Annotated in this window: 59 protein-coding genes and 1 riboswitch (1 of these 60 running past the window's edge); of the genes, 38 read left to right on the forward strand and 21 right to left on the reverse strand. The window is 65.3% G+C overall.

The features are described from left to right. A partial coding sequence (locus tag C6W92_RS01405; RefSeq protein ID WP_164989153.1) for an adenosylhomocysteinase occupies positions 1–362 on the forward strand: 362 nt, incomplete at its 5' end. A gap of 132 nt (positions 363–494) precedes the next feature. After that, entirely contained in the window at positions 495–836 is a 342-nt protein-coding gene (locus C6W92_RS01410; protein ID WP_129431299.1) for a DUF2853 family protein, read from the forward strand. 57 nt (positions 837–893) lie between these two features. Here C6W92_RS01410 and C6W92_RS01415 read toward each other — a convergent pair whose 3' ends face one another. After that, positions 894–1,370 carry a MarR family transcriptional regulator gene (locus C6W92_RS01415; protein WP_206735487.1) on the reverse strand — a complete coding sequence of 159 codons (477 nt, stop codon included), beginning with the start codon at positions 1,368–1,370 and terminating at the stop codon, positions 894–896. A 265-nt stretch (positions 1,371–1,635) separates the two neighbouring features. Between C6W92_RS01415 and ectA the strand changes: the two genes are divergently transcribed. The 4 genes from ectA to C6W92_RS01435 are packed head-to-tail and all read left to right on the forward strand — an operon-like array spanning position 1,636 to position 5,345. After that, positions 1,636–2,133: a diaminobutyrate acetyltransferase gene (ectA, locus tag C6W92_RS01420; protein WP_240611588.1), complete on the forward strand. Its 498-nt coding sequence runs from the start codon at positions 1,636–1,638 to the stop codon at positions 2,131–2,133. A 49-nt stretch (positions 2,134–2,182) separates the two neighbouring features. Next, a complete protein-coding gene (gene ectB / locus C6W92_RS01425; RefSeq protein WP_129431300.1) occupies positions 2,183–3,475 on the forward strand; it encodes a diaminobutyrate--2-oxoglutarate transaminase in 1,293 nt (430 codons plus the stop codon). Positions 3,476–3,480: 5 nt separating this feature from the next. Further along, on the forward strand, positions 3,481–3,873 hold the full coding sequence (locus tag C6W92_RS01430; RefSeq protein ID WP_104018145.1) for an ectoine synthase: 393 nt from the start codon (positions 3,481–3,483) through the stop codon (positions 3,871–3,873). Between the two features lie 35 nt (positions 3,874–3,908). Next, positions 3,909–5,345, forward strand: a complete 1,437-nt coding sequence (locus tag C6W92_RS01435) for an aspartate kinase (protein WP_129431301.1) — start codon at positions 3,909–3,911, stop codon at positions 5,343–5,345. Positions 5,346–5,554: 209 nt separating this feature from the next. On the opposite strand, the gene C6W92_RS01440 is transcribed toward C6W92_RS01435, so the two are convergent. After that, entirely contained in the window at positions 5,555–6,265 is a 711-nt protein-coding gene (locus tag C6W92_RS01440; RefSeq protein ID WP_129431489.1) for a helix-turn-helix domain-containing protein, read from the reverse strand. A gap of 18 nt (positions 6,266–6,283) precedes the next feature. Then, positions 6,284–6,517: a hypothetical protein gene (locus C6W92_RS01445; RefSeq protein ID WP_129431302.1), complete on the reverse strand. Its 234-nt coding sequence runs from the start codon at positions 6,515–6,517 to the stop codon at positions 6,284–6,286. Positions 6,518–6,719: 202 nt separating this feature from the next. Between C6W92_RS01445 and C6W92_RS01450 the strand changes: the two genes are divergently transcribed. The 4 genes from C6W92_RS01450 to C6W92_RS01465 all read left to right on the forward strand — a co-directional run bounded on the left by C6W92_RS01450 (position 6,720) and on the right by C6W92_RS01465 (position 9,520). Continuing rightward, positions 6,720–7,073, forward strand: a complete 354-nt coding sequence (locus C6W92_RS01450; protein ID WP_206735488.1) for a hypothetical protein — start codon at positions 6,720–6,722, stop codon at positions 7,071–7,073. 56 nt (positions 7,074–7,129) lie between these two features. Next, positions 7,130–7,597, forward strand: a complete 468-nt coding sequence (locus C6W92_RS01455) for a hypothetical protein (protein ID WP_129431303.1) — start codon at positions 7,130–7,132, stop codon at positions 7,595–7,597. An 85-nt stretch (positions 7,598–7,682) separates the two neighbouring features. After that, positions 7,683–8,303, forward strand: a complete 621-nt coding sequence (locus C6W92_RS01460; protein WP_129431304.1) for a ribonuclease HII — start codon at positions 7,683–7,685, stop codon at positions 8,301–8,303. Between the two features lie 101 nt (positions 8,304–8,404). Then, entirely contained in the window at positions 8,405–9,520 is a 1,116-nt protein-coding gene (locus C6W92_RS01465; protein ID WP_129431305.1) for a site-specific DNA-methyltransferase, read from the forward strand. 84 nt (positions 9,521–9,604) lie between these two features. On the opposite strand, the gene C6W92_RS01470 is transcribed toward C6W92_RS01465, so the two are convergent. Beyond that, complete coding sequence (locus tag C6W92_RS01470) at positions 9,605–10,576, reverse strand: D-2-hydroxyacid dehydrogenase (protein WP_129431306.1); 972 nt, start codon at positions 10,574–10,576, stop codon at positions 9,605–9,607. After that, positions 10,573–11,940: an MmgE/PrpD family protein gene (locus tag C6W92_RS01475; RefSeq protein WP_129431307.1), complete on the reverse strand. Its 1,368-nt coding sequence runs from the start codon at positions 11,938–11,940 to the stop codon at positions 10,573–10,575. The genes C6W92_RS01470 and C6W92_RS01475 overlap by 4 nt, the downstream gene beginning before the upstream one ends. Before the next feature lie 129 nt (positions 11,941–12,069). After that, positions 12,070–12,174: riboswitch (TPP riboswitch) on the forward strand. Between the two features lie 46 nt (positions 12,175–12,220). Between C6W92_RS01475 and thiD the strand changes: the two genes are divergently transcribed. The 11 genes from thiD to C6W92_RS01530 all read left to right on the forward strand — a co-directional run bounded on the left by thiD (position 12,221) and on the right by C6W92_RS01530 (position 22,170). Then, positions 12,221–13,015, forward strand: coding sequence for a bifunctional hydroxymethylpyrimidine kinase/phosphomethylpyrimidine kinase (thiD, locus tag C6W92_RS01480; RefSeq protein WP_129431308.1), 795 nt, complete (start codon positions 12,221–12,223; stop codon positions 13,013–13,015). Continuing rightward, positions 13,012–13,998, forward strand: coding sequence for an FAD-dependent oxidoreductase (locus tag C6W92_RS01485; protein WP_129431309.1), 987 nt, complete (start codon positions 13,012–13,014; stop codon positions 13,996–13,998). The genes thiD and C6W92_RS01485 overlap by 4 nt, the downstream gene beginning before the upstream one ends. Then, on the forward strand, positions 13,982–14,179 hold the full coding sequence (gene thiS / locus C6W92_RS01490; protein ID WP_129431310.1) for a sulfur carrier protein ThiS: 198 nt from the start codon (positions 13,982–13,984) through the stop codon (positions 14,177–14,179). The genes C6W92_RS01485 and thiS overlap by 17 nt, the downstream gene beginning before the upstream one ends. Position 14,180: 1 nt before the next feature. Continuing rightward, a complete protein-coding gene (locus C6W92_RS01495) occupies positions 14,181–14,951 on the forward strand; it encodes a thiazole synthase (RefSeq protein ID WP_129431311.1) in 771 nt (256 codons plus the stop codon). Beyond that, complete coding sequence (locus tag C6W92_RS01500) at positions 14,951–15,547, forward strand: thiamine phosphate synthase (protein WP_129431312.1); 597 nt, start codon at positions 14,951–14,953, stop codon at positions 15,545–15,547. Before C6W92_RS01495 ends, C6W92_RS01500 begins: the two co-directional genes overlap by 1 nt. Beyond that, a complete protein-coding gene (locus C6W92_RS01505) occupies positions 15,544–16,521 on the forward strand; it encodes a HesA/MoeB/ThiF family protein (RefSeq protein ID WP_129431313.1) in 978 nt (325 codons plus the stop codon). Before C6W92_RS01500 ends, C6W92_RS01505 begins: the two co-directional genes overlap by 4 nt. Next, entirely contained in the window at positions 16,518–17,450 is a 933-nt protein-coding gene (locus C6W92_RS01510; protein WP_129431314.1) for an ABC transporter substrate-binding protein, read from the forward strand. Before C6W92_RS01505 ends, C6W92_RS01510 begins: the two co-directional genes overlap by 4 nt. Beyond that, positions 17,447–18,133 (forward strand): thiaminase II, encoded by a 687-nt coding sequence (gene tenA / locus C6W92_RS01515; protein ID WP_129431315.1) that lies wholly within the window; start codon positions 17,447–17,449, stop codon positions 18,131–18,133. The genes C6W92_RS01510 and tenA overlap by 4 nt, the downstream gene beginning before the upstream one ends. 65 nt (positions 18,134–18,198) lie before the next feature. Further along, on the forward strand, positions 18,199–19,713 hold the full coding sequence (gene gatB, locus C6W92_RS01520) for an Asp-tRNA(Asn)/Glu-tRNA(Gln) amidotransferase subunit GatB (RefSeq protein WP_129431316.1): 1,515 nt from the start codon (positions 18,199–18,201) through the stop codon (positions 19,711–19,713). A 151-nt stretch (positions 19,714–19,864) separates the two neighbouring features. Further along, positions 19,865–21,169: a UDP-glucose/GDP-mannose dehydrogenase family protein gene (locus C6W92_RS01525; RefSeq protein WP_129431317.1), complete on the forward strand. Its 1,305-nt coding sequence runs from the start codon at positions 19,865–19,867 to the stop codon at positions 21,167–21,169. Continuing rightward, on the forward strand, positions 21,166–22,170 hold the full coding sequence (locus C6W92_RS01530) for an NAD-dependent epimerase/dehydratase family protein (RefSeq protein WP_129431318.1): 1,005 nt from the start codon (positions 21,166–21,168) through the stop codon (positions 22,168–22,170). Before C6W92_RS01525 ends, C6W92_RS01530 begins: the two co-directional genes overlap by 4 nt. A 14-nt stretch (positions 22,171–22,184) precedes the next feature. On the opposite strand, the gene C6W92_RS01535 is transcribed toward C6W92_RS01530, so the two are convergent. The 9 genes from C6W92_RS01535 to C6W92_RS01575 all read right to left on the reverse strand — a co-directional run bounded on the left by C6W92_RS01535 (position 22,185) and on the right by C6W92_RS01575 (position 29,922). Next, the gene (locus C6W92_RS01535) at positions 22,185–23,081 is read right to left on the reverse strand and encodes an MBL fold metallo-hydrolase (protein WP_129431319.1); all 897 of its coding nucleotides are present in this window, start codon (positions 23,079–23,081) and stop codon (positions 22,185–22,187) included. A gap of 27 nt (positions 23,082–23,108) precedes the next feature. After that, entirely contained in the window at positions 23,109–23,654 is a 546-nt protein-coding gene (locus C6W92_RS01540; protein WP_129431320.1) for a carboxymuconolactone decarboxylase family protein, read from the reverse strand. Between the two features lie 51 nt (positions 23,655–23,705). Beyond that, positions 23,706–24,914 carry an ABC transporter substrate-binding protein gene (locus C6W92_RS01545; protein WP_129431321.1) on the reverse strand — a complete coding sequence of 403 codons (1,209 nt, stop codon included), beginning with the start codon at positions 24,912–24,914 and terminating at the stop codon, positions 23,706–23,708. A 47-nt stretch (positions 24,915–24,961) separates the two neighbouring features. Then, the gene (locus C6W92_RS01550; RefSeq protein ID WP_129431322.1) at positions 24,962–25,864 is read right to left on the reverse strand and encodes a branched-chain amino acid ABC transporter permease; all 903 of its coding nucleotides are present in this window, start codon (positions 25,862–25,864) and stop codon (positions 24,962–24,964) included. Next, positions 25,861–26,724 (reverse strand): branched-chain amino acid ABC transporter permease, encoded by an 864-nt coding sequence (locus C6W92_RS01555; RefSeq protein WP_129431323.1) that lies wholly within the window; start codon positions 26,722–26,724, stop codon positions 25,861–25,863. Before C6W92_RS01555 ends, C6W92_RS01550 begins: the two co-directional genes overlap by 4 nt. After that, on the reverse strand, positions 26,721–27,437 hold the full coding sequence (locus tag C6W92_RS01560; protein WP_129431324.1) for an ABC transporter ATP-binding protein: 717 nt from the start codon (positions 27,435–27,437) through the stop codon (positions 26,721–26,723). The genes C6W92_RS01555 and C6W92_RS01560 overlap by 4 nt, the downstream gene beginning before the upstream one ends. Further along, the gene (locus C6W92_RS01565; protein WP_129431325.1) at positions 27,430–28,203 is read right to left on the reverse strand and encodes an ABC transporter ATP-binding protein; all 774 of its coding nucleotides are present in this window, start codon (positions 28,201–28,203) and stop codon (positions 27,430–27,432) included. Before C6W92_RS01565 ends, C6W92_RS01560 begins: the two co-directional genes overlap by 8 nt. Then, the gene (locus tag C6W92_RS01570; protein ID WP_129431326.1) at positions 28,200–28,856 is read right to left on the reverse strand and encodes a TetR/AcrR family transcriptional regulator; all 657 of its coding nucleotides are present in this window, start codon (positions 28,854–28,856) and stop codon (positions 28,200–28,202) included. Before C6W92_RS01570 ends, C6W92_RS01565 begins: the two co-directional genes overlap by 4 nt. 115 nt (positions 28,857–28,971) lie before the next feature. Further along, entirely contained in the window at positions 28,972–29,922 is a 951-nt protein-coding gene (locus tag C6W92_RS01575) for a GlxA family transcriptional regulator (RefSeq protein ID WP_129431327.1), read from the reverse strand. Between the two features lie 127 nt (positions 29,923–30,049). Between C6W92_RS01575 and C6W92_RS01580 the strand changes: the two genes are divergently transcribed. The 5 genes from C6W92_RS01580 to C6W92_RS01600 are packed head-to-tail and all read left to right on the forward strand — an operon-like array spanning position 30,050 to position 35,284. After that, the gene (locus C6W92_RS01580) at positions 30,050–30,754 is read left to right on the forward strand and encodes a GntR family transcriptional regulator (RefSeq protein ID WP_104018173.1); all 705 of its coding nucleotides are present in this window, start codon (positions 30,050–30,052) and stop codon (positions 30,752–30,754) included. 8 nt (positions 30,755–30,762) lie between these two features. Further along, on the forward strand, positions 30,763–31,680 hold the full coding sequence (locus C6W92_RS01585) for a dihydrodipicolinate synthase family protein (protein ID WP_129431328.1): 918 nt from the start codon (positions 30,763–30,765) through the stop codon (positions 31,678–31,680). 3 nt (positions 31,681–31,683) lie between these two features. After that, entirely contained in the window at positions 31,684–33,180 is a 1,497-nt protein-coding gene (locus C6W92_RS01590) for an aldehyde dehydrogenase (protein WP_129431329.1), read from the forward strand. After that, complete coding sequence (locus tag C6W92_RS01595) at positions 33,180–33,947, forward strand: NAD(P)-binding domain-containing protein (protein WP_129431330.1); 768 nt, start codon at positions 33,180–33,182, stop codon at positions 33,945–33,947. Before C6W92_RS01590 ends, C6W92_RS01595 begins: the two co-directional genes overlap by 1 nt. After that, positions 33,944–35,284 carry an FAD-binding oxidoreductase gene (locus tag C6W92_RS01600; protein ID WP_129431331.1) on the forward strand — a complete coding sequence of 447 codons (1,341 nt, stop codon included), beginning with the start codon at positions 33,944–33,946 and terminating at the stop codon, positions 35,282–35,284. The genes C6W92_RS01595 and C6W92_RS01600 overlap by 4 nt, the downstream gene beginning before the upstream one ends. Positions 35,285–35,398: 114 nt before the next feature. Here the strand turns inward: C6W92_RS01600 and C6W92_RS01605 are convergent, their stop codons facing one another. Next, entirely contained in the window at positions 35,399–36,952 is a 1,554-nt protein-coding gene (locus C6W92_RS01605) for a trimethylamine methyltransferase family protein (RefSeq protein WP_129431332.1), read from the reverse strand. Between the two features lie 228 nt (positions 36,953–37,180). Between C6W92_RS01605 and C6W92_RS01610 the strand changes: the two genes are divergently transcribed. From C6W92_RS01610 to C6W92_RS01620, 3 genes are all read left to right on the forward strand, one after another. Then, positions 37,181–37,606, forward strand: a complete 426-nt coding sequence (locus C6W92_RS01610) for a DUF1489 domain-containing protein (RefSeq protein WP_129431333.1) — start codon at positions 37,181–37,183, stop codon at positions 37,604–37,606. A gap of 113 nt (positions 37,607–37,719) precedes the next feature. After that, on the forward strand, positions 37,720–38,379 hold the full coding sequence (locus tag C6W92_RS01615; protein WP_129431334.1) for a porin family protein: 660 nt from the start codon (positions 37,720–37,722) through the stop codon (positions 38,377–38,379). Positions 38,380–38,658: 279 nt separating this feature from the next. After that, positions 38,659–39,255, forward strand: a complete 597-nt coding sequence (locus C6W92_RS01620) for an outer membrane beta-barrel protein (RefSeq protein WP_129431335.1) — start codon at positions 38,659–38,661, stop codon at positions 39,253–39,255. Between the two features lie 61 nt (positions 39,256–39,316). Here the strand turns inward: C6W92_RS01620 and hisG are convergent, their stop codons facing one another. Genes hisG through hisS form a run of 3 tightly spaced genes read right to left on the reverse strand, consistent with a single transcriptional unit; the run spans position 39,317 to position 42,722 of the window. Beyond that, the gene (gene hisG, locus C6W92_RS01625; RefSeq protein ID WP_129431336.1) at positions 39,317–40,012 is read right to left on the reverse strand and encodes an ATP phosphoribosyltransferase; all 696 of its coding nucleotides are present in this window, start codon (positions 40,010–40,012) and stop codon (positions 39,317–39,319) included. Beyond that, on the reverse strand, positions 40,009–41,094 hold the full coding sequence (locus tag C6W92_RS01630; RefSeq protein WP_129431337.1) for an ATP phosphoribosyltransferase regulatory subunit: 1,086 nt from the start codon (positions 41,092–41,094) through the stop codon (positions 40,009–40,011). The genes hisG and C6W92_RS01630 overlap by 4 nt, the downstream gene beginning before the upstream one ends. Continuing rightward, complete coding sequence (hisS, locus tag C6W92_RS01635; protein WP_129431338.1) at positions 41,094–42,722, reverse strand: histidine--tRNA ligase; 1,629 nt, start codon at positions 42,720–42,722, stop codon at positions 41,094–41,096. The genes C6W92_RS01630 and hisS overlap by 1 nt, the downstream gene beginning before the upstream one ends. 100 nt (positions 42,723–42,822) lie before the next feature. Between hisS and C6W92_RS01640 the strand changes: the two genes are divergently transcribed. The 9 genes from C6W92_RS01640 to C6W92_RS01680 all read left to right on the forward strand — a co-directional run bounded on the left by C6W92_RS01640 (position 42,823) and on the right by C6W92_RS01680 (position 52,011). Then, positions 42,823–43,017 (forward strand): SlyX family protein, encoded by a 195-nt coding sequence (locus tag C6W92_RS01640; protein WP_104018183.1) that lies wholly within the window; start codon positions 42,823–42,825, stop codon positions 43,015–43,017. Between the two features lie 111 nt (positions 43,018–43,128). Next, entirely contained in the window at positions 43,129–45,312 is a 2,184-nt protein-coding gene (locus C6W92_RS01645; RefSeq protein ID WP_129431339.1) for a NosR/NirI family protein, read from the forward strand. Then, positions 45,312–47,219, forward strand: a complete 1,908-nt coding sequence (gene nosZ, locus C6W92_RS01650) for a TAT-dependent nitrous-oxide reductase (protein ID WP_129431340.1) — start codon at positions 45,312–45,314, stop codon at positions 47,217–47,219. Before C6W92_RS01645 ends, nosZ begins: the two co-directional genes overlap by 1 nt. A 3-nt stretch (positions 47,220–47,222) precedes the next feature. Beyond that, positions 47,223–48,497, forward strand: coding sequence for a nitrous oxide reductase family maturation protein NosD (locus tag C6W92_RS01655; protein ID WP_129431341.1), 1,275 nt, complete (start codon positions 47,223–47,225; stop codon positions 48,495–48,497). Next, positions 48,484–49,389 (forward strand): ABC transporter ATP-binding protein, encoded by a 906-nt coding sequence (locus C6W92_RS01660; RefSeq protein ID WP_129431342.1) that lies wholly within the window; start codon positions 48,484–48,486, stop codon positions 49,387–49,389. The genes C6W92_RS01655 and C6W92_RS01660 overlap by 14 nt, the downstream gene beginning before the upstream one ends. After that, a complete protein-coding gene (locus C6W92_RS01665; RefSeq protein ID WP_129431490.1) occupies positions 49,389–50,210 on the forward strand; it encodes an ABC transporter permease subunit in 822 nt (273 codons plus the stop codon). Before C6W92_RS01660 ends, C6W92_RS01665 begins: the two co-directional genes overlap by 1 nt. After that, complete coding sequence (locus C6W92_RS01670) at positions 50,207–50,719, forward strand: nitrous oxide reductase accessory protein NosL (RefSeq protein ID WP_129431343.1); 513 nt, start codon at positions 50,207–50,209, stop codon at positions 50,717–50,719. Before C6W92_RS01665 ends, C6W92_RS01670 begins: the two co-directional genes overlap by 4 nt. Continuing rightward, positions 50,716–51,603: an FAD:protein FMN transferase gene (locus tag C6W92_RS01675; protein ID WP_129431344.1), complete on the forward strand. Its 888-nt coding sequence runs from the start codon at positions 50,716–50,718 to the stop codon at positions 51,601–51,603. The genes C6W92_RS01670 and C6W92_RS01675 overlap by 4 nt, the downstream gene beginning before the upstream one ends. Before the next feature lie 30 nt (positions 51,604–51,633). Then, positions 51,634–52,011 carry a cytochrome c family protein gene (locus C6W92_RS01680; RefSeq protein ID WP_129431345.1) on the forward strand — a complete coding sequence of 126 codons (378 nt, stop codon included), beginning with the start codon at positions 51,634–51,636 and terminating at the stop codon, positions 52,009–52,011. A 55-nt stretch (positions 52,012–52,066) separates the two neighbouring features. Here the strand turns inward: C6W92_RS01680 and C6W92_RS01685 are convergent, their stop codons facing one another. The 3 genes in view from C6W92_RS01685 to nirJ are tightly spaced (at most 7 nt apart) and all read right to left on the reverse strand, a layout consistent with a single transcriptional unit that may run on beyond the window. Beyond that, positions 52,067–52,300 carry a hypothetical protein gene (locus C6W92_RS01685; RefSeq protein ID WP_129431346.1) on the reverse strand — a complete coding sequence of 78 codons (234 nt, stop codon included), beginning with the start codon at positions 52,298–52,300 and terminating at the stop codon, positions 52,067–52,069. A 7-nt stretch (positions 52,301–52,307) separates the two neighbouring features. Continuing rightward, positions 52,308–53,855, reverse strand: coding sequence for a nitrite reductase (locus C6W92_RS01690; RefSeq protein ID WP_129431347.1), 1,548 nt, complete (start codon positions 53,853–53,855; stop codon positions 52,308–52,310). Then, positions 53,830–54,503 carry the 3' portion of a heme d1 biosynthesis radical SAM protein NirJ gene (gene nirJ / locus C6W92_RS01695; protein WP_129431348.1) on the reverse strand. The gene runs 544 nt beyond the window's last position, so 674 of the gene's 1,218 nt are visible here — the last part of the coding sequence; its start codon lies beyond the right edge, outside the window — the gene reads right to left on this strand; its stop codon occupies positions 53,830–53,832. The genes C6W92_RS01690 and nirJ overlap by 26 nt, the downstream gene beginning before the upstream one ends.

Consider the following 54,503-nt stretch of genomic DNA (forward strand, 5'->3'; position numbering starts at 1 on the left):
TCAAGAACCACAAGTGGACCAACATCAAGGACCAGGTGGACATGATCGAGATGCCCTCGGGCAACCGGATCATCCTTCTTTCCGAGGGGCGCCTGCTCAATCTTGGTAACGCCACCGGGCACCCGTCCTTCGTGATGTCGGCCTCGTTCACCAACCAGGTCCTGGCGCAGATCGAGCTTTGGACCAGGGGCGAGAATTACGGCAACGAGGTCTATGTCCTGCCCAAGCACCTCGATGAAAAGGTGGCGCGCCTGCACCTGGACCGCATCGGCGTCAAGCTGACCGAACTGCGCCCCGACCAAGCGGAGTATATCGGCGTGACGCCGCAAGGGCCGTTCAAGCCCGAGCATTACCGGTATTGACACGCGCCGCCAAGCGCGGAGAACTTTCCCTTTGTGCGCGCAAGATCAGCCGCTATCGTTCGCCAAGCGCCATTTTCGGGGCTTGGTGAAACGAGGTGCCGGTGCATCGGCCGGGAATTTGGGAGATTTTTGATGGGAAAACGTGACGATCTGATTGCACGCTATGCGGACGATCTGCGCAACAAGTGCGGAATGGAGCCCGACATTGACCTGCTCACCAAGGTGACAATCGGCTGCGGCCCGGCGATTTATGATGCCGACGCCGCGACGGTGGCGGCAGGGCAGCCCGGGGAGCTCGAAACCGTGAAAAACAATTTTCTCGTCAAGAAGCTGGGCCTCTCCGACACCCCCGCGCTGATGGACGCGATCAACCAGGTGCTGGAGACCTATGGCCGCTCCGAGCGCAACAAGTATCGCGCCGTGGTCTACTACATGCTGACCAAGCATTTCGGCAGGGAATCGGTCTACGGCTGACAGGCTGTCATTTCCGCGACAACGCCCGCCTCTCTTGGCGGGCGTTTGCGTGTCTGTTCAGGACGCGCTGCGCAGGTCGCCGGTATCAAGCACCGGCGAGGCGTCGATGTCATCGGCGTCGAGCATCGCCGCCACCCGTTCGAGCGACGCGATAAGTTGCGCCTGTTCCCAGTCCTCAAGCGTTTCGAACTTGCGCACGTAGCGTTGTTGCAGCGCGTCAGGCGCGAGGTTGATCGTGTCGTGCCCGCGCTCGGTGATGAGGATGTTGATCTGCCGCCGGTCGGCCTGTGATTTCTCGCGGGTGACCATGCCGTGCTTGACCAGCTTGTCGACCAGCGAGGTGACGGTCGCCTGGCTCACGCGCATCCGCCGGGCGATTTCGGTCGCGGTGCTGTGGCCGCGCTCGGCCACGATCTGGAGCACGCGGAACTGCACGGCGGTGAGTCCGGCGGCATTGGCCAGCTTGCGCCCATAAATCTCGGTGGCGCGCAGGATGCGCCGGAGCGCGATGAGGCTCTGATCGGTGCGATCCATGCGGTCTCTCCCGTTAATGGACGCGATGGTTGCAAAGCTGTCACTCAATTGCAAATTCTTCCCTCCTTCATCTTTCTCGCCTCGTTAGTCAAAAAAGCTAATCTTTTAAGCTCGGATTTCTTGGCTTTATCGGCATTTTTATGCAGAAAAATAACTATTTTGCGGATCAAGGTTGATTTCATAGGCTAAGCAATATAGTTAGTCAATCGAAACAACAGAGGGCCAATGATCCATGCGCCATGCAAGGGAAATTTTCGGGAAAGCCATGCCGTCGCTGCGCAAGCCCGCAGCCGAGGACGGGGCCGATATCTGGAGGCTCGTTCGCGCCTGCAAGCCGCTCGACGAGAATTCCATGTATTGCAACCTCGTGCAGTGCGATCATTTCCGCGACACCTGTATCGTCGCCGAGATGGATGGCGAGATCGTGGGCTGGGTCTCGGGCTACAAGCTGCCCCATGACCCCGAAACGCTATTCGTCTGGCAGGTCGCCGTGTCGGAAACGGCGCGCGGTACGGGGCTTGGCACGCTGATGCTGCGTGGCCTGTTGTCCCGCGATATCTGCAAGGGTGTGACCCGCGTGCAGACCACGATCACCCGCGACAACGCCGCGAGCTGGGCGCTGTTCCGCAAGTTCACCGAGATGAGCGATGCCGCGCTGTCGAGCGCGCCCTACTTCTCGAAGGACGATCATTTCGACGAGCTTCACGACACCGAGTACATGGTGACGATCTCGCTCAAGGCGCGGATGAAGAAGGCGGCCTGAAATCGGCCGCCGCCCGCGCCCCATACCCAATCACATGAAGGAACACGTTATGCCGACTGACAAGTCAGCCGATCTCGAAATCTATGCGCGCCGTGAATCGCAGGCGCGCAGCTATTGCCGCAGCTTCCCCACGTCCTTTGTCAAGGCGCAGGGGTCCGAGCTGACGGATGCGACGGGTCGCACCTATATCGACTTTCTCGCCGGGTGTTCGTCGCTCAACTACGGGCACAACGACCCCGACATGAAAGCCGCGCTGATCGAGCACATCACTGCCGACGGGATCACCCACGGCCTTGACATGCACAGCGGGGCCAAGGCCGATTTCCTGGGTGCGTTCGAGGAGATCATCCTCAAGCCTCGCGACATGGACTACAAGGTGATGATGACCGGCCCCACCGGTACCAATGCCGTCGAGGCGGCGATGAAGCTGGCGCGCAAGATCACCGGTCGCCGCAACATCATCGCGTTCACCAACGGGTTCCACGGTATGACCATGGGCGCGCTGGCAGCGACCGGCAACGCCGGCAAGCGTGCCGGTGCCGGGCCTGTCTCGCTCCATGATGTCACGCACATGCCCTACGAGGGCGCGTTCGGCGATGGCATGGACAGCCTGAAGATCATCGAGGAGATGCTCGGCAATCCGTCGAGCGGCGTCGACGCGCCCGCTGCCTTCATCATCGAGCCGGTGCAGGGCGAGGGCGGGCTCAACGCCGCCTCGACCGCCTTCATGCAGGGGGTGGCAAAGCTGGCGAAAGAGCATGGCGCGCTGTTCATTGTCGATGACATTCAGGCGGGCTGCGGTCGCACGGGGACGTTCTTCAGCTTCGAGGAGATGGGGATCGAGCCCGATCTCATCCCGATGGCCAAGAGCTTTTCGGGGATGGGCCTGCCCTTCGCCGCGCTGCTCATCAAGCCCGAGCACGATGTCTGGGGCCCGGCCGAGCATAACGGCACCTTCCGCGGCAACAACCATGCCTTTGTCACCGCGCGCGTGGCGCTGGAGAAATTCTGGAAGGACGATACGTTCCAGAAGGAGATCACCGCCAAGGCCGAGATGCTGCGCGACGCGCTCACCCGCATCGCAGACGGCATTCCCGGTTCCCGCCTCAAGGGGCGCGGCATGATGCAGGGCGTCGATGTCGGAAATGGCGATCTTGCGGGCGAGATTTGCGCGCGTGCCTTTGAAAAAGGTCTCATCATCGAGACATCGGGCGCGCATGACGAGGTGGTCAAGGTGCTTGCGCCGCTCACCACGCCCGAGGACACCTTTGCCCGCGGCCTCGACATCCTCGCCGAGGCCGTGCAGGTCGTGACCGAGACACAGAAAATCGCAGCGGAGTGACAAACATGATCGTGAGAGATTTCAACAAGATCGTCGAGGAAGAGCGCGACCGCGTCGTCTCGGATGCGCAATGGTCGAGCGTGCGGATGCTCCTGGCCGATGACGGGATGGGGTTTTCGTTCCACATCACGTTCCTCGAGCCAGGGTCGGAGCACACGTTCGAGTACAAGAACCATTTCGAGAGCGTCTACTGCGTGCAGGGCAAGGGCTCGATCACCGATCTGGCCACCGGCGAGACGCACGAGATCAAGCCCGGCGTGATGTATGCGCTCGATAAGCACGATCGCCACATCCTGCGCGCCGAGGAAGAGCTTGTCATGGCCTGCTGCTTCAATCCGCCGGTGACCGGCAAGGAAGTCCATCAGGAAGACGGCTCCTACGCGCTGGAAGACAGCTGAGAAAGGTCCGGGGCCACGCGCCCCGGAAAGAGGATATGAATTTTCCACAGCACACCGTCGAGAAGATCGGCGGCACATCCATGAGCCGCGTGGCCGAGTTGCTGGACACGCTATTCATCGGGAACCGCGAGGGCACATCGCTCTATCACCGGGTCTTCGTGGTCTCGGCCTTTGGCGGTATCACGAACAAGCTGCTGGAGCACAAGAAATCCGGCACGCCCGGTGTCTATGCGCGGTTTGCGAATGATGATGACGATCACGGCTGGCTCGACGCGCTGACCGAGGTGGGCCATGCCATGCGCGAGGCGCATACCGAGATTCTCGAGCACCCTGGCGATCGCACCATGGCCGACGAGTTCGTGCGTGAGCGGATCGAGGGCGCGCGCTCGTGCCTGTTCGACCTTCAACGGCTGTGCTCCTACGGGCATTTCCGGCTGGCCGATCACATGCTGGTCATCCGCGAATTGCTCTCGGGGCTGGGCGAGGCGCATTCCGCTTTCGTCACCACGCTGCTGTTGCAGCGCGCGGGCGTCAATGCGCGCTTCATCGACCTCAGCGGCTGGCGCGACGAGGCCGAGCACACCCTGTCCGAGCGCATCGCACAGGGGCTGGGCGATGTGGATCTTGCCACCGAGCTGCCCATCGTCACCGGCTATGCGCAATGCACCGAGGGACTGATGCGCGAATTCGACCGCGGCTATTCCGAGGTGACATTCGCCCGTATCGCCGCGTGGACGGGGGCGTCCGAAGCGATCATCCACAAGGAGTTCCATCTGTCCTCGGCCGATCCGAACCTCGTGGGCGAGGACGCCGTGCGCAAGCTGGGGCACACCAATTACGACGTGGCCGATCAGCTCTCGAACCTCGGGATGGAGGCAATCCACCCCAAGGCAGCCAAGACCCTGCGCCAGGCCGAGGTACCGCTGCGCGTGACCAACGCGTTCGACCCCGGCGATCCCGGCACGCTGATCGACGATCAGCCAGCCGACGAGGCGAATGTCGAGATCGTGACCGGCCTAAAGGTCGTGGCGCTGGAGCTGTTCGAGCAGGACATGGTGGGCGTAAAGGGCTATGACGCGGCCATTCTCGACGCGCTCAAGCGGCACAATGTCTGGATCGTGTCCAAGACCTCCAACGCCAACACGATCACCCACTACGTGCACGCATCGCTCAAGACGGTGCGACGCGTGGCGCGCGATCTCGAAGAGGTGTTCCCCTCGGCCAAGGTCTCGGCGCGCACGCTGTCGGTGGTGTCACCCATCGGGCGCAACCTTCAAGGGCTCAAGGTCCTGAGCCGCGGGTTGTCCGCGCTGGAGGAAGCGGGCATCGAAGTGATCGCCGCGCACCAGACGCCGCGTGGCGTGGACGTGCAATTCGTTCTCGGCTCCAAGGACATGGAACCGGCGATCACCGCGCTGCACCGGGTGCTGATCGAAGGTGCGGTGGCGCAATTCCCTAAAAAGGCCGCCTGAGCGCGGCAACCCGTCAATTTGAAACGAATGCGCGGCACTCCGGGTTTGGAGGGGCCGCGCGTTTGCGGTAAGGTCATCTTGTCAGGGCCAGGATGGCCGGGACCTTCCAAAGAGTTACACGTGTGGTGCGTAGGGAGCACGTGGGGTAGCGGGGGGTGTCGGCCAAAGGGGCAGGCGTCCCCCGTTTGGGTTGCGCCGCCGGGGGCTCGTCACTGCACCCGGATCACCGATTTGTCCACCAGCAGCACATAGCCGCGCCGGGCGATGTTCTTGACCAGCATCTCGCTCACAAGCTGATTGCCGAGCGCGTCGCGCAGCCGCTTGATCCGCGTGGCACCGGCGGCCTCTTCGCAGTCCTCGGGCCGCCGCCCCGAGATCATCGCCTCGATTTCCGCCCCGCTGAGCACATCGCCGTCGAGCCGCGCCTCGGCCAGAATGCTCAGCGTCTCGAGCGCGGCGTCGGTCAACTTGAAGCCCATGTCGTTGAGATAGACCGTCCGCTCGTCGCGGCTGATAAGCAGCGACGAGACTTGTATGCCCGTCCGCTCGATCTGTGCCATGCGGCGGTTGAGCGTGACCAGCATCACCAGGAACACCAGCGACGCCACCAGCAGCGCCGTGGAGAACACCAGCAACACAAAGATCACCATCCGGTAGCTGACAAGTGTCTCGGAAAAGGCGGTGCCCGATAGCGCGAGGATCTCCAGCAGCTTGATCTCGCCCTCGCCGGTCAGCGCGTCATTCTCGACGAAAATGCGCTCGACCCGCGCGTTGAACGCGTTGGCGTCGGGTAGGCTGAGAAACAGGAACACGGCCGCGAGCGTCAGGATCGCGACAATGACAATCACGCCGATCACCACGACGCGGGTGCTCGACCGGCGCATGTCTGCGGCGGATGTTCCCTGTCCGCGCGGCGTCATCATGCTCGCATGGTCACGTTATTTTTCCTTTTTCGACATGACCTTGAGCAAGGTCAGACCCTGTTTCGCCAGTTGCGCCCTCAGCGCCGCCTCGGCTGCCGAACAGGGTGCGTTGACCGTGGTTACGTCATAGAAAAGCTCGAACGGGTTTTCCCGCTTGGCCTTGTATTCGATCTGGCAAGCCGCCACCGCCGCCTCTGCAATGAGCGTGAAAGCGAGGGCCGGGGCGAGGGTGTGAATGATCCGTGTCATGGCGTCAAGATGCGCCAGCGCATGCGGCTATTCAATATCCCGTGACGCGAAATGACCCTGAAAACGCGCGTTATCCGATATCATGGGGACGATATTGCCTGTCCCTCGGGACCGGGCACATCTTTCGGGGCACGGCCTGCGGTCATGGCGGTCTGACACACCTCTCGCACCGCGCTGCCACGTAAACCTGAAAGGAGACACCATGTTTCGCAAGCTTCTCGTTCTCGCCTTCGGCATGGCCCTCGGTGTTGGCGGCGCGCAGGCGGCCACCGCCAACCCGGCCTTGCAGGGTGCCCCGGCCATCGGTGCAGAGGTGATGCTCGTCGGTCACCGTGCCCACCGCGGCCATGATGCCCGCGGATACCGGCGCGGCTATCGAGACGCCCGGCCCCGCTATCGCGGACGCGGCTACCACCGCCCTCGGCATGGATATTACCGGGCTTATCGGCACGGCCATCGCGGACGGTATCCGGTCTTTAGCCTACATGACAGCTATCGGCGTGGTCACGGATACGACGCGCGACAGAACCATCTGCGCGATCGCTACGGCAAGTGACGGAACCCGGGGCGTGCCCCGGCAACTCTGTCCCAGTTAAGTAAAGGATCAATCCCATGTTCACCAAGTTCACTGCAACCCTCATGGCCGGCGCTCTTGCGCTCGCCTCTGCGGCCGCCCCAACGGATGTGCGCGCCGGGAACGACACCGGCAAGATTATCGCGGGCCTCGCCGTCGGTGCGATCATCGGTGCGGCTATCGCCAACAACAACAAGAAGCGGAGAAACAACGACGGCTATGTCTCGCGTCGGAGCCATGACACCTATGAGCGCGCATACAGCCGGGATCGTCGCCGCGGCCACAACCGCGGACACAAGCGCCATGATGGCTACGGCCACCGGCGCGTCAACCTGCCGGGCGCCTGCCGCGTCCACAAGGGCCATCGGTCTGGCTATTCCGGGCGCTGCCTGAGCGGCTACAACTACAGCTATGCCGCGCTGCCCTCGGCCTGTGCCGTCCGCGTGGGCGGGCGTCACGGGACGATCTATCGCGACCGGTGCCTCAATCGGTACGGATACCACTGAACCGCAGGCCTTCGAGCAGGCACGCGGGGAGGGGCCAATGAGCCCCTCCCTTTGCATTCGTGGCAGGCCCGTGGCATCAGGGCGCATGACAGGCCCCGATTTCACGTACGAGAGCGCCGCGCGCGCCCTCGGTCATGCCCGCATCGCCGGGGTGGACGAGGTTGGGCGCGGCCCGCTCGCCGGGCCGGTGACAGCGGCGGCGGTGATCCTCGATCCGGGGGCCATCCCGGAGGGGCTGAACGACTCCAAGAAGCTGAGCGCGGCACGCCGCGAGGCGCTGACCGAGGCGATCCTCGCCTCGGCGCAGGTCTCGATTGCCCACGCTACCGTCGCCGAGATCGACGAGATCAACATCCTGCGCGCCGCGCATCTCGCGATGGAGCGGGCGGTCGCAGCGCTCGATCCTTCCCCCGACATGGCGCTCATCGACGGCAACATGCTGCCGCACGGCCTTGCGCTCCCGGCGCGGGCCATCGTCAAGGGCGATGCCGTCTCGCTGTCGATCGCGGCCGCGTCGATCGTGGCAAAAACCTGCCGTGATCGTCTCATGCGGGATTTGGCGCAACAGTTTCCCGGCTATGGGTGGGAGCGCAACGCCGGCTATCCGTCAAAAGCGCATCGCGCCGCGCTCCTAAATCTCGGGGTCACCCCTCACCATAGGCGTTCTTTCAAACCGGTGCACAATATCTTGTATCAAGAAAAATAACTAACCCCCTGATTCAAAAAAGAAATTGACCACGAATCGGCTTTGACTCATTCTTTTGCCAATGAGCAGAGCGCCAAAGGCGCCGGGAACAGAGGCAGAAAATGACAACCAAGACCAAGACCGGGCGCCCCGCCGCGCTCCCTCTCAACACGATTCTTGCCGGGGATTGTATCGAGGTGATGAATGGCCTGCCCGAGGCCAGCATCGACCTGATCTTTGCCGACCCGCCCTATAACCTGCAACTGCGCGGTGATCTCCACCGTCCCGACAACAGCCAGGTCGATGCGGTGGACGACGCGTGGGACAGCTTTGCCAGCTTCGCCGCCTATGACCGTTTCACGCAGCAATGGCTGGCGGCGGCACGGCGCATCCTCAAGCCCAACGGCGCGATCTGGGTGATCGGCTCGTATCACAACATCTTTCGCGTCGGCGCCGCGTTGCAGGATGCGGGCTTCTGGATCCTCAACGACGTGGTGTGGCGCAAGTCCAACCCGATGCCGAATTTCCGCGGCAAGCGGCTGACCAATGCGCACGAAACGATGATCTGGGCCAGCCGCGAGGAGGGCGCGAAATACACCTTCAATTACGAGGCGCTGAAATCGCTCAATGACGGCATCCAGATGCGCTCTGACTGGGTATTGCCCCTCTGCACCGGGCATGAGCGGCTCAAGGACGAGAACGGCGACAAGGCGCACCCCACGCAAAAGCCCGAGAGCCTGCTGCACCGCGTGCTCGTCGGCACCACCAGCCCCGGCGACGTGGTGCTCGACCCTTTCTTCGGCACCGGCACGACCGGGGCGGTGGCCCGGATGCTGGGCCGCGATTACATCGGGATCGAGCGCGAAGAGAGCTATCGCCGCGTGGCCGAGAAACGGCTCGCCAGTATCAGGAAGTACGACCGTGACGCGCTCCAGGTTTCCACGTCCAAGCGCGCCGAGCCGCGTGTGCCCTTTGGCCAGCTTGTCGAGAGGGGGATGCTGCGCCCCGGCGAGGTCCTGACCTCGATGAACGGCAAATCCGCCGCCAAGGTGCGCGCCGACGGCACGCTGGTGGCCGACGGGATCAACGGCTCGATCCACAAGGTGGGCGCGCATCTCGAGGGCGCGCCGTCCTGCAACGGCTGGACCTATTGGTGCTTTCGCCGCGAGGGCAAGACCGTGCCCATCGACGTGCTGCGCCAGCAGATCCGCGCCGAGATGGCCGACCGCCCGAACTGACACCCATACCGCCGGTGCCCGGGGCCTGACTTGGCCGGGCGCCCTTGCCTTGCCCCGCCCCTCGTGGCGGGGCGTTTTTCGGTCTCAATAGCCGCGTTCCGGATCGACAACGTTGAAAAGCGGCTCGCCCCGCCGCCAGTGCCCGAGATTGTCAAGAAACAGCTCGAAGGACCGCATCGCCCAGCCCTCCCAGACCGCCGAGCAATGCGGCGACAGGATCACCCTGTCCAGACCCCAGAGCGGGTGATCGCCGGGCAGCGGCTCGGTCTCGAACACGTCGAGCGCGGCGCCGCGCAAATGCCCCGTGCGCATGGTGTTCACGAGCGCCGCCCCGTCGAGCACGCCGCCGCGCGACACGTCGACGAGGATCGCATCCGGCTTCATCGCCACCAGCGACCGCGCGTTCACAAGGCCCCGCGTCCCGGACACAAGCGGCACCGACAGCACCACGATATCCGCCTTGCCCCACAGATCGGGCAACGCATCGGCGGGATGTACCTCGTCCACGTTCTCCGTCGGTTTCGGTCGGGCACGGGTGCCGATCACGTTGAGGCCGAACGCCTTGGCCCGCGCCGCCACCGCCTGACCGGTATGGCCCAGCCCCACGATCAGGAGGGTCTTGCCCTGAAGCGGCGTCATCAGCCGCGTGCTGTCCCAGTGCCGCGCTGTGCGGTCGGTGGCCATCCCGTCGATGTCGAGCGTGAAATGCAGCACCGACCCGAATACGTATTCGGCGATCATCGGCGCGGCGACCCCGGCGGCGTTGCTGACCGTCACGGCCTGCGCGTCCCACGGCGTCAGATGATCCACCCCGGCTCCGCCCACGGCGATCCAGCGCGGGCCGTGCGCGCCGAGCAACGCCTCGCGCGGATAGTCCGTGCGCCCGTGAAATGCGACGGAATAGACGATATCGGGCCGAAAATCGTCCAGTACCACATCAAGACCGTCATAGCCGTCATGCCCGCGCGCCTCGATCCCCGGCGCAGCCTCGGCCAGCCGTTCAAGCATCGGGGCGGGATCGCTGGTGTGGACGAGGATACGGGGGGCGTTGGTCATGGCCTGTCCGGTTCGGGGTATACGAGCCCGGCAAGCTGCGAGAATTTGGTACCATGGTCAAGCAGCCGCTCGTGCATTTCCCATAGAGCGCCGATCCGCGCCTCCGAGAGCGCACCCCCCGCCATCACCGACAGCTTGGCGCGGATATCGGCCTTGGGCATCGGTGCCTCCGGCCCGCCGCGCGCGTTGCAATCGCCCGAACGGACTACGCGTCCGTCGCGCAGCCGCACGGTCACGTCAGACCAGCGTCCCTCGGGAAAGCGCGCGGAATGGCGCGGCTCCTCGCGCACGGTGATGCCGGCGTGCATTTCCGCCACGCGCGGATCGCGTAACGCGTCCCCGGTTATCTCCGCCGGGCCGAGGCGGCCATGTACGACGTAGGCCGCCAGCGCGAATCCCAGCGAATACTGTGCCTCGCTCGTTGTCTCGGGCATCCCGGGAAAGAGGGCCGCGGATTGCGCGAAGGTGGCGACCTCCAGTGCCTCGATCTCCTCGGGTCTGACGCCCTCTTCCTCGACCAGCACCCGCAGGCATTCCAGCGCGCCATGCGCCCAGCGGCAGATCGGGTAGGGCTTGATATAATTGCGCATCACCGTCCAGTCCCGGCCCAGATCGGCCCAGACAGGCGCCACATTCGCCCCCTCCACGGTGATCGCCGGCACGCCGGTAAAGCCACGTTCAGCCTGTAACAGGGACGAAACGCCGACAAGGGCCCCCATGCCAGAGCCATCATGCAGCATCGTCGGGTTGGCGATCTCGCGCATCATCTGGCTACGCGGCCCGTGATACTCGGCGATGCCGAGCGCGTGGCGCAGCACATCCGCCGTATCCCCCCGCAGATGCGCCCCCAGCGCCGCCACGCCCAGCGCGTTCCACGCGCCGGAGGTGTGATAATCGCTCACCGTGGCATGCAGTGCGACGGCGGCGCGCGCGGCTACCTCGTAGCCCATCGCCAGCGCGGTGAGTGCCTGCCTGCCCGTCAAACCGGGGCGTTGCTCCGCAAAGGCGAAAAGCGCGGGCACCAGCGCGCAGCCGATATGCCCCTTGGTGGCGTTCAGCCCGTCATGCGCATCCAGATTGTCGATCTGTGTGGCCAGCGCCCAGGCTGCCCCCGGTATGGCACAGCGCCGCCCGTCAAAGAGCAGCGTCGCGCGGTGATCCTCGCGCACTGCCCCGTGGAAATCGCAGGCGAAGTCCCGTGCGATCCGCCCCACATCGAGCGATGCCGCCCCTGCCGCAACGCCCAGCGTGTCAACAAGCAGCACCGCCGTTCGTGCCAGCACCTCCTCGGGGACGGGCAACGCCACATTGAGCGCGAAGCGCGCGATGGGCGTGAATTGGTCGATATTGGCGGCATAGGACATGGGCGCATCTCCGAGGGATTGGCCATGCCCCATCCTGACCCCGGGAGCCGGCGGCGTGCGGCCGGTTTGCGACATATCCTGTCCCGCTTTCCCCCCTTGCGAGCGTCCGGTACCACTGTTACCTCTTGGGTAGCTCCGTTGGGGTGCCCGGGATGCACGGGCTGAGAGGCGATGCGCCAACCCATCGAACCTGATCCGGATGATACCGGCGTAGGGAACGGATATCAGCAAGCCCGAGCGCGCCCTGCATCCGTTCCCCGAAAACTTGAGGGAGACGCGCATGGCGGCGACCGCATTGACAATCGCAGGCTCCGACAGCGGTGGCGGCGCGGGGATTCAGGCCGATCTCAAGACATTCTCGGCGCTGGGCGTGTATGGCGCGAGCGTGATCACCGCCGTGACCGCGCAGAACACCTGTGCCGTGACCGATGTGCACCCGGTGCCGAACGCAACCGTGGCGGCGCAGATTGCGGCCGTTCTGGGCGATATCAGGATCGATTGCATCAAGATCGGGATGCTGGGCGATGTCGGGCTGATCGAGACGGTCACCGAGGCGCTAGCGGGCTATGACGGCCCGATCGTGCTCGACCCGGTGATGGTCGCCAAGTCCGGGGCGCGGCTCTTGCCCGAGGCGGCGCGCACAGCGCTGATCGCGCATCTGCTGCCGCGCGCTGACTTGCTGACACCCAACCTGCCCGAGGCGGCGGCGCTGTTGGGCTGTGCCGAGGCCATGAGCGATGCAGACATGCAGGCGCAGGGCACACGGTTATGCGGGATGGGCGCGGGTGCGGTGCTGATGAAGGGCGGTCATGGGCAGGGAGAGACCTGCACCGATTGGCTGATCGCCGATGAGGTGACGCGCCTCGACGCCCCCCGCATCGCTACGCGCAACACCCACGGCACCGGGTGCACCCTCTCTTCGGCCATCGCAGCGGGGCTGGCGCAGGGGCTGACCCTGCGCGAGGCGGTCGCGCGGGCGCATGGCTGGCTGCATCGGGCGATTCTTGCCGCCGACGCGCTGGAAGTCGGGCAAGGCCACGGCCCGGTACATCATTTTCACGAGGTCTGGACATGACCGACGCAATCACCATTCGCGGCGCGGGCATCGTGGGGCTCTGTGTGGCCACTGAACTCATGGCGCGGGGCGTCCACGTTACCCTTCGCGATCCCGCACCGGAACCCGGCGCGCATGGCTGCTCGTGGTGGGCGGGTGGCATGCTTGCGCCCTTCTGCGAGGGGATGACGGCAGAGGAGCCGGTGGTCCGCCTTGGCCAACAGGCCGCCGACTGGTGGGAAGCGCAGGGTGTCGAGGTAATTCGGCGCGGCTCACTCGTTGTCACGCTGCAACGCGACCGGCGCGAGCTGGATCAGTTCGCGCGGCGCACCGCCGGGCATCGGCTGGTGACCGGCGAGGATTTAGCCGCGTTAGAGCCGCATCTGGCCGACCGCCACGACCGCGCGCTCTATTTTCACGATGAGGCGCATATCGATCCGCGGGCCGCGCTCATGCACCTGCGCAAACGGCTACAAGAGGCGGGCGCGCGCTTTGAGCAAGACGCCGCCGCCCCCGATGGCCCGGTGATCGACTGTCGTGGCCTCGCGGCGCAGGACAGCCTGTCTGATCTGCGCGGCGTCAAAGGAGAGATGGTGGTGCTGCGCTCGGCGGATGTGACCCTGAATCGGCCCATCCGCCTTTTGCATCCGCGCTTTCCGCTCTACATCGTGCCGCGCGGCGATGGCGTGTTCATGCTGGGCGCGACGCAGATCGAGAGCGAGGAGCGCTGGCGCGCCTCGGCGCGCTCGGTGATGGAATTGCTCTCGGCCGCCTACGCCCTGCACCCCGCCTTCGGCGAGGCCGAGGTGATGGAGATCGGGGCCGACGCGCGCCCCGCTTTTCCCGACAACCTGCCGCGCATCACGCGCCAGGGGGACGCGATCCATGTCAACGGCCTTTTCCGTCACGGCTTTCTGTTATCGCCGGCCGTGGCGCGGATGGCCGCTGGGCTGGTGATGCGCGAAAATCAGAGACCGGAGTTCTACCATGAAGATCACGGTTAATGGCACGACGCAGGAGAGCGCGGCCACCACCCTCGACACGCTGCTGGATGAGCTGGGCTATGGCGCGGCCAAGGTGGCGACCGCGGTGAACCAGAGCTTCGTTCCGGCAGCGATGAGGCCGGAACACAGACTAGCTGATGGCGATCAGATCGAGATCGTTGCACCGCGACAAGGGGGCTGAGATGCCACGCTACTACGACACCGAGATCACCTCGCGCCTGATGCTCGGTACCGCGCAATACCCCTCGCCCGCCATCCTGGCCGAGGCATTCAAGCGCTCCGGTGCGGGCATCGCCACCGTCTCGGTCCGCCGCGAGGCGGGGGGCGAGCGCGCGGGACAGGCGTTCTGGGACATGATCGGTGATCTGGGCGCGCACGTCCTGCCCAACACCGCCGGCTGCCATTCGGTGCGTGAGGCGGTGACCACGGCGCAGATGGCGCGCGAGCTGTTTGACACCGACTGGATCAAGCTCGAGGTGATCGGTCATGCCGACACCTTGCAGCCGGACCCCTTCGGACTGGTAGAGGCGGCGCGCATCCTGACCGACGAGGGGTTCAAGGTGTTTCCCTATTGCACCGAGGATCTCGTGCTTTGCGAACGGCTGGTCGAGGCCGGGTGCCGGGTGCTGATGCCCTGGGGCGCGCCGATCGGCACCGGGCTGGGGCTCAACAATATCTACGGGTTGCGCAGCTTGCGTGCCCATTTCCCTGACCTGCCGCTGGTGATCGACGCAGGGCTGGGCCTGCCCTCTCAGGCGGCCCACGCGATGGAGCTGGGCTATGACGCGGTGCTGCTCAATACCGCCGTGGCCAAGGCGGGCGATCCGGTGGCGATGGCCGAGGGTTTCGCGCGCGCGCTGGAGGCCGGGCGGCTGGGGTTCGAGGCCGACCCGATGGAGCCGCGCGACATGGCCGCGCCGTCGACGCCGGTGCTGGGGAGGGCGTTCACCTGATGGCCCTGCCGCGCTTTTACCCGATCTTCGATGACGCGGACTGGCTTCGCCGCACCCTGCCGCTCGGTGTGAAGCTCGTGCAGTTGCGCATCAAGGATATGACCGGAGAAATGCTGAAACAGCAGATTGCGCAAGCACAGAGCCTGTGTCGGGAGAATCGCGCAATCCTCGTGGTCAACGACCACTGGCAGACGGCCATCGACCTGGGCTGCGACTGGGTGCATCTCGGGCAGGAGGATCTCGATACCGCCGACATCCCTGCCATCCGGCGGGCAGGGATCAAGATCGGGCTCAGCACCCATGACCATGCCGAACTGGATCGAGCCTTGTCGCACGATCCCGATTACGTCGCCCTTGGCCCCGTCTATCCCACCATCCTGAAGAAGATGAAATGGCACGAACAGGGGCTTTCGAGGGTTACCGAATGGAAGCGCCTGATCGGCGACATCCCCCTCGTCGCCATTGGCGGCATGTCGGTGGAGCGCGCGCCAGGCGCGCTCAACGCGGGGGCGGATGTGGTGTCTGCCGTGACGGATATCACGCTGAACGATGATCCCGTGGCGCGGGTACGGCAATGGATCGGGGCCACCACGTGACCCGCTACGCCCGTCAGATCGCCCTGCCCGAGTTCGGGGCAAAGGGGCAGGCGCGGGTCGGCGCGGCGCATGTGCTGGTGATAGGTGCGGGCGGGCTTGCCGCTCCGGTGCTGCAATACCTGGTGGGCGCAGGCGTGGGGCGGATCACGCTGATGGACGGCGACCGGGTCGCCTTGAGCAACCTGCACCGGCAGACCCTCTTTCGCATGGCCGATATTGGTCTGCAAAAGGCCACGACCGCCGCCGCGCACATGACCGCGCTTAACCCGGAGTGTACGATTTCCGCCTTAACAGAGCCGCTTGACCCACTGAACGCCCCTGGCCACGTGGCAACAGCGGACCTGGTGCTCGACTGTGCCGACAGCTTCGCGGCGAGCTACATCCTGTCCGACACCTGCCTCGCGCTAGGCACGCCGCTGATCAGCGCCTCGGTGGTGGGCACCTCCGGCTACGTTGGCGGGTTTTGCGGTGGCGCGCCGTCTTTGCGTGCGGTGTTCCCCGACCTGCCGGACCGGCTGGGCAGTTGCGATGCCGATGGCGTGCTCGGCCCCGCTGTCGGTGTCATCGGCAGTCTTCAGGCGCAGATGGCATTGACGATTCTGGCCGGAATAGAGCCACAACCACTCGGCCAACTGGTCACCTTCGAGGCCATCGGTCACCGCTTCGGCGGTTTCCGCTTCGACGGCGCGCCCGAGCCCGAAAGCGGCTTCGGCTTCATCACGCCTGCGCAGATCACGGACGACGACTGGCTCGTCGATCTGCGGGCGGAGGAGGAGAGCGGTCCCGCCTTGCCTGACGCCACGCGCCACAGCGTGCCTGATTTCGACACCCTCCACCCCAAAGGTACGCGCGCCGTGTTGGCCTGCCGATCCGGCCTGCGGTCGTGGCAGGCCGCGACGCGATTGCGCGGCCATTGGGACGGAGAGATTGCATTGATCGCTCTTGGCGACACCCCAGAGGAGAGAACCCCATGAGATACCTGACCCTGATCCTCGCGCTTCTGGCCGCCCCGGCCACGGCGCAGGACAAGATGACCCTGATCCTCGACTGGTTCGTGAACCCCGATCATGGGCCGATCATCCTCGCCGAGGAGCTTGGCTATTTCGACGAGGCCGGGCTGGAGGTCGAGGTGGTGGCCCCCGCCGATCCCTCCGACCCGCCCAAGATGGTCGCCGCCGGAAAGGCCGACCTAGCGATCGCCTATCAGCCGCAGCTTCACCTTCAGGTCGAAGAGGGGCTGCCGCTGCGCCGGGTGGGCACGCTCATCGCGACGCCGCTCAACTGCCTTTTGGTGCTGGAGGATGGACCCGTCAAATCCACCGCCGATCTCAAGGGCCGCAAGGTGGGCTTTTCCGTCGCCGGGGTCGAGGAGGCGCTGCTGTCGGCCATCCTCGCGCAACATGACCTGACCCTTGATGACATCGAGCTCGTCAGCGTCAACTGGTCGCTCTCGCCCTCGCTGATGTCGGGACAGGTGGATGCGGTGATCGGCGCCTACCGCAATTTCGAATTGAACCAGATGGAAATCGAGGGCGTGCCGGGGCGCTGCTTCTACGTGGAAGAAGAGGGGGTGCCCTCCTATGACGAGCTTATCTACGTGGCCAATCCCGAGACGATGAACGCGGACATGATCCGTCGCTTCCTGCACGCCACCGAGCGCGCGACGCAATACATCATGAACCACCCACAAGAAAGCTGGGAGATGTTCGCGGGCACCTCGACCGAGTTGCAGGACGAGCTGAACGAGAAGGCATGGGCCGATACCTATCCGCGCTTTGCCACCCGCCCCGCGGCGCTCGATCACGCGCGCTATCGCCGCTTCGAGCGCTTTCTGCTGGAGGCGGGCATGATCGAGACCGACACGCCCGTTTCGGGCCTCGCGCTGGACCTGAACGCGCGATGACCGAGGGCTACGGCATGACCTTCCCCCGCCTGCGCGATGCGGCGGGGGCGGTCTGGCGTGACTACACAGGCCACGCCTTTGTCGAGCGGCTACGCGACGCGAGCCTGCCGCGCGCGGCGTTTCTCGGCTACCTCGTGCAGGACTACATCTTCCTCGTCCATTTCGCGCGGGCCTGGGCGCTGGCCGTGACCAAGGCCGAAACGGTGGACGAGATGCGCACCTGCGCGGCCACCGTCGATGCGCTGGTCAATACCGAGATCGGCCTGCATGTCCGCACCTGCGGGGCCGAGGGGTTGTCGGAGGCCGACCTTATCGCCGCCGAGGAACACCCCGCCAACCTCGCCTATACCCGCTACGTGCTCGATGCCGGGCATTCGGGTGATTTTCTCGATCTGCTGGCGGCGCTGGCACCTTGCGTCATGGGCTATGGCGACATCGGCGCGCGGCTTGGGCAGGACGTGGCCGATGACCACCCTTATGCCGACTGGATCGCCACCTATGCCGGCGAGGAGTATCAACAGGTTTGCCGCGAGGTGGGGGCGCTCTTTGACGGGGCGGTGGCGCGCCGTCTTGGCCCGGCGCCCGAGACCACGCCGGGTTGGGACAGGCTCTGCCACCGCTTCATCACCGCGACCCGGCTGGAGGTCGGCTTCTGGGACATGGGGCTGTCCTTCGCGCGCTAGGCCCTCTTGCCCCGCCGCGGCCCGCCGCGTAGAACGCAGGCCGAGCCAAGACACGGAGCCCGAGCATGCTGGATCTCACCTATGACGCGCCGAAACCCAAGGTGATCGCCGGGGCCAAGCACGATTGGGAGCTGGTCATCGGCATGGAGGTGCACGCGCAGGTGGCATCAAACGCCAAGCTGTTTTCCGGCGCCTCCACCCAATTCGGGGCCGAGCCCAATTCCTGCGTCTCCTTCGTGGATGCGGCGATGCCCGGCATGCTGCCCGTCATCAACGAGTTTTGCGTAGAGCAGGCAGTGCGCACCGGGCTGGGGTTGAAGGCAAAGATCAACCTCTGGTCGGCCTTCGACCGCAAGAACTATTTCTACCCCGACCTGCCGCAGGGCTACCAGATCAGCCAGCTTTACCACCCGCTCGTGGGCGAGGGCGAAATCCTGGTGGACATGGAGCCGGGGGTCGCACGGCTTGTGCGAATCGAGCGCATCCACATGGAACAGGACGCGGGCAAGTCGATCCACGACATGGACCCGGCGATGTCCTTCGTCGATCTCAACCGCACCGGCGTCTGCCTGATGGAGATCGTCAGCCGCCCCGACATCCGCGGCCCCGAAGAGGCCGCGGCGTATGTCACCAAGCTGCGCCAGATTCTGCGCTACCTTGGCACCTGCGACGGAAATATGCAGAACGGCAACCTGCGGGCGGATGTGAACGTGTCTGTCTGCCGTCCGGGGCAGTACGAGAAATACCAGGAGACACAGGACTTCTCGCATCTCGGCACGCGCTGCGAGATCAAGAACATGAACTCCATGCGCTTTATCCAGATGGCCATCGACTACGAGGCGCGCCGCCAGATCGCGATTCTGGAATCGGGTGGCGAGGTGGTGCAGGAAACCCGTCTCTACGATCCTGACCGCAACGAGACCCGCTCCATGCGCTCCAAGGAAGAGGCGCATGATTACCGCTATTTCCCCGATCCCGACCTGCTTCCGCTGGAAATCGAGCAGGCTTGGGTGGACGAGATCGAGGCCAACCTGCCCGAATTGCCGGATGCCAAGAAGGCGCGGTTCGTGCTGGAGTTTGGCCTCAGCGAATACGACGCCAGCGTGCTGACCGCCGATCTCGCCAATGCCGGGTATTTCGAGGCGGTGGCGGCGGACGCGGGCGATGGCAAGCTGGCCGCGAATTGGGTCATCAACGAACTCTTTGGCAGGCTCAAGAAAGAGGATCATTCCATCGAGGAGAGCCCCGTCAGCCCGGCGCAACTCGCGGCCATCGTGCGGCTCATCAAGTCCGACGCCATTTCCGGCAAGATCGCCAAGGACCTCTTCGAGATCGTCTATACCGAGGGCGGTGACCCCGAAGAGATCGTCGAGGCGCGCGGCCTTCGCCAAGTGACGGATACCGGCGCCATCGAGCAGGCGGTGGACGAGATCATCGCCGCCAACCCCGCCCAGGTGGAAAAGGCACAAGCCAACCCCAAGCTCGCGGGCTGGTTCGTAGGCCAGGTGATGAAGGCGACCGGCGGCAAGGCCAATCCCAAGGCAGTGAACCAGATCGTGACGGCAAAGCTCGGTCTCTGATACGTCCCCAGGGCGCTTGGCGGCCGTATTTGTCTCGGTCCGCGCCGCCTCCTGCCTTCTCAAGCCCGAAGCGGATGTGTAAGACAACGGGGTACGAGCGATAGTGTAGCGGGCCTTACCGGGCAGGTGCGGACATCGGGGAGACAGGATTGTGAGAATCGCGATGATCGGCACGGGCTATGTCGGGCTCGTCTCCGGGGTGTGTTTTTCGGATTTCGGGCATGACGTGATCTGCGTGGACAAGCAGCCCGAAAAGATCGCGATGCTCGAACGCGGCGAGGTGCCGATCTACGAGCCGGGACTCGACGCGCTGATGGCCAGGAATGTCGAGGCGGGGCGGCTCTCCTTCACCACCGACCTCGCGGCGGCGGTGGACGGGGCCGACGCCGTCTTCATCGCCGTGGGCACGCCCACGCGCCGCGGCGACGGGCACGCCGATCTTACCTACGTCATGTCCGCCGCCGAAGAGGTGGCCCGCGCGCTGACCGGTTATGCCGTGATCGTCACGAAATCGACCGTGCCCGTGGGCACCAACCGCAAGGTCAAGCAGGCAGTGACCAAGGCCAACCCGAAGGCCGAGTTCGACGTGGCATCGAACCCGGAGTTTCTGCGCGAGGGCGCGGCGATCGAGGATTTCATGAAGCCTGATCGCGTGGTGGTGGGCGTGCAGTCGAGCCGCGCGCAGGAGGTGATGGCCGATGTCTACCGCCCGCTGTTCCTGCGCGAGTTTCCCATCGTCTACACCGATCTGGAATCGGCCGAGATGATCAAGTACGCGGCCAACGCCTTCCTCGCCACCAAGGTCAGCTTCGTCAACGAGATCGCCGCGCTGTGCGAGCGGGTGGGGGCGGATGTCAAGGAAGTGGCGCGGGGCATTGGCCTCGATGGCCGCATCGGCAACAAGTTCCTGCATGCCGGCCCCGGCTATGGCGGATCGTGCTTCCCCAAGGATACCACGGCGCTTGCGCGCATCGGGCAGGAGCATGCGGTGCCGCAAACCATCGTCGAGACGGTGATCCGCGTCAACGAGGGCGTCAAGGCGCGGATGATCGAGAAGCTGCGCGACCTCGTCGATGACAGCTTCAACGGCAAGGTGGTCGTCGTGCTGGGCGTGACCTTCAAGCCCAGCACCGACGATATGCGCGACGCGCCCAGCCTGACCATCGTGCCCGCACTGGTGGGTGGTGGGGCCAAGGTGCGCGTGGTCGATCCACAGGGCCGGCGCGAGGGCGAGGCGCTGCTGCCCGGGGTGGTCTGGTCGGAAGATCCCTACAAGGCCGCCAACAACGCCGATCTGCTGGTGATCCTCACCGAGTGGAACGAGTTCCGCGCGCTCGACCTGAAGAAGCTGGCAAAGAAGATGGCCACGCCCCGCATGGCCGATCTGCGAAATATCTATTCCGCGCGGGATGCCCGCCGCGCCGGATTCGAGCGGTATGAGGGGGTGGGGCGCTGATGCGCGTCTTCGTCACCGGCACCGCCGGCTTCATCGGGTTTCACCTCGCGCGCCTGCTTCTGGCCGAGGGGCACCAGGTCGCCGGCTTCGACGGGATGACGGATTACTACGATGTCCGCCTGAAACGGCGTCGCCACGCGATGCTGCACCAGACCCCCGGCTTTACCGCCACCGAGGCGATGCTCGAGGACGAGGCGGCGCTCTGCGCAGCGGTTTCGGCCTTTGCTCCCGATGTCATCGTGCATCTCGCCGCCCAGGCGGGGGTGCGCTACAGCCTTGAAAACCCGCGTGCCTATGTTGATGCCAATGTCGTCGGCACGCTCAACGTGATGGAGGCCGCGCACGCCGCCCGGGTGCGGCACCTTCTGATGGCCTCGACCTCCTCGGTCTATGGCGCCAACGAGGACATGCCCTTTGACGAGCGGCAGAAGGCCGACACGCAACTCACCATCTACGCCGCCACCAAGAAGGCGAACGAATCGATGGGCCATGCCTGGGCGCATATCCACGGGCTGCCGGTCACGATGTTTCGATTCTTCACCGTTTATGGCCCCTGGGGCCGTCCCGACATGGCGTTGTTCAAGTTCACCAGGGGCATTCTCGAGGGCACGCCCATCGACATCTACAACAACGGCGAGATGTGGCGCGACTTCACCTATATCGACGATCTCGTGCGCGCCATACGGCTGCTTGTCGATGTCGTGCCCGGCGGCCCCGAGACGGCGGTGGACGGCGATAGCCTCAGTCCCGCCGCGCCCTTCCGCGTGGTCAATATCGGCAATTCCGACACGGTGCGCCTGCTGGATTTCATCGACGCCATCGAGGCAGAAACCGGGCGCGCGGCGATCCGCAACTACATGCCCATGCAGACAGGCGACGTGCCCACCACATGGGCCGACGCGACGCTGTTGCAAACCCTCACCGGTTACCGGCCCCGGACACCGTTTCGCGAGGGTGTGCGCCGGTTTGTCGAATGGTATCGCGACTATCACGACATTTGAGACCCGCAGCGCGGTCAGGCGCCGTCATGCCGGTCGCTCGCGCGCGCCGGATCGGGCGGGTCAAAGCTCACCCGGTCGCCGAAACACAGCGCCAGATCGGTTTGCTGCATCACCCAATCGGTTTCGAGCGTGATCTCGGCGTCGTCGGTCCAGACCGCATTGCCCTGCCGCGCCATCCATTCGCCCGGCGGTCCGAGCGTCGAGGCGCGATGCGTGACGTTCCAGATGAAGTAATGGTGCGGCACGATCACCTTGGGCTGCAGGCGCTCGCGCAGCGTCTCGATCTGCTCGTACCCCAGCACGTGCTGCGAGCCGTCGATGGGCAGAAGCGCCACATCGACATGGCCCAGCCGGTCCCAGACCTCGCGCGGAGGATCAGGGCGGTTGTCACCCCAGTGCAGAATGCGCAAACCCCCAGTCTCGATCAGTAGTAGCGTATTGTCGAACGAGCGCCAGTTATCAGGCGGCAGCGTCTCCATCGGGGTGAGCTTGCGGGTGAGCCCGGCCCAGTCCACATCCGCGTGCGAGGTGTCCGACACGTGCTTGTCGGCAATGCCGGTGATCGCCACGTCGGCGAATTCATAGCGCCCGATGAGCCGGTCGAGAAGCGTGCTCGCGTGCAGGCGGTGCAGACAGTCATGATCGAAATGGGCGTGTGTCGAGAGGCCGATATCGACCTCGATTTCGGGAAACTCGCACAGGTACCAGTTCCACGTGCCCCAGGGCGGGTTGCGCCACGGGTCGATCATCAGCCTAAGCCCCGAGGGCGCGGTAATGCGAAAGGCCGAGCCGCCGAAATACGCCAGCCGCACCGGCCCCCCGGCGGGTGCATCGCGTTGCAGGTCGATCATGCGGTTGTTGTTCTCGCTCTGCTTCCAGGCCCAGAGCCCGTCGTTCAGCCGCTCGGTCATCGCGGTCCTCCCTGTTGCCGCCGCCGTTCAGGCGAGCATCTGCTCGACGCCGTCCTCCGTTTCGATCTGGAGCGAATCGTTGACCCGGTTGAAGAAACCGCACAGCGCGATGCGCAACGTCAGCTCCACGATCTGCTCCTCGGTGAAGTGGCGCTTAAGTTCGTCGAAAATCGCGTCCTTCATGTAGTTGAAATTGCTGGTCACCTGCACGGCATAGTCGCGCACGAGGATATCGACCGCGTCGAACCCCTCGGGGCTGTCGGCGAGAATATCCTCCACCGCCGCCGCGCTCAGCCCGTGCGACACGGCGCGCGGCGCGTGGTGGCCGATGCAATACTCGCACGCGTTGATGGTCGAGACGGTCACCAGCGCGATTTCCAGGTAGCGCTTGGGCAGCACCGCCTCGTCATGCAGCTCCAGCAACAGCCCCATGATGTGCTTGACCGCCGGGGGGCGGTGGGCAAACACCTTCACCTGGTTGAGAAACGGGCCGTATTCGCGCGCGTAACGCTCGTAAACGGGCCGGACCTCCTCGGGAACCTCGTCGATCCCGACATCTCTGACACGGGCCATGTTACCTCCGTTCTGGCTGTGAGAGGGGCCGTGGCCCCCTCCCGTTGGGTTTCAGAATTCGAGACGTTGCAGGACCACATCCTGCCCGCCCCGGATTTCCGAGAGCTGGAAATCGCGCCCGAGCACCATGCCCTCCTCGTTGAATTCGAGGCTGCCGGACGCACCCGAATAGTTGATCTCCTCGCCCGCGCGCAGCGCCTCCAGCCCGTCGGCCACGTTGTAAACGGTGGTCTTGCCCTCGCCGGTGGTCACGTCCCAGATGGCCTGCGCCACGGCGGCGCTGTCGGTCGTGCCGGCCTTCTCGATGGCCAGCAGAAGCGCCGACATCTGGTCGCGCCCGGCGGTGCCGAACGGGTGCTGCACCGAGCCGGTATCCTCCAGCCCCACCTCATCCAGATATTGCTTGTAGGCGGGTGAGGAAAGTGCCGGGACCGGGAAGCCGTGAATCACCCCGTCGCCCGCCGCGCCCACGGTGTTCTTGAACTGCGTTCCGGTGGACAGCGAGGTGGTGATGACGACGCCCTCGTATCCCTGCCGGTAAAGCTCTTTATAAACGGCGGTAAAATCGGTGACGTAGGACGGAATGAACACCGCCTCCGGCGATTTTTCGATCAGTTGCGTCACCTCCGAGCGGTAGGAGGATTGCCCGGCATTGTAGTAGAACGGCTCCTGCACGATCGCGTCCTGCCCCACCTTCTCGATGAAGCCGTCCATCATCGAGCGCGTGAAGTCGTTGTTGAGCGCCATCAGCGCATAACTGTCGATGCCACGGCTCAGCACCAGGTCGGCGATGGCGCGGCCCCAGATCGGCGACAGCGGCTGAAAGTTGAACACAAGCCCCTTCTCGTCGGCCACCGGGATGTCAGAGCTTGACGAGGTGCACATCTGGATCACCCCCGCGCTTTGGCACTTGGGCATGATCCCCAGCGTCACCGAGGATGACCATGTACCGATGATCCCCAGCACTCCGTTGACGTTGATGAGCTTGTCCGCGGCGCGCACCGCTGTTTCCGGGTTGGTCTCCGAGTTCTCCTGGTAGAGCCGGATCTGCCGGCCGAGAACGCCGCCTGCGGCGTTCACCGCTTCGGCCACCCGCTTGTGCGAGGCGGTGATGTTGGGGCCGAACGGGCCGCCGCCGCCGGTGTTGGGCGTCAGCGATCCGATGGCGATATCGCTGTCCTGCGCGCGCAGGATCGACGGCGTCGCAAGCGCGGCCACGCCGCTGGCGAGCAAGGTTCGTCTTGTCCATTCGCTTGTCATGTCAGTCTCCTTGTTGGTTTGAGGTCGGGCGCCTTCTGTCGGGCGCTTCAGTCGGAAGGGGCCTTGAATTTCCGTTCCGGCAGCAATCCGCGCGGGCGCAGCCGTAGCGTCACGATGAGCAGGAGCCCGATGGCGATGATTCGCAGCGCCGACATCTTCTCGGCGTCGAGCGCATCGGTGAAATCGCCGACGAAGCGGGTTCCTTCCAGGAACACCATCACCGCCCCCGCGCCGAGCAATATGCCGCGATTGTTGCCCGCACCGCCGACGATCACCGACATCCAGATGAACATCGCCACCACGGGCATGAACACCTCGGGGCTGATATTCTGCACGTAATGGGCATAAAGCGCCCCGGCGAGGCCCATGAAGAACCCGCCCACCGCAAAGATCTGCACCCGGTGCAACAGCACGTTCTTGCCCAGCACCTCGGCCACCACGTCATCCTCGCGGATCGCGCGCAGCGTGCGGCCCATCGGTGCGCGCCGGATCGCCTCGCAGACCGCATAAGTCAGCAGCACGCAGGCCGCGACGAGGCCGAGATAAAAGAGCGGGTAAAGGTCGGGGCCGATGATTTCGCCGAAAGGCCGCGCCTCGATCCGCAATCCGCGCGGGCCTTCGGTGATCTGATCCTCGTTGAGCACGATCAACCGGATCACCTCGCCCACGCCCAGCGTCACGATGGCGAGGAAATCCTCGCGCAATCGCACCGACAACAGCGCCACCACCGCCCCCATACCCAGCCCCGCAAGACAGGCCGCCGGAATCGCGAGGCCCACCGGCACGCCCAGCTTCACCGCCAGCAGACCCGAGGTATAGGCCCCCAGCGCGTAGAACCCGGCAATGCCGAAATTGACCATCCCGGTGATGCCCCATTGCAGGTTGAGCGCCAGCGCGAGGATCATGAAGAACCCCGCATAGGTGCCCATGGAGACGAGATACGCGCTCATTTCTTGATCTCCGCCGTCCCGAACAGCCCCTGCGGGCGCACCAGCAACAGCACCGCGATGATGACGAAGCCCACCGCGATCTTGTAGGTCGAGGGCAGCACGAGGATCGTGGCCTCCTCCGCCAGCCCGACCAGCACCGCGCCCAGGATCGCGCCATAGGGCGAGCCGATGCCGCCGAGGATCGCGGCGGCGAAAATTGGGATCGTGAGGTTCCAGCCCACCAGCGGCTCGATCACCAGATCGAGCCCGGCAAACACCCCCGTCAGCCCGAACAGCGCCCCGCAGATGGCGGTGGTAAAGGCCGTGACGCGGCCTGCGTTCACCCCCCGGATCGCCGCCAGCATCGGGTTGTCGGCCACCGCCCGCATTGCCCGACCGATGCGGGTATGCGCCAGCAGCAGATGCAGCATGACACCGATGGCAAGGCTCCAGCCGATGATCTCTACCTGTTCGGGGGTGATGTGCGCGCCGAATACCTTCCACGGGCGTTGCAGTGGGATGTCAAAGCCGCGCACATCCGCCGAATAAAACAGCCGGACCACGTTCTCGAGGATCAGCGTCACCGCGATCGACACCACCAGAAGCGTGATCGCTGACTGTCCCTCCATCGGGCGGAACACCAGCACATGCGCACCCCAGACCACCAGCGCGGTCACCGCCATCGCCCCCGCCGCCGCCAGCGGCAAGGGCAGGCCCAGCGGGACGTTGAGCGTGAAGGCGGCAAAGGCCCCGACCGTGATGTAGCCGCCGATCGCGAAATTCGGAAAGCGCAGGATCCCGAACAGCAGCGAAAAGGCCATCGCTGGCGGCGCGATGAGGGCAGCATTGACCAGCGCGTTGACGATCATCTGAAGGCTCATGCCCGTGTCCCCAGGTAGAGTTCCGATACTTCGCTCGAGTCCAGCAGCGCCCCGGCCGTCCCTTCAAGCGCGACGCGCCCCGCTGCCATCACGATCCCGCGATGCGCGACTCGCAGCCCCTCGATGGCGTTCTGTTCCACCATCAGGATCGCCACACCGTCGGCGTTGACGCGGCGCACGATGTCGAACATATGCCGCACCATCAGCGGCGACAGCCCCGCCGACGGCTCATCGAGCAGCAGCACCCGCGGCTCCAGCATCATCGCCATGCCAAAGGCCACCATCTGCCGCTGCCCGCCTGACAGATTGCCCGCGCGCACCCGGCGCAGCGGCTCTAGATCCGGGAACATCCCGTAGACCCGCGCGCAGGCGGCCTCGGCCCGGCCCGGATCGGTCCATGCACCCATGGTCAGGTTCTCGTGCGTGGTGAGTTGGCGGAAGACGTTGGCCTCTTGCGGCACATAGGCCATACCCGATCGCGCGATGCGCGGCGCAGGAAGCCCGGCGATCTCGTGCCCGGCGATCCGAACGTTTCCCGACATGGGGCGCACCACTCCGGCAATGGTCTTGAGCAGGGTCGATTTCCCCGCGCCGTTCGGCCCGATCACGCAGGTGATCTCGCCTTCGGCCAGTGCGAGCGACACGTCCTGGCAGATCACCGCCTTGCCATAGCCTGACGTCAGGCTCTCTGCTGCAAGCACCGTTTCAGGCATCGGCGACCCTCCCGAGATAGGCCTCGATCACCTCTGGGTGGCGGCGCAACTCGTCGAAACTGCCCGTGGTCAGCAGGCTGCCCTGCGTCATCACCACCACCGGGTCGCAAAGCTGCGCGATCATGTCCATGTCATGCTCGACAATGAGAAAGGTCTTTCCGTGCTCGCGGTTGAGTCGACGGATCATCTCGGTCAGCGTGTTCATCAGCGCCGGGTTCACCCCCGCCCCCGGCTCGTCGAGCAGGATCAGGTCGCAGTCGATCATCAGCGTTCGGGCGAGTTCCAGCAGCTTCTTCTGCCCGCCGGACAGGTCGCCGGCGTAATCGTCGCGCAGATGCGTCAGCGTGGCGATTTCCATCACCTCGCAGGCGCGGCGATACACCTCCGCCTCCTGCGCGCGCACTGCGCCGGGGCGCAGGAAGATCGGCCAGAACCGCTCGCCAAGCTGCGCCTGCGGTGCCAGCATCAGGTTTTCCAGCACGGTCATGCGCTGAAACTCGCGGGCAAGCTGGAACGTGCGGATCAGACCCAGCCGCGCCCGCCGCCACGGGGCCAGCCGGGTGATGTCCTGCCCCTTCAGGCGCACCTCCCCCGCATCCGCGCGGATGACGCCGCTCAGCAGGTTGAACAGGGTCGATTTCCCCGCGCCGTTGGGGCCGATGAGGCCGGTGATCGTGCCCCGTTCCACGTCGAGCGACATGTCGCGCACGGCCTGCACGCCGCCAAAGCTGCGGCTCATGCCGTGCGCTTCGAGCAGGGGGCTCATGGGCTGAATCCCGTGCTTACGCGTGTGCGGATCACCTCGGCCAGCAGCGCTAGCGCCGCCCGCGCCCTTGCCGGGTCGGGCTCGATCATCTGCCCCACGCGCAGCCCGCGCAGCGAAGATGTCACCACCAGCATCAGCGTCTCGGCCTCCTCCGGGGTCAGCCCGGAATCGCCGAACACCTCGCGCGCGGTGCGGCGATAGCTGGAGAACATGCGCCGCATCCAGCCCTCGACATGCTGGCGCAGGTCCGCATCACCGCGCGAGGCAGTCATCATGTCGATGGTGACCGACACGTAGGTATCCGTCATCAACCCGGTCCAGGAGCGTTCGATGAATTCTTCCGCCGTCAGCCCCCCGGCGCGATGATCGGCCCGAATCGCGGCTGCGGCCTCCACCACCGAGGCCCACATCCCGCCGGTCGCCCGCTTCACGAGGTCGGCCCGCGTGTCGAAATGGTGCAGGATCGCCCCGCGCGATATTTCCGCTCGCCGCGCGATCATCGTCGTGGTGAGGTTGGCATAGCCCACTTCAGCGATGAGCGAGATGGTGGCGTTGCACAGCTTCTCTATGGTGGCGGCAGAGCGCTCGTCCTGCGTCCGGCGGCGTGGCGGCCCGGCGCCCTCGGCCTCGGTGTTGTCGTGCTGTCCCATCATCACGTACCCCTTGGCCCGAGCACAGCACAGGTAAGCCACTTTGGCAACAAACAATCATGACTGTATGTAAATTTCCTCCACCAATCCGACACCACTTGCCCGGTTTCAGGGCATCTTACGTCAGCCGCCCGCGCTGCTGCGTTGGCGCCACGCCATAGGCGGCCCGGTAGACCCGCGAGAAATGGCCCGAGCTTTCGAATCCACAGGCGAGCGCGATATCGATCACCGGCGCCTCGGTCTGGATGAGCAGGTTCCGCGCGCGATCGAGCCGCAGATCCATGAAGTACTTCTTGGGCGAGGTATTGAGAAACTTCCCGAACAGCCGCTCCAACTGACGCGTTGAAATGCCGATCTCCGCGGCGATCTGCGCAGGGCTCATCGGATCCTCGATCGTCTCGCGCATCCGTTCGATGGCACGGGTGAGATGTGCATTGCGAATACCGTTTCGCGATTGCAGTGACACGCGCTGCGCCGCCGTCGCCTCGCGCGCGGCGCTATAGACCATCTGGTCGGCCACCGCCATCGACAGGTCATGGCCGTGGTCGCGCTCGATCAGGTGCAGCATCAGGTCCGCCGTTGCCGTCCCGCCAGAGGCGGTGAGGTGCCGCTCATCGGCGACGAACACGTTGCGCACGAGGTTCACCTCGGGAAACCGCTCCATGAAGCTGTCATGAAATTCCCAGTGGATCGCCGCCTTCATCCCGTTGAGAAACCCGTCTTCGGCCAGCACCCACGCCCCCGAACACAGCGCCCCGATGGGCGTGCCGTGGCGCGCCTCGCGCCGCAGCATGTTCAGCAGCGGGCGGGTGACGTGCTGCCGCATGTTGATCCCCGACAGGATGAACAGCCGGTCGCACACGGGCAGCTTGTCGAGTCCGTGATGCACCAGCGTCACCGACCGGTTGGAGCAGGTCGCGCTCTGCCCGTCCTCGGAGGCGAAGGACCAGCGATAGAGCGTCTCGCCGCTCAGCAGGTTGGCGATGCGCAACGGCTCGACGGCGCAGGCAAACGCGAGGTGCGAAAAGTCCTCGACGAGGACAAAGACGAAGTGCTGCGGCTTCTTCATGGCGGGTCCATCGGCGGGCGGCATCCTGATCGGTAGCAAACTAACGCGAGTCAGAATTTATCCATTGCGTATACAATTTGTATTATATAGAAGGCAAGCGATAATTCACCATGAAGGAGGCCCAAGAATGGCCGCCAGGGACCGCAAGACCGCGCTTTCGACGCATCTCAAACACGCGATTCTCACCACCGCGCTGCGCCCCGGTGCCGATCTCGACGAGGCCGCTATCTGCGCCGAGTTCGACCTGTCGCGCACCCCTGTGCGCGAGGTGTTCCGCGAATTGGCGGGGCTGGGCTATGTCGACCTGCGCGACAATCGCGGCCCGCGCGTGTCGGACCTGTCGCACACCACCCTGCGTGATTTCTTCCTCGCCGCGCCGATGATCTACGGCGCGATCCTGCGGCTCGCAGCGCAGAACGCCACCGACATGCAGATCGCCGCCCTGCGCGCCGCGCAAGAAACGTTCCGCGCCGCGCTGCGCGCCGGCTCCACCCCCGACCGCACGCTTGCCAACAACCGCTTTCACGAGATCACCGGCGAGATGGCGGGCAATATCTACCTCTTGCCCTCTTTCCACCGCCTGCTGATCGACCACGCGCGCATTTCCATGACCTTCTACCGCGCCGATACCGCCGACATGGTCGGCAACGTGGCCGAGGCCAGCCGCCAGCACGACGCCATCATCGACGCCATCGCCGACCGTGACGAGGCCGCGGCGGCCGGGCTGGCCGAGGATCACTGGAACCTCTCGCGCCACCAGATCGAACGTTTCGTGATGCCTGCCGCCATCGACGTGCCGATGGGGCGTCTCACCCGCTCCAGCCCCGCATGAGGACCGCCATGACCCCGATCTTCCGCTTCGACGGCATCTATACCCCCGTCATCACCCCCTATCACCCTGACGGCACGGTGAATCGCGACGCATTAGGCGAGGTGATCGAGCACCTGATCGGCAGCGGCGTGCACGGCCTCGTCACCGGCGGTTCCACCGGCGAGAACTATGCCCAGACCGTGGCCGAGCGGGTGGAGCTTGCGCGGCTGACCCATGATATGATCAAGGGCCGCGTGCCGCTGGTGATGGGCACCGGCGCGATGCTGACCAGCGATTCCATCGCGCTGGCCGAGGCCGCCCGCGAGATCGGCGCCGATGCCATCCTGCTGGCCTCGCCCCCCTATGCTGTGCCCACGGATCGGGAAAATGCTCTCAACGCGCTCGCCATCGACCGGGCGGCGGGCCTGCCGGTGATGCTCTACAATTACCCCGGCCGCACTGGCACGATGATGGGCGAGGAGTTTCTCGACCGGGTCGGTCGCAGCCGCAATTTCTGCGGCATCAAGGAAAGCTCGGGCGATATCAACCGCGTCCACCTGCTGGCCCGCGATTACCCCCATATCCAGATGGGGTGCGGTATGGACGATCAGGCGCTCGAATTCTTTGCCTGGGGCGCGCCGTTCTGGGTTTGCGGCGGCTCCAACTTCCTGCCCGTCGAGCATATCGCGCTCTACAACGCCTGCGTGGTCGAGGGTGATTTCGCCAAGGGGCGGCGCATCATGTCGGCGATGCTGCCGCTGATGCGGGTGCTGGAGCAGGGCGGCAAGTTCATCCAGACGATCAAGCACGGCGTGACCATGACCGGCATCGACGCAGGCGCCGTGCGCCCGCCCCTCAAGGGGCTGAACAAGGACGACAAGCGCGCATTGGAACAGGTGGTGCGCGTTCTGAAAACCACCATCGCAACCATCACGGCGGAGGGCTGAGACATGGGCCAACTGACACGCGACGAATATGCGGCCATTGCCGCGACGCTCGACCTGCCCACCGGGGCGTTTATCGACGGCGGCTACCGCCCGGCGATCGCGGGCAAGACGTTTGCCACGCTGAACCCCGCCACCGGCGAGACGCTGGCCGAGGTGGCCGCCTGCGGTGCCGACGATGTTGATTTCGCGGTGGTGAAGGCGCGCGAGGCGTTTGACGATGGCCGCTGGTCGCGCCTGCACCCCTCCGCGCGCAAGGACGTGCTCATCCGCCTCGCCAAGCTGATGACCCGAAATTCGCGCGAACTGGCGGTGATGGAAAGCCTCGACGCGGGCAAGACCATCTATGATTGCGAGACCGTCGATGTCCCCGAGACCATCCATTGCCTCAAATGGCACGCCGAGGCGATCGACAAGATTTACGATCAGGTCGCCCCCGCCTCGGACGATCACATCGCCATGATCCTGCGCGAGCCCATCGGCGTGGTGGGCCTCGTCCTGCCGTGGAATTTCCCGCTCCTGATGCTCGCGTGGAAAATCGGCCCGGCGCTGGCGGCGGGCTGTTCGGTGATCGTGAAACCGGCGGAGGAAACCAGCCTCACCGCCCTGCGCGTGGCCGAACTGGCGCATGAGGCAGGGCTGCCGCGCGGCGTGCTCAATGTGTTGCCGGGTGGCGGGCCCGAGGTGGGCGAACCCCTGGGCCGCCACATGGACGTGGACATGGTCAGCTTCACCGGCTCTACCGTCACCGGCAAACGGTTCCTGGGCTATTCGGCTGAGTCGAACGCCAAGGAAATCGTCCTCGAGATGGGCGGCAAGAACCCCGCCATCGTCATGGACGACGCCGAGAACCTCGACCGCGTCGCCGCGCATATCGTGCAGGGCGCGTTCTGGAACATGGGCGAGAACTGTTCCGCCACCTCGCGCCTCATCGTGCATCGCGACGTCAAGGAGGCGCTGCTCGCGCGGATCGAGGCCCACGCCCGCGAATGGGTGGTGGGCGACCCGCTCGATCCCGAAACGCGCGTAGGTGCACTGGTAAGCGAGGCGCATTTCACCAAGGTCTGCGGCTATCTCGATCAGGCGGAGAACATCGTTTTCGGCGGCAAGGCCGAAAAAGGTTTCGTCGAACCCACGGTCGTGGCGCTGCCCGGCAACGACCACCCGCTGGCGCGCGAGGAAATCTTCGGCCCCATCCTGAGCGTGATCGAGGTAAGCAGCTTCGACGAGGCCATCGCGGTCGCCAATGACACCGATTACGGCCTGTGCGCGTCGCTCTTTACCGCCAATGCCAAGCGGGCCATCCGCGGTGCGCGGATGCTGCGGGCGGGCACGGTCACGGTCAACAGCTTCGGCGAGGGCGACATCTCCACGCCGTTTGGTGGGTACAAGCAATCGGGCTTCGGCGGGCGCGACAACGGGCTGCACGCCCATGACCAGTACACCCAGCTCAAGACCATCTGGCTCGACCTGGCCGACGACGCGGACGAGGCGGTGTGCTGATGGCCCGGATAGGTTTCCTTGGTACGGGTGCCATTGCTGAGGCGATGGTGCGCGGGATGGACGGTGCCGTGCATGACATCCTCGTGTCCGAGCGCAACGCAGCGACGGCGCAGCGGCTCGCCCGTGACTTGGCCGGTGTCTCCGTTGCCGCCAACGCAGAGGTGGTCGCGCAGTCGGATATCGTGATCCTGTGCCTGATGTCCGGCATCGCCGAGCGGGTGCTGCCGGACCTGCCGTTCCGCGCCGATCACAAGGTAATCTCGGTAATGGCCGACATGCCACGCGACAGGCTGGCGGCGCTGATCCCGCCTGTCACAGATCTGAGCCTGACCATCCCCCTGCCCTCGGTTGCGACGGGTGGCTGTCCGATGCCCGTCTGGCCGGATACCGGCAGCGTGCGGGAGGTCTTCGGCGCGCGCAACCCGGTGATCCCGGTCGAGAGCGAGGCCGCGCTCAACGCCCATTTCGGGGCCTGTGCCGTGTCGCTTCCGGTGATGGCGCTGTTGCGCACCGGGATTGACTGGCTTGCCGGGCAAACCGGGGACAGGACCGGGGCAGAGATTTATGTGACCGCGATGTTCGGAGCCTATTTCGCGGCGATGCGCAAGGATGGGTCCGGCGAGGTTGACGCCCTCATGGCCGATCTGGGCACCGAGGGTGGCCTGAATGACAGCCTGCGCACCACGATGGTGCGCGCAGGTGCCCCGGATGCCCTGTTGGACGGCCTCGACGGTCTGCGCGAGCGTCTCGGACTGCCCTCGGCATGACCTCGCACCGCGTCAGACGGCTGCCCGTGCACACGGGTCCAGCGGCGTGGAATGCCATCCTCGCGCCACAGGAGGCCGCGACCCCGCTCGAGGGGGATGCCACCACTGATTTCGCCGTGATCGGCGCGGGCTTTGCCGGGTTGTCGGCGGCACGGCGGCTGACACAGCTCGCCCCCGGCGCGCGGGTCGCGGTGCTGGAGGCGGGGCGCGTGGCCGAGGGCGCGGCGGGCCGCAATTCAGGCTTCATGATCGACCTGCCGCACGAGTTGACCAGCCAGGACTACGCCGGGACGGGCGATGATCGCACCATGATCGCGCTCAACCGCATGGCGCAGGAGTTCGGGCGCGCGGCGGTAGAAGAGTACGGCATCGACCCCGCGTTCTTCGATCCCTCCGGCAAGGTCAACGGCGCGGCAAGCGCCGCCGCCCATGCCCATAACGAAAGCTACGCCCGCCACCTCGCGAGCCTGAATGAACCCTCCGAGATGCTCGACGCGCAGGCGATGCGCGAATTGACCGGCAGCCCGCATTACCGCTCGGGCCTCTACACCCCCGGCACGGTGATGTTGCAACCCGCCGGTTACGTGCGTGGGCTCGCCGCCGGGCTGCGGCGCGCGGGCGTGGCGATTCATGAGCAGAGCCCCGTCACCGGCTTTACCCGGCAGGGCGATACGTGGCGGGTGGAGACGCCCAAGGGGCGGCTGAGCGCGGGCAAGGTGATCCTGACGGTGAACGGCCACCTGGAAAGCTTCGGCATCGCGCGCGGGCGGCTGATGCAGGTGTTTCTATTTGCCACCATGACGCCTGACCTCGACGCCGACACCTTGGGGCGCCTCGGCGGACGCCCCCGATGGGGCGTCACCCCCTCCGACCCGATGGGCACCACCATGCGCCGGATCGACACCGCACAGGGCGGCAACCGGATCGTTACCCGAACTTGCGCAGTGCTGCGCCCCGGGATGCGTGCGACCGAGGCAGACATGGCCCGCGCCGCCCGCGTGATGCAGCGCAAGTTCGACCAGCGTTTCCCGCAGCTTGCCGGGATGCGCATGGAACACGCCTGGGCCGGGCACCTGTGCCTGAGCCTGAACGGCGTGTCGGTCATGCGCGAGATCGAGCCGGGGCTTTATTCGGCCTGCGTGCAGAACGGCCTCGGCACCGCGCGCGGCACACTGACGGGGATGGGTGCGGCGGAACTGGCCTGCGACACCATGAGCGCCATCACCCGCCATTTCACCGACCAAGTGGAGCCGAAACGCCTGCCACCGCAGCCCTTTCGCGAGATCGGGGCCAACGCGGTGCTGCGCTGGAAGGAATGGCGCGCAGGCGACGAGTGAGCGGGGGCGCTGCCCCCGTCGCCCTTGCGGGCGACTCCCCCGGGATATTTGGGGCAAGATGAAGCCATGGAAAAAGGCCCGCCGTGAAAGGCGGGCCAGGTCAGGGAGGATGTCTCAGAAATCCTGGTTGAGCGCGTCGGCCGCCGGGATCTCGCGTTCGCGCCGCGCGATATAGTCGAGCAGCGCCTCGTTCACGCCGTCGTCGAGCCTTGGTTCCTCGTAGGCGTCGAGCATCCGGCGCGCATGGGCCAGCGCGCGCTCGGTGATCTCTTTTGATCCATCCGCCAGCCATTGCCCGATCGGGTTGTTGTCGAACAGGTCCGGCATGAAGAACGCGGTCTGGAAATTCTCCTGCGTGTGCGGGTGGCCGAGGTAATGCCCGCCCGGCCCCACGTCGGGGATCGCCGCGAGCGCCTGCTCGAAATCGCCCCATTGCGGCCCCGAGGCCATGCGATGCGCCATCGCGCATTGCTCGGCATCCACCACGAACTTGGCAACGGAACAGTGCATCCCCGCCTCGTTCCAGCCCGCCGAATGCCAGATATAGTTGGCCCCGGCATGGATCACCGCCGACAGCGTCGTGGCGCTCTCGTAGCCTGCCTGCGCATCGAAGGTCTTGGCGCCCCCGAGCGTGTTCGACGTGCGCCACGGCACGCCGTAGAACCGCGCCATCTGGCCGATCATGAAATTCATCAGGCTGATCTCGGGTGTGCCGGCCATCGGTGCGCCGGATTTCATGCTGACGGTCGAGAGGTAGTGGCCATAGATCGCCGGACAGCCGCGGCGGATCACCTGGGTATAGGCCAGCGCCGAGAGCGCCTCGGCGTTGAGCTGCGCGACGGTGGCGGGGACGGAGGCGGGCGTGTTGGCGCCGCCCAGCACGAAGGGAGAGCACAGAACCGGCTGGTTGCGTCGGCAAAATGCGCGCATCGCGCCCAGCATCGTTTCGTCCCAGACCAGCGGCGAGTTGCCGTTGCAATTGCCGGTGGTGACCGGGTGCTCCTCCATGAACGCGTCGCCGAAGAGGATGGCGCACATCTCCATCACGTCCTCGGCGTTCTTCGGGCTCGTCGTCATGCCCATGAAGGTCTTGTCCGAGTGTTTCATCGACGAATACGTGATGCGCAGGTGCCGCTGGCTGATCGGGTGGTCATAGGGCTCCACGATGTGATGCGCACTGGAATGCAGGGCGGGCATCATGTGGCTCAGCTTGTGAAACATCGCCAGGTCGGCCATCATCGGGTTGCGCCGCACGTCGTCGAGGTCGCGCAAATAAGGCGCGCCGGTCATCGGCACAAAGATCGAATGCGGCCCGCCGAGCGCCACGTTCTTTTGCGGATCGCGGGCGTGATAGGTGAAATCCTCCGGGATCGTGGCAATCAGGTCGCGCACGAGGCCGCGGTCGAGATGGACGCGCTCGCCCGCCACCTTGGCGCCCGCGCGCCGCCAATCCGCAAGGGCGATCTCGTCACGAAACACCACGCCCACGTTTTCAAGGATGTCCATCGACGCCGCGTCGATACGCGCGATCTGGTCGGGGTCCATGACCTCGCAGGTGGGCAGGGCACGGGTGAGACCGGGCAGCATGTCGAATTTGGGCGCGCTGCGGCTGGTGCGCCTTGCGGCGCGCCCGCCCAAGCGGCTGCGGGGCTTGGTCATGGCTGTCATGGCGTGTCTCCTTCTGCCTGTCATCATGCGGAAGCGCCGCGTGTACCGCGTGCAGCTTTGCGAAACGCTTTTGCAGAAAGCGACACGGGGCATCGGACCGTTCGTGCCCTTGTATGTTCGAGGGGGGCTTCTTTTGGCGAGATGTCGTGCAACCGGCAGCGATGGCGCCACCATCCCTTGCCCCCGGCGATCAGGACGCTACGATATGTCGTGTAAAAGGGGATTCGCGTGGCACTGAATCTGATCAAGCTGAGCGTTGGCACCACTTCGGTCGAGGATCTTGTCGCATGGCAGGGCTCGGCCCGTGCCAAGGGGCCGGATGGCCTCCCCCGGCATGTCACCCGCATGTGGCCCCGTCGTGCCGAGGAATTGCTCGACGGTGGCTCGATCTACTGGGTCATTCAGGGGCTCGTGCAATGCCGCCAGCGCATACTGCGGCTTGACGAGGTGATCGGCAGCGACGGTATCCGCCGCTGCGCCATCGTGCTCGACTCTGCCCTGACCCGCACCGCCACCGCGCGCAAACGCCCGTTCCAGGGCTGGCGTTATCTGCCGCCCGGCGACACGCCCCCCGATCTCTCGCGCTCTCGCGAGAGCGATGACAGCCTGCCGCCAGAGCTTTCGAGCGCACTCGCGGATATCGGCGTGATCTGAGCACCTCTCGCGGCACTCACCGTCACTTGACGACGCGCGACCGTAACGTTCATTGCGGCTCTGCCCCCCTGTCCCCATCCTGTCAGAGACAAGGAAACGGAAAGGACAGGATCATGCGCTCCACCACTCTCGCACTCGTCGTCGCCACCGCGCTTCCCCTCACCGTCGCCCCGGCGCTGGCCCAAGACACAGATACCGCGGCCCCGCCGCCCATCTTCGGTACGCAGCCCGACCTGAGCTTTGACGCCGGGGTCAGCGCCCCCGAGACGGGCAGCGGCTCGATCCTGTCCTCGCAGGGCACCGCGATCGGCGGGTCGGTGGACTGGACCGGCTTCTATGTCGGCGGGCAGCTTGGCTACGGTTTCGCCGATTCCGACCTCACAAGCAGCGACGAAAGTTTCATGGGTGGTGTCACGCTGGGCTATGACCGTGATTTCGGCAATTGGGTGCTGGGCGGCGCGCTCGACTACGATTTCGCCGATGCCAATGTCGCCCCCGGAACCGATCTCGAAGAGGTGTTTCGCCTCAAGGTCCGTGGCGGCCCCAAGATCGACCGCGGCCTGATCTACGGCGCGGCGGGCTGGGCCAATGCCGATACCAGCAACCTCGGCGACGATGATGGCTGGTTTATCGGCGGTGGCTACGAATACATGGTCAGTGACCGGTTCTCGGTCGGCGGCGAGGTGCTATACCACCAGTTCGACAGCTTCAACGGCACCGGCAACGACATCGACTTTACGACACTGCAGGTGCGGGCGACCTTTCGCTTCTGACCGTCGCCCTTGCCCGCCCGGTGCGGCGTTCAAGCGGCCGGGCGTACATGACCCGGTGCCGTTGCCCACAGGCAACACCGACGCGCGGAAATTCGCCCAAGGACTCTGAAATTTAAGCGAAAAATTACCCATCACCGGCTCGTGAACCGGATCGTGTCGCGTACCCCTTGTCCACTTTCAGGATGGCGACGATATGCGCCAAGACGGTCGGGATGAAGACCGCCGGGCAGGGGGCCGCGCGCCTCCGGTCACGACTAGATGACAAGGAAAGGATGCACCATGTTCAAGACGACAACCGCAATCGCGACAGTGGCAACCCTCACTGCAATGCCCGCGTTGGCAGGCAACGTGACCGAGCCCACCCCCGAACCGGTGGTCGAGGCTCCGGCCCCGGCGCCCGCCGCTCCGCTCACCCCCAACTGGACCGGATTTTACGGCGGGGGTCAGCTTGGCTGGGCCTGGGTCGATACCGATACCGCCGGCGTGGATGGCGACGACCTCATCGGCGGCCTGGTCGCGGGCTACGACTATGACCTCGGCGACTGGGTTGTGGGCGGTGGCCTCGACTATGATTTCGCCGACATTGGCCTCTCGGGCACCACTGCCAGCGTCGAGAAGATGGCCCGTGCCAAGGTGCGCGGTGGCTACAAGATCGGGCGGGGCCTCGCCTATGGAACCGGCGGCTATGCCTGGGCTGATACCGACAATATCGGCGACGATGATGGTTGGTTCATCGGCGGCGGCTACGAACATCTCGTCACCGAGAACATCTCGGTCGGCGGCGAGGTGCTCTATCACCAGTTCGATAATTTTGGCACCGCCAGTACCGACGTTGACGCAACGACCGCTCAGGTGCGGGCAACCTTTCGGTTCTGAGCCTGAACCTGTAGGTTCGCGCGCGGGCGGCTCCTTACGGGGCCGCCCGTTTTCGTGCCGTTCAATCGAGCGCGAGCCGCGCGCGCAACTCTGCGAGCGTCATGCGCTCATCATCCGTCAGCGCCGCGGCGCGGGCGCGGCAGAGCGTCGCCTGTGACTTCAGAATCAGCCCATCTTCCAGTATTTTCAGATGGTTGGCACGCAGGGTGTCACCCGAAGAGGTGATGTCGGCAATCGCCTCGGCGGTCTCGTTCTTGATGGTGCCTTCGGTCGCGCCCTGGCTGTCGACGAGCTGATAATCCGCCACCCCTGCCTCGCGCAGGAATTCGCGCACAAGCCGGTGGTACTTCGTGGCAATTCTCAAGCGAAATCCATGCTTTAGCCGGAATGCGGCAGCGGCGGCATCGAGGTCGTCAAGGGTGTTCACATCGACCCATGCGTGCGGAACGGCGATCACCAGGTCGGCCTGCCCAAAGCCGAGCGGCGCCAGTTCCTCGACCTGCTGCTCCCACTGACCGAGCTTTTCGCGGATCAGGTCTGTGCCCGTCACGCCTAGATGGATGCGCCCGGCGGCCAGCTCGCGCGGGATCTCCCCGGCCGACAGAAGGACCAGCTCAACACCGTCTATCCCTTTGACATACCCGGCATATTCCCTATCCGAGCCGCTCCGGCCAAGTGCGATGCCGTGGCGTGCGAACCACTCCACCGTCTTGTCCATCAGCCGCCCCTTGGAGGGCACACCAAGCTTGAGGCTCATGACACCCCTCCGAGATTCAGAACCAGCCCCGGGCGGATCACCCCGCCCACCGCCGGTATCTCGCGCCCCTGCCCCAGTTGCCGGGTCAGCGCGTCATAGCGCCCGCCGGTCGCGACGGGCGGCAGGTCAGGGCGATTTTCTGCATGAAAACCAAAGACAAAGCCGTCGTAGTATTCCATCTGCGTGCGCCCGTAGCTCGCCTCGAAATCGAGCGCCCCGATGTCGATGCCACGCCCATCCAGTGCCTCGAGACGCCGGGCCAGCCGGTCCACCGCGCCCTGTATCGCGGCCATGTCCACCGCGATGTCGCGCAGCCGTTCCAGCGCGTTGGGCGAGGTTTCGCGCACGGCGAGGATCGCGTCCAGCAGGTCAACTTCGGTTTCGGAGATCGGAGCGGTCTGTGCATCCTCACGTAACGCATTGATCCGGATTATTATTTCGTCTTCTCCGCGCAATCCGATCAGTGGCCCTGCCCCGGCCATCGGGTCTCGCGCAGACAAAAGCGCCGCCCGCGTCTCGGGCACGGGCGCGCGACCCGAGAACCGCTCGATCAGCGCGCGAAACCGGCGCGGTCGCCAGATATGCCGCCGCAGCGCCGCCTTGCGTCTGTCGGTCGTGCGCAGCCCGTCGACGGCGGCCATCAGGATGCCGATATCGCCGGTCGCCGCGCGTAGGCGAAGGGGGTGCAGGATATTGAAAAACATCGAGAAAACTTCGGCATCCGCGGCTTCCGGCGCGTCACGCTCGAATATCTCGAAGCCCACCTGAACGTATTCGTTGGGCCGCCGCGCATCCTCTTCCTGCCGGCGAAACACTTCGCCGGAATAGGTATAGCGCGCCGGTTCCGCGCCATGCTCCATGTGCATCTGCACCACCGGCACGGTGAAATCGGGCCGCAGCATCTGCTCGCCGCGCAGGGCGTCGGAGGTCACGTAGGCGCGCGCACGGATATCCTCGCCATAGAGATCGAGCAGCACCTCGGCGGGTTGCAGCACGGAGGTTTCCACCGGCTGCGCGCCCGCCGCCTCGAACAGCCCGCGCAGGCGCGCAGCCTCGGCCAGGGTCGCGGCGCGCTCTGGCATCAGCCTTGCCTCGAAAGGATTTCACGCACACTTTCAACCAGTTGCGCGCGCGGCACCTCGATCTGGCTGGGCCGTTCCTTCCATTCTTCGAGGGTCGCGTTCTCTGCGATCCGCGCGCCGAGGATCAGGTCCTTTATCTGCACCATGTCGCGCGCAAATTCATCCTCGCCCGCGATGATCGCCACCGGGCTGCCGCGCCGGTCGGCGTATTTCATCTGGTTGCCGAAATTCTTCGGGTTGCCGAGATAGACCTCGGCGCGGATGCCCGCTTGGCGCAACTCGCCGACCATCGCCTGATAGTCCGCCATCCGGTCGCGATCCATCACGGTGACGACCACGGGGCCTTGCGCCTCGCCACCCGTGCGCCCCTTCTCCCGCAGCGCGGCAAGCAGCCGGTCCACCCCGATGGAGACCCCCGTCGCCGGCACCGCCTGCCCGGTAAAGCGCTTGACGAGATCATCGTAGCGCCCCCCGCCCGCGACGCTGCCGAATTGCCGGGGGCGGCCCTTTTCGTCAAGGATTTCAAAGGTCAACTCGGCTTCGAAGACCGGGCCGGTATAGTAGCCGAGGCCACGGACGACGGAGGGGTCGATGATAATTCTATCGGCGTGGTAATCTTGCGCCATCAAGAGATCAGAAATCTCGCGAAGTTCCTCAACGCCTTCTGCGCCTATAACGGATTTGCCGACAATTCGTTGTAAATGGTCCAACACTCTCGTGGTCCATATTGCCCGCGCTTCGACATCATTACGGATCTCTGGATCGTCCTTAAATTCGGGTGAAACTGAGTAGCGCGCCCGGTCTAGCTTCTCACCTCGTTCGCTATCCCCTTCATCGAATGCTCTAGTAGCTTCCAATGCGAGGTCACGCTGAACTTCTGAGAAGGACATCAGAAAGCCGACTACCGGCTCTATCTGCGGTTCGAGAAGCCCTACTCCATCAATGTAGGCCCCCGAGGCATCGAGGCGCCCCTTGCCCAGCAACTCTCGCACGCCGCTCTCGCCCACCTTGTCGAACTTGTCTATGGTCCGCAGCACCGCATCGCGAGTGGCGATGTCATCGACCGGAATGCCCGTGGCCTCCAAAACCCCGTTCAAAACCTTGCGGTTATTCACCCGCACCACGTAATCGCCGCGCTCGATTCCGACTGCCTCCAGAGTGTCGGCGAGCATCGCGCAGATTTCCGCATCGGCGGCCATCGACGCCGTCCCTACCGTATCCGCATCGCATTGATAGAACTGACGGAATCGCCCCGGTCCCGGTTTTTCGTTGCGCCAGACGGGGCCCACTGCATAGCGTCGGTAAGGTGTCGGTAAATCGTTGCGGTGCTGGGCATAGACGCGGGCGAGCGGCGCGGTCAGATCATAGCGTAGCGCCAGCCATTTCTCGTCCTCGTCCTGCCAGGCAAAGACCCCATCGTTGGGGCGATCCACGTCAGGCAGGAACTTGCCCAATGCCTCGACCGTCTCTACCGCGCTCGATTCCAGCGCGTCAAAGCCGTAGCGATGATAGACCCCGACAATCTTGCTGAGCATGTCTGCGCGTTCGGTCACCTCGGCGCCGAAATAATCGCGGAAGCCCTTGGGCGTTTCGGCCCTAGGGCGCGGGGTCTTGCGTGGCTTGGCCATCGGTCAGCGATCCTTCGCGGGCAATTCGCGGCGGGGTCTAGCCCAAGGGGCGCGCAGGGGCAAGGTTGACCGGTGCGCGCGGGCCGCGTAAGCCCGCGCCATGACCGAGATCGAGGAACGCCTGGCCCATCTTATTCGCGCGGTGGACGACCTGTCGGACGTCATCGCCCGGCAGGATCGCGAGATCGAGCAACTGCGCGCGCAGGTGGCCTGGCTCCTGCGCCGCGAGTCGAACCGCGAGGGCGAGGGCGAGGGCAGCGTCGTGCTCGGCGCGGAACGCCCGCCGCACTATTAGCCTCTGAATTGTCCCGCGCGCCGCTGTGATGTGCGACCCTTGACTTTGGTCAACGCGGTCCTCAGCCTCATCACATAGCTCCAGCCCAAGCAATCTGATCGCCGGGGTCTCATGGTCGCGCATCTCATCTATCGTCTTGTCCTGGCCCTCGGTCTTGCCCTGTCCGCTATGGCGGCGCAGTCGCAGGAGGGGGCACAGCTTGGCCGCTTTCTGCCTGATCTCGATCCCGCCACGTTGGTCGATGGGGCCGACGGCTTTGGCGCGCTGCGCGAAGACGTGCCCGTCGCCCCGGTATTGCGGAACGGCGAGACGGTGGCGTGGGCCTTCCTTACATCGGATTTCGCAGGCACTACCGGCTATTCGGGCAAGCCAATCCACGTTGTCGCAGCGATCGACGATGATGCGGTCGTGACCGGTGCGGCGCTGGTCGAGCATTCCGAGCCCATCGTGCTTATCGGCATCCCCGAATCCAAGATGCGCCGCGTGATCGAGGGCTATGCCGGGCTAGACCTCAAGGCCGAGGCTGCGGAGGCGGGCACGGCGCACGATCTCGACATCATCTCGGGGGCGACGGTCACGGTGATGGTGATCGACGACAGCCTCGTGCGCGGCGGGCTCAAGGTGGCGCGTGCTCTGGGGCTGGGGGGCCTCTCGCCGGTGGTGCGGGCGGGGCCCGCGCGCGAGTTGAAGTCCGGCGAGGGCACGGTCGAGGACTGGCAGGTGCTGGCCGGCGACGGATCGGTACGGGGGCTGACGCTGGACGTGGGGCAAGTCAACCGCGCCTTTGCCGAGAGCGGCGATGACCGTGCTGTCGCACGGCCCGAGAAGGGCCCGGACGAGGCCACCTTCATCGACATGCGCGCCGCCTTGGTCAGCGTGCCCACCATCGGGCGCAGCCTGCTGGGCGAGAACGAATACGCCAACCTGCAAGGCTGGCTGAACGAGGGCGACCACGCGCTGCTCGTCGCCGGGCGCGGGCGCTATTCCTTCAAGGGGTCGGGGTATGTGCGAGGTGGCATCTTCGACCGGATACAGCTTATCCAGGGGGATCGCTCGGTGCGGTTCTTCGACCGCGATCACCGGCGGCTGGGTGAGATCGCGGCGGATGGCGCACCGAGTTTCACCGAACTCGACATATTCCGCATCCCCGCCGACAGCGGCTTTGATCCGGCAGAGCCGTGGCGCCTGCAACTGCTGGTGCAGCGGGCCGTGGGCGCGGTGGAAAAGACCTTCGTCACGTTCGACCTCGGCTACCGCCTGCCCGAGCGCTACCTCGCGCCGCTGGCCCCCGCGCCGCGAATCAACGCCCCCGATGAAGAGGCCGCCGCCAAGGCTGCGCTGTGGCAGCGCATCTGGCGCGACAAGACGCCCGAGATCGCGGTGCTGGCGGTGATGCTGACGGTGCTTACCGGTGCGTTCTTCTTCCAGATGCAGATCACCGCCCACCCGCGCGCCTACCTGTGGTTTCGCATGTCGTTCCTCACCGTCACGCTGGTGTTCCTCGGCTGGTATGCGAATGCGCAACTGTCGGTCGTGAACCTGATGGCACTGGCCGGATCGCTGCGCGAGGGGTTTACTTGGGACGCGTTCCTGATGGACCCGCTGGTGTTCATCCAGTGGTTCGCGGTGGCCGCGGCGCTGATTTTCTGGGGACGGGGGGCCTATTGCGGCTGGCTGTGCCCATTCGGCGCGCTGCAAGAGCTGACCAACCGGGTCGCGCGGCTGCTGAAGGTGCCGCAATGGACGCTGCCCTGGGGTCTGCATGAGCGGCTCTGGCCGGTGAAGTACATGATCTTCCTCGGTCTGTTCGGCGTCTCGCTCGCCTCGATGCCGATGGCCGAGAAACTGGCCGAGGTGGAGCCCTTCAAGACCGCGATCATCCTCAAATTCGTGCGCGACTGGCCCTTCGTGGTCTTTGCCGTGGTGCTCTTGGTGATCGGGCTGTTCATCGAGCGGTTCTACTGCCGCTATCTCTGCCCGTTGGGCGCGGCGCTGGCGATCCCGGCGCGGATGCGGATGTTCGACTGGCTCAAGCGCTACCGCGAATGCGGCAGCCCGTGCCAGACCTGCGCCCATGAATGCCCGGTGCAGGCGATCCACCCCACGGGCGAGATCAACCCCAACGAATGCGTCAACTGCCTGCACTGCCAGGTGCTCTACCAGTCTGACGTGAAATGCCCGGTAATCATCCGGCAACTGAAACGCCGCGCGAAGGATCGCGCGGCGCAGGAGGCCGATGGAGGTGCGCTGGAGCGCCTCGTCAGCCCCAAGACAGCGGGAAAGGAGACCCACTAATGTCTGACGACAAAACACAGATGAAACTGAGCCGGCGGGGCATGCTGGGGGCCACCGCCACCGGCGCGCTCGCGGTCACCACCGGCGGTGCGGGCCTGTTCGCCAGTGCGCCGATGGCGCAGGCGGCGGGCAAGGTCAATCTCGCCCCTGGCGAGCTGGACGAGTATTACGGCTTCTGGTCCTCGGGCCAGACCGGAGAGATGCGCATCCTCGGATTTCCGTCCATGCGCGAGCTGATGCGCGTGCCGGTGTTCAACCGCTGCTCGGCTACCGGCTGGGGCCAGACCAACGAAAGCCTCAAGGTGCTGACCGAGGGGTTGACCGAGGAAACCAAGGCGTTCCTCGCCAAGCGCGGCAAGGTCACCTATGATAACGGCGACCTGCACCACCCGCACATGTCCTTTACCGACGGGACCTATGACGGTCGCTACCTGTTCATGAACGACAAGGCCAACACCCGCGTGGCGCGGGTGCGTTGCGACGTGATGAAATGCGACAAGATCATCGAGATCCCCAATACCGGTGATATTCACGGGCTGCGCCCGCAGAAATACCCGCGTACCGGCTATGTCTTTGCCAATGGCGAGCATGAAATGCCGATCGTCAACGATGGCACGATCCTCGATCAGCCCGAGGAATACGTGAACATCTTTACCGCCATCGACGGTGACACGATGGAAATCGCGTGGCAGGTGATGGTGTCGGGCAACCTTGATAACTGCGATGCCGATTATCAGGGCAAGTATGCCTTCTCGACCTCGTACAACTCGGAAATGGGGATGAACCTCGCCGAGATGACCGAGAGCGAGATGGACCATTGCGTGATCTTTAACATCAAGGAGATCGAGAAGGGTATCGCGGCGGGTGATTACACAGAGTACAGCGGCGTGAAGGTGATCGACGGCCGAAAGGGACGCAACAAGAACTATACCCGCTACGTGCCAGTCCCCAACAGCCCGCATGGCTGCAACACCGCGCCGGACGGGCGCCACGTGGTCATCAATGGCAAGCTGTCTCCGACCTGCTCGGTGATCGACGTGACCAAGGTCGATGCGCTTTTTACCGACAATGCCGACGAACGCTCCTGCATCGTGGCGGAACCGGAACTGGGCCTTGGGCCGCTTCATACCGCCTTCGACGGCAAGGGTATGGCCTATACGACGCTGTTCCTCGACAGCCAGATCGTGAAATGGGACATCGAGAAGGCCGTGCGCGCCTATGCCGGCGAGGACGTGGACCCGATCGTGACCAAGACCGACGTGATGTACCAGCCCGGTCACAACCACACCTCGATGGGAGAGACCAAAGAGGCAGATGGCAAGTGGCTGATCTCGCTTAATAAGTTCTCCAAGGATCGGTTCATAAATGTCGGGCCGCTCAAGCCCGAGAACGAGCAGCTTCTGGACATCACGCAGGATGACATGCCGGTCGTTCATGATGGCCCGACCTTTGCCGAGCCGCATGACTGCGTCATCGTGCGTCGCGATATCGTAAACCCGGTGAATGTCTGGGATCGCAACGATCCGACGTGGGAAGAGGCGCGCAAGCAGGCCGAGGCCGATGGCGTGGTGCTGGAGGACGGCCACCCCGAGCCGATCCGCGACGGCAACAAGGTGCGCATCTACATGTGGTCCATAGCCCCGACCTTCTCGATGGAGAAGTTCACCGTGCGGCAGGGCGACGAGGTGACGATCTACGTCACCAATCTCGACGATATCGACGACGTGACCCACGGGCTGACCATCTCGAACCACGGGGTGGCGATGGAGATCGCGCCGCAAGCCACCGCCTCGGTCACCTTCACCGCCGACCGTCCGGGCGTGCACTGGTTCTACTGCCAGTGGTTCTGCCACGCGCTCCATATGGAGATGCGCGGCCGGATGCTGGTCGAGCCGCGGGGCGCCTGAGCCATGCGGCGCCTTGCCGATATCCTGCTGGCGCTTTGCCTGATCCTGCCCGGGGGCGCCCGGGCAGAGATCGGTGACGTGCCGGCGGCGGATGGGGCGCTGGCGCAGGCCGTGCAAGGGGCCAAGGCGGGGGATATTCTCCGCCTTGGCCCGGGCCGCCATCGCGGCGGCATAGAGATTGACAAACCGCTGACCCTCGATTGCGCGCCGGGCGCGCGGATTGACGGTGGCGGGCAGGGCTCTGTCATCAAGGTGACGGCGCCCGACGTGACGATCACCGGCTGTGCCATCACCGGATCGGGCAGCGATCACGAATCTCTCGACAGCGGTATTCGCCTGTTGAAAGGGGCGGATGAGGCCCGTGTGACGGGCAATCGCCTGACCGGCAACCTCTACGGCGTGGATATCCACGGCGCGCGCGACGCGCTGGTCGCACGCAACGTGATCGAGGGACGGCAAGACCACCGGATGAACGAACGCGGCAACGGTGTCTATGTCTGGAACGCGCCCGGCGCCCGGGTCATCGGCAACGATGTCCGCTGGGGCCGCGACGGCATCTTTGTCAACACGTCGCATTCCAACGACTTTGTCGGAAACCGTTTCCGCGACCTGCGCTTTGCGGTGCACTATATGTATGCCAACCGCTCGGAAGTGCGCGGCAACCTCTCCATCGGCAACGGCCTTGGCTTTGCCGTGATGTATTCGCGGGGTGTGAAGATCATCGACAACGTCTCGGTGAACGATGCCGAGCACGGGGTGATGCTCAATTATACCAATGGTTCGGAGGTGCGGGGCAATTTGGTTCTGGGCGGCGGTACAAAATGCCTGTTCATCTATAATGCCCACAAGAACGAGATCACCGGCAACCGCTTCGAGCGCTGCGACATCGGCGTGCATTTTACCGCCGGTTCCGAGCGTAACAGGATTACCGGCAACGCCTTTGTCGGAAACCGCACGCAGGTAAAATACGTGGGCTCCACCTGGGTGGACTGGAGCGAAGGCGGGCGCGGCAATTACTGGTCCGATTTCGCGGGCTATGACCTCGACGGCGACGGCGTCGCCGATGCGCCCTACCGGCCCAATGACAGCATGGATCACATCCTGTGGACGCAACCGGCGGCCAAGCTGCTATTGGGCGCGCCGGCCGTGCAACTGGTGAAATGGGCGCAATCGGCGTTTCCGGCGCTGTTGCCGGGTGGCGTGGTGGACCGTGCGCCAATGATGCAGCCGGTGGAGATTTCCATCCCGGACTGGGAGCTGAAACATGACGGATCGTGACACGGCGCTGGCCATCGCGGGGCTGGACAAGAGCTTTGGGCGCACGCAGGTGCTCGGGGGTATCACGCTCGATGTGGCCCCGGGCGAGCGGGTGGCGCTTCTGGGTCATAACGGCGCGGGCAAATCCACGCTCATCAAGATGATCCTCGGGTTGATCCGGCCCGGTGCGGGCAGCATCCGCGTGGCCGGTCATGCGCCTGGCAGTGCGGCGGCGCGCGCCGCCACCGCCTACCTGCCCGAGCAGGTGGCGTTTCACAGATCGCTGACGGGGCGCGAGCAACTGACCATGTTCGCGCGGCTGGCGGGCGAACATCCGAAAACCGTCGCGCCGCTGCTTGAACGGGTCGGGCTGGCCCCCGCTGCCGACGGTCGCATCGGGACATATTCCAAGGGGATGCGGCAGCGGCTGGGGCTGGCACAAGCGCTTCTCGGCCGCCGCCGCGTGGCGCTTTTGGACGAGCCGACGAGCGGCCTCGACCCGATCTCGCGCCACGATCTGTACGCCGTTATCGACGAGATGGCGGCGAACGGCACCGCGCTCCTGATCGCGAGCCATGCGCTCACCGAGCTGGAGGCGCGCACCGACCGCATCGCGATCATGGCCAAGGGGCGGCTGGTGGCGGATGACAGCCTTGGCAACCTCGCGCGCGCAGCCGCGCTGCCCACGCGCATCCGCCTCACGGCGCGCGAGGGCGCGGCAGAGGCGGTGCAGGCCGAGCTTGGCGGGCGGCGCGTCAATGGCCGCGCCGTTGAGTTGGACTGCACGACCGAGCAGAAGATGGCGCAGCTCGCGCGTATCTCGGGGCTGGGTGAAGCGGTCCGCGATGTAGAGATGGTGCCACCGAGCCTGGAGGACCTCTATCGACACTATTGCGGGGAGAACAGGCAATGATCACCCGGATCATGGCTATCGCGGCGACCGAATTCCGCATTCAGACGCGCAACCGCTGGCTGGCGTCGGCCACGGTGCTGATGACGCTCTTCGCGCTGGCGCTGACCTTTGCCGGATCGGCGCCCACCGGATCGCTGGGGGTGGATTTGCTGACGGTCTCGGTCGCTTCGATGACGACGCTCGCGGTATACCTCGCGCCCTTCCTCGCGCTGATGATCGCCTTCGACGCCATCGCGGGAGAGGCGGAGCGCGGCACGCTGGGGCTCACGCTCACCTACCCGCTCAGCCGCGGCGAAATGCTGCTGGGCAAGTTCGCGGCGCATCTTGCGGTGCTGGCCATCGCCATCGCGCTCGGCCTCGGCTCTGCCGGGGTCGCGGCCTGGCTCGCGGGGGGCGCGGGACCGGCGAGCGTGCAGGCGCTCGCGCGGCTCATCGCCACGGCGATCCTGCTGGGGGCCTGCTTCCTTGCGCTGGGCTATGTCGCCTCGGCGCTGTCGGGTAGCGGCGCTGGGGCCGCTGGGCTGGCGGTGGCGCTGTGGCTGGTGCTGGTGGTGCTCTACGATCTCGGGCTGCTCGGCGCGCTGGTGATGGATGCGGGGGGCGGGTTTACCAAACACGTCTTCCCGTGGCTTCTGGCGCTAAACCCGGCGGACGCGTTCCGGCTGTGGAATGTCTCGGCGGCGCAGGAGGTGGCGTTGGTGTCCGGTATGGCGGGCGCGGGCGAGGTTCTGCCCGGCTGGGCTGCGCCACTGTCGCTCTTGTTGTGGCCGGTATTGGCGCTTGCGCTGGCGCGGACGGTATTTGAGAGGGTCGAGCCATGAGGCATCTTGCCGTGATCGCAATGCTGGTCCTGGCCGCCTGCCAGGAAGAAGAGGCGCGCGCCCCCGACCCCGTCACCATGACCAGCGATGCGCTGGGCCATTTCTGCATGATGCAGCTCGACCAGCACCCCGGCCCCAAGGCGCAGATCCACCTCGCCGGATTGCCCGATCCGATTTTCTTCAGCCAGGTGCGCGACGCGCTGGCCTATCTGAAGGGGCCCGAGCGCGATGCCGAGATCCGTGCCGTCTATGTCAGCGACATGGGTCGTGCTCCGAGCTGGGATGCGCCCGGAATCGACAACTGGACCGAGGCCGCCACTGCGCATTTCGTGGTAGGCGCGGACGTCACCGGAGGCATGGGTGCGCCCGAGATCGTGCCGTTTTCGGACGCCGCAGCGGCGCGTGCGTTTGCTGCCGACAAGGGCGGCGAGGTGATGACGCTCGACGCCATCCCGCCCGAGACCGTGCTCGCCCCCGTAGACATCGTGCTGGAGGAGACCCGGACATGACCCTGACCCGCCGCCGTTTCCTGAGCATTTCCGCGGCCGCGCTGGCCGCGCCCTCTGCCGCCGTCGCAGGCCAGAACGCCCGCTGGAATGGCGTCGCACTGGGGGCACCGGCCACGATGATCCTCGCGGGTGTCACCTCGCTGGAGGCGCGCCCGATCTTTGCCGCGCTGGAGGCCGAGTTGCGGCGGTTGGAGCGGATATTCAGCCTCTACCGCGACGACAGCGCACTGGTGCGGCTCAATACGGATGGTCGTCTCGACGCGCCCCCGCCCGAGCTGTTGGAGGTGCTCGCATTGGCGGGCGCGATCCATGACGCGACCGGCGGCGCGTTTGATCCGTCGGTGCAACCGCTCTGGCAGGCGCGCGCAGCGGGCCGGGAAGAGACCGCGGCGCAGTCGCGCGTAGGCTGGCAGTCCGTGCGGTTCGACGCTGGAACCGTGCGGTTCGACCGCCCCGGCATGGCGCTTACCCTGAACGGCATCGCGCAGGGCTATGTCTCCGACCGCATCGCCGATCTTCTGAAATCGCGCGGGTTCGGCGATGTGCTGGTGGATATCGGCGAGGTCGTGGCGCGCGGACGGCGCGCAGACGGCGCGGCGTGGCGCGCGGGCATCGCCGACCCGGATCGCCGGTTGGTTGAGCGTGTTACGCTGCGCGACCGCGCGTTGGCCACCTCTGCGCCGATGGGCACGGTCATGCCGGGCGGGCGGGGCCATATCATCGACCCTTCTGGCCGCGCACCGCGCCATGCACTGGTCAGCGTTTCCGCCCGTCGGGCATCTGTCGCCGATGGCCTTTCGACTGCGCTTTGCCTGCTGGATGAGGGTGCGGCCCGGCGCGCCGTGGCCCGGTTCGCAGGAGCGCGGATCGAGGTATTCACCTGAAAGATCAGCAACCAAGCAAAGGAAAACACCATGAAAAAGAAACTCGTGACCGCAATTCTCGCACTGGCCGTGGCGGCCCCGGCATGGGCCGAGGGCGACCCGGAGGCCGGCGAAAAGGTATTCCGGAAGTGCAAGGCCTGTCACATGGTGGGCGAGGGCGCCAAGAACCGCGTCGGTCCCGTGCTCAACGGTGTCGTGGGCGGGCCGGTCGCATCTGTCGAGGGGTTCAAGTATTCCGACGTGTTCCAGGAAATGGCGGCCGAGGACGCGGTCTGGACCGAAGAGGAACTGGCTGCCTTCCTCGACAGCCCGCGCAAATATGCCAAGGGCACCAAGATGGCCTTTCCCGGCCTGCGCAAGGAAGAGGAGATCGCCGACGTGATCGCCTATCTCGCGACGTTCGAGTAACCGGCTCTGCGCGATGTACAAGGGCCGCCTCGCCACATGTGCGGGGCGGCCCGCCTCATTTCCGGCCTTCTGCTTCGTCGATCAGCCCCCGGACCCAGAGCGTCACCCACCAGTTGGCTGGCAGGCCAAGCGGCAGACAGAGCCACAGGGCGGTCACCGGCGTCAGGGCGGGCCATCCTACCGCCTGCCACATCAGCGCCAGCATGAAGAGATTGATCGCCACCGCCAGCGCGGTGAACGGGTAGAGCAGCAGGTAAAGCCGCAGGGGCGGGCGCTTGGGCGTGGACATGGCCGGGCTAATGGCTGGTGCCTTCGGAGAACGTGATCTTGTTGTATACATTGTATTTTCCCGAGGGTTTGCGCATCGCAAGGCGGGTTACCTCCTCCAGCGTCTCGGCGTCGTAGACGATCACCGCGCCATTCTCTTCCCAGACCGAGACAAGCGCGTGGTTGCCGTCGCGGGTGAACTCTACATGCGCCACCGTGGCGCCCGGCACCGGGCGCAGGGTGCGCACGATCTCGAGGCTCTGCTTGTCGATGACGTGCATCGCGTCGCGGTTGGGGCCAAAGAACACGTCGGCCCAGAAATAGCGCGTGTTCTCGTGGCTGCGCAGGAAGAAGCCCGGGCCGTCGGTCTTGATGGTATCGGTCACGGTCCAGCTTTCGGTGTCGATGATCGAGAGCTTACCCTCCTTCAGGTGCGGTGTGGCCATGACCCGGCGACCGTCCCGCTCCCATGAAATGCCCGATCCCAGATGCGGCATCCCCGGCAGAGGCAGATCTGCGATCTCGCGGCCCACGTTGAGATTGACCACCACGCCACGCCCGGTATCGCGCGCAGCCCCGATCAGGTGGCGATAATCGTCGGCAAAGAAGAAATCGTCGAGTGGTGCGCTCAACATGATCCGCCGCCGCGCGAAAAGGCCCTGAGACGAGGGCAGCGCCTCGATCATGTCCTTGCGGCGGCTGTGGACAAAGCCCTCGTAGACGGGGTCGGCCTCGGGGTCGGTGGCGACCTCCCAGATCTCCGCCACGTCCTTGAGCGCGAGGATGAAGCTGTCGCGTTGCGGTGCCTGATAGACCGCCGAAACGCGGCTCGCCGTGCCGTCCTTGCCCGTGACGGCCATCACCTTCACAACGCTCAGGTCATCGGTATCGAGGATCGTCAGCGTCATCGGCAGGTAATTGGCCACCGCGAGCCACTTGCCGTCCCGGCTCATCGCGATGTTGCGGCTGTTGAGGCCCGCGCGCACGCGGCCCACCTGATGCAGCGACCAGATATCGTATTTCTGCACCCAGCCATCGCGCGACATGATGAAGACATAGCGCCCGTCAGGCGAAAATTTCGGGCCGCCATGCACGGCAAAGGGCGTCTGGAATCGGTCGAGTACCTTGAACGTGTCCCCATCCAGAACGCTGACATGATGGTCGCCCGTCTCCACCACCAGCGTGATGTTGAGGGGGTCGGCGTCGAATGCCGGGGTCTCGGCAGGGGTGTACTCGGGGTCGAACCAGCGTGTCGCCGCGATCTCGGTCAGGCCCCATTCCGGCACCTCGGCCAGCGGTTTGCGCAGCCAGTCGGCCAGCGCTGCGATGCCGCCTTCGCCGATTTGACCGGCAAAAGCTGGCATCTGCGAGGCCGCGCGCCCGCTGGAGATCACTTGGGTCAGGTCGGGACCGCGCATCCGCCCCAGTGTCTCGGGGATGAGCGCGGGCCCAAGGCCGCCCAGCCGATCCGCCCCGTGGCATGCGGCGCAATGGGCGTCGTAGGTCTCTGCCGGTTCTGCGAGTGCCATGCCGGCGGCGAGGGTCAACGCGCTAGTGGAAACGATGAGCCGGATCATGTCGCTTGCCTCTGAAGGGGGTGACGGCCAGGCGGTCGCCCGCGTCGCGCACGCCGATCTCTTCGTCATCAAGGTAACAGGCCGGGTCCTCGGCCCAGGGATCGCCGGTCAGTTGCAGTGCGCGGATACGGGTATTGCCGCCGCAGACCGACTGATGGGCGCAGGCCCCGCAGCGCCCCTTGAGCGGGCGCGGACGGCGGCGCAGTTGCGCCAGCATCGGGTCGTCGCCGGTCCACAGATCGGAGAAGCGCGCGGTCTTCACGTTCCCCACGGTGTAGTCCGACCAGTAGGTATCGGGATGCACACGTCCCAGCGTGTCGATATTGGCCACGCCGAGGCCAGAGGAATTGCCGCCCCAGGCCTCAAGATGGGCGTGCAGATGCGCCACGCGGTCGGGGGTGAAGTGACGCTCGGCCCAGCGCAGCAGATAGACGGCGTCGGCATCGTTGTTGCCAGTCACGATATCGAGCGGCGCGCTGTCCGCCGCAGCCACCCAGGCGCGGTCGATCAACGCGTCGAGGGCGGCACGGGTATGGGCGTGCACCGCATCCTCCCCCCGGTTCTTGTCACCACGCCCGGCATAGACGAGGTGCGAGAGGTAGAACTTGTCCACCCCCTCGTCATCGCAAAGCTGTAGCAAGTCAGGCA

This window comes from Roseovarius sp. A46, assembly GCF_004126395.1.
GTDB classification, from domain to species: Bacteria; Pseudomonadota; Alphaproteobacteria; order Rhodobacterales; family Rhodobacteraceae; genus Roseovarius; species Roseovarius nitratireducens.

Excerpts from the sequence above, each read along its gene's own strand:
- C6W92_RS01410 (WP_129431299.1), top strand. The coding sequence starts at position 495 with ATGGGAAAACGTGACGATCTGATTGCACGCTATGCGGACGATCTGCGC.
- C6W92_RS01550 (WP_129431322.1), bottom strand. The coding sequence starts at position 25,864 with ATGAGCGCGTATCTCGTCTCCATGGGCACCTATGCGGGGTTCTTCATG.
- C6W92_RS01500 (WP_129431312.1), top strand. The coding sequence starts at position 14,951 with ATGGCCCTGCCGCGCTTTTACCCGATCTTCGATGACGCGGACTGGCTT.
- C6W92_RS01660 (WP_129431342.1), top strand. The coding sequence starts at position 48,484 with ATGACGGATCGTGACACGGCGCTGGCCATCGCGGGGCTGGACAAGAGC.
- C6W92_RS01510 (WP_129431314.1), top strand. The coding sequence starts at position 16,518 with ATGAGATACCTGACCCTGATCCTCGCGCTTCTGGCCGCCCCGGCCACG.
- C6W92_RS01450 (WP_206735488.1), top strand. The coding sequence starts at position 6,720 with ATGTTTCGCAAGCTTCTCGTTCTCGCCTTCGGCATGGCCCTCGGTGTT.
- C6W92_RS01615 (WP_129431334.1), top strand. The coding sequence starts at position 37,720 with ATGCGCTCCACCACTCTCGCACTCGTCGTCGCCACCGCGCTTCCCCTC.
- C6W92_RS01630 (WP_129431337.1), bottom strand. The coding sequence starts at position 41,094 with ATGCCAGAGCGCGCCGCGACCCTGGCCGAGGCTGCGCGCCTGCGCGGG.
- C6W92_RS01570 (WP_129431326.1), bottom strand. The coding sequence starts at position 28,856 with ATGATGGGACAGCACGACAACACCGAGGCCGAGGGCGCCGGGCCGCCA.
- C6W92_RS01485 (WP_129431309.1), top strand. The coding sequence starts at position 13,012 with ATGACCGACGCAATCACCATTCGCGGCGCGGGCATCGTGGGGCTCTGT.
- C6W92_RS01535 (WP_129431319.1), bottom strand. The coding sequence starts at position 23,081 with ATGACCGAGCGGCTGAACGACGGGCTCTGGGCCTGGAAGCAGAGCGAG.
- C6W92_RS01575 (WP_129431327.1), bottom strand. The coding sequence starts at position 29,922 with ATGAAGAAGCCGCAGCACTTCGTCTTTGTCCTCGTCGAGGACTTTTCG.
- hisS (WP_129431338.1), bottom strand. The coding sequence starts at position 42,722 with ATGGCCAAGCCACGCAAGACCCCGCGCCCTAGGGCCGAAACGCCCAAG.
- thiS (WP_129431310.1), top strand. The coding sequence starts at position 13,982 with ATGAAGATCACGGTTAATGGCACGACGCAGGAGAGCGCGGCCACCACC.
- C6W92_RS01435 (WP_129431301.1), top strand. The coding sequence starts at position 3,909 with ATGAATTTTCCACAGCACACCGTCGAGAAGATCGGCGGCACATCCATG.
- ectA (WP_240611588.1), top strand. The coding sequence starts at position 1,636 with ATGCCGTCGCTGCGCAAGCCCGCAGCCGAGGACGGGGCCGATATCTGG.
- C6W92_RS01560 (WP_129431324.1), bottom strand. The coding sequence starts at position 27,437 with ATGCCTGAAACGGTGCTTGCAGCAGAGAGCCTGACGTCAGGCTATGGC.
- hisG (WP_129431336.1), bottom strand. The coding sequence starts at position 40,012 with ATGAGCCTCAAGCTTGGTGTGCCCTCCAAGGGGCGGCTGATGGACAAG.
- C6W92_RS01670 (WP_129431343.1), top strand. The coding sequence starts at position 50,207 with ATGAGGCATCTTGCCGTGATCGCAATGCTGGTCCTGGCCGCCTGCCAG.
- C6W92_RS01445 (WP_129431302.1), bottom strand. The coding sequence starts at position 6,517 with ATGACACGGATCATTCACACCCTCGCCCCGGCCCTCGCTTTCACGCTC.
- C6W92_RS01540 (WP_129431320.1), bottom strand. The coding sequence starts at position 23,654 with ATGGCCCGTGTCAGAGATGTCGGGATCGACGAGGTTCCCGAGGAGGTC.
- C6W92_RS01655 (WP_129431341.1), top strand. The coding sequence starts at position 47,223 with ATGCGGCGCCTTGCCGATATCCTGCTGGCGCTTTGCCTGATCCTGCCC.
- C6W92_RS01580 (WP_104018173.1), top strand. The coding sequence starts at position 30,050 with ATGGCCGCCAGGGACCGCAAGACCGCGCTTTCGACGCATCTCAAACAC.
- gatB (WP_129431316.1), top strand. The coding sequence starts at position 18,199 with ATGCTGGATCTCACCTATGACGCGCCGAAACCCAAGGTGATCGCCGGG.
- C6W92_RS01590 (WP_129431329.1), top strand. The coding sequence starts at position 31,684 with ATGGGCCAACTGACACGCGACGAATATGCGGCCATTGCCGCGACGCTC.
- C6W92_RS01430 (WP_104018145.1), top strand. The coding sequence starts at position 3,481 with ATGATCGTGAGAGATTTCAACAAGATCGTCGAGGAAGAGCGCGACCGC.
- C6W92_RS01555 (WP_129431323.1), bottom strand. The coding sequence starts at position 26,724 with ATGAGCCTTCAGATGATCGTCAACGCGCTGGTCAATGCTGCCCTCATC.
- C6W92_RS01675 (WP_129431344.1), top strand. The coding sequence starts at position 50,716 with ATGACCCTGACCCGCCGCCGTTTCCTGAGCATTTCCGCGGCCGCGCTG.
- C6W92_RS01545 (WP_129431321.1), bottom strand. The coding sequence starts at position 24,914 with ATGACAAGCGAATGGACAAGACGAACCTTGCTCGCCAGCGGCGTGGCC.
- thiD (WP_129431308.1), top strand. The coding sequence starts at position 12,221 with ATGGCGGCGACCGCATTGACAATCGCAGGCTCCGACAGCGGTGGCGGC.
- C6W92_RS01470 (WP_129431306.1), bottom strand. The coding sequence starts at position 10,576 with ATGACCAACGCCCCCCGTATCCTCGTCCACACCAGCGATCCCGCCCCG.
- C6W92_RS01640 (WP_104018183.1), top strand. The coding sequence starts at position 42,823 with ATGACCGAGATCGAGGAACGCCTGGCCCATCTTATTCGCGCGGTGGAC.
- C6W92_RS01460 (WP_129431304.1), top strand. The coding sequence starts at position 7,683 with ATGACAGGCCCCGATTTCACGTACGAGAGCGCCGCGCGCGCCCTCGGT.
- C6W92_RS01600 (WP_129431331.1), top strand. The coding sequence starts at position 33,944 with ATGACCTCGCACCGCGTCAGACGGCTGCCCGTGCACACGGGTCCAGCG.
- C6W92_RS01440 (WP_129431489.1), bottom strand. The coding sequence starts at position 6,265 with ATGACGCCGCGCGGACAGGGAACATCCGCCGCAGACATGCGCCGGTCG.
- C6W92_RS01645 (WP_129431339.1), top strand. The coding sequence starts at position 43,129 with ATGGTCGCGCATCTCATCTATCGTCTTGTCCTGGCCCTCGGTCTTGCC.
- tenA (WP_129431315.1), top strand. The coding sequence starts at position 17,447 with ATGACCGAGGGCTACGGCATGACCTTCCCCCGCCTGCGCGATGCGGCG.
- C6W92_RS01455 (WP_129431303.1), top strand. The coding sequence starts at position 7,130 with ATGTTCACCAAGTTCACTGCAACCCTCATGGCCGGCGCTCTTGCGCTC.
- C6W92_RS01415 (WP_206735487.1), bottom strand. The coding sequence starts at position 1,370 with ATGGATCGCACCGATCAGAGCCTCATCGCGCTCCGGCGCATCCTGCGC.
- C6W92_RS01565 (WP_129431325.1), bottom strand. The coding sequence starts at position 28,203 with ATGAGCCCCCTGCTCGAAGCGCACGGCATGAGCCGCAGCTTTGGCGGC.
- C6W92_RS01680 (WP_129431345.1), top strand. The coding sequence starts at position 51,634 with ATGAAAAAGAAACTCGTGACCGCAATTCTCGCACTGGCCGTGGCGGCC.
- C6W92_RS01585 (WP_129431328.1), top strand. The coding sequence starts at position 30,763 with ATGACCCCGATCTTCCGCTTCGACGGCATCTATACCCCCGTCATCACC.
- C6W92_RS01690 (WP_129431347.1), bottom strand. The coding sequence starts at position 53,855 with ATGATCCGGCTCATCGTTTCCACTAGCGCGTTGACCCTCGCCGCCGGC.
- C6W92_RS01685 (WP_129431346.1), bottom strand. The coding sequence starts at position 52,300 with ATGTCCACGCCCAAGCGCCCGCCCCTGCGGCTTTACCTGCTGCTCTAC.
- C6W92_RS01465 (WP_129431305.1), top strand. The coding sequence starts at position 8,405 with ATGACAACCAAGACCAAGACCGGGCGCCCCGCCGCGCTCCCTCTCAAC.
- C6W92_RS01475 (WP_129431307.1), bottom strand. The coding sequence starts at position 11,940 with ATGTCCTATGCCGCCAATATCGACCAATTCACGCCCATCGCGCGCTTC.
- C6W92_RS01620 (WP_129431335.1), top strand. The coding sequence starts at position 38,659 with ATGTTCAAGACGACAACCGCAATCGCGACAGTGGCAACCCTCACTGCA.
- C6W92_RS01495 (WP_129431311.1), top strand. The coding sequence starts at position 14,181 with ATGCCACGCTACTACGACACCGAGATCACCTCGCGCCTGATGCTCGGT.
- nosZ (WP_129431340.1), top strand. The coding sequence starts at position 45,312 with ATGTCTGACGACAAAACACAGATGAAACTGAGCCGGCGGGGCATGCTG.
- C6W92_RS01605 (WP_129431332.1), bottom strand. The coding sequence starts at position 36,952 with ATGACAGCCATGACCAAGCCCCGCAGCCGCTTGGGCGGGCGCGCCGCA.
- ectB (WP_129431300.1), top strand. The coding sequence starts at position 2,183 with ATGCCGACTGACAAGTCAGCCGATCTCGAAATCTATGCGCGCCGTGAA.
- C6W92_RS01595 (WP_129431330.1), top strand. The coding sequence starts at position 33,180 with ATGGCCCGGATAGGTTTCCTTGGTACGGGTGCCATTGCTGAGGCGATG.